Raw genomic sequence first — 56,824 nt, 5'->3', positions numbered from 1 at the left:
CACGACCGGCCATGTTGGTAGCGATGGTCAGTGCGCCTGGGCGACCGGCCTGGGCGATGATCTCGGCTTCTTTTTCGTGGAACTTGGCGTTGAGGACCTTGTGCTCGATGCCTTCCTTGTTGAGCAGGTTCGATACATGCTCGGAAGTTTCGATGGTGGCGGTACCCACCAGGATCGGACGACCCTGGGCCATGCCGTCCTTGATGTCGTTGATGATGGCCGCGTATTTCTCCTCGGCCGTCAGGAACACCAGGTCGTTGAAGTCTTTACGGGCCAGCGGCTTGTTCGGCGGGATAACCATCACCGACAGACCGTAGATCTGGTGGAACTCGAACGCTTCGGTATCGGCCGTACCGGTCATGCCGGACAGCTTGTTGTACAGGCGGAAGTAGTTCTGGAAGGTGGTGGACGCCAACGTCTGGCTTTCAGCCTGGATGTTGAGGTGTTCCTTGGCTTCGATGGCCTGGTGCAGGCCTTCGGACAGACGACGACCGGGCATGGTACGGCCGGTGTGTTCGTCAACCAGCACAACCTGGCCGTCCTGCACGATGTATTCAACGTTGCGGTGGAACAGCTTGTGGGCGCGCAGGCCAGCATACACGTGGGTCAGCAGGCCCAGGTTGTGCGCCGAGTACAGGCTTTCACCTTCGGCCAGCTCGCCGATCTGGGTCAGCATCTCTTCGACGAACTGGTGACCGGCTTCATTGAGTTCGACCTGGCGGGTCTTCTCGTCGATGGAGAAGTGACCTTCTTTGGTCACCACGCCTTCCACTTCCTCGATGTGCTGCTCCAGGCGCGGGATCAACTTGTTGATCTCGGTGTACAGGCGCGAGCTGTCTTCGGCCTGGCCGGAGATGATCAGCGGCGTACGGGCTTCGTCGATCAGGATGGAGTCGACTTCGTCGATCACGGCAAAGTTGAGTTCGCGCTGGAATTTTTCATCCATGCTGAACGCCATGTTGTCGCGCAGGTAGTCGAAACCGAATTCGTTGTTGGTACCGTAGGTGATGTCGCAAGCGTAGGCAGCGCGCTTCTCTTCCGGCGGCTGGAACGGCAATACGACACCGACGGTCAGGCCGAGGAATTCATACAGCGGGCGCATCCAGTTGGCGTCCCGGCGGGCCAGGTAGTCGTTCACCGTCACAACGTGCACGCCCTTGCCGGACAGTGCGTTGAGGTAAACGCCCAGGGTTGCCACCAGGGTCTTGCCTTCACCGGTACGCATTTCGGCAATCATGCCTTCATGCAAGGTCATGCCGCCGATCAACTGGACGTCGAAGTGGCGCATGCCCATGACACGCTTACCGGCTTCACGGGCGACCGCAAAGGCTTCGGGAAGCAGCTTGTCGAGGGTTTCACCTTTGGCTATGCGGGCCTTGAACTCTTCGGTCTTGGCGCGCAATTGGTCGTCCGAAAGGGCAACCATCTGCTCTTCGAAGCCATTGACCAGCTGCACCGTCTTGAGCATGCGTTTGACTTCGCGCTCATTCTTGCTTCCAAAAAGTTTCTTTAACAAAGGCGCAAACATATCGGCAGGTTCTTCCACACATAGGGATGGAGGGCGCACCGTGAGTGGCCCGAGCAGCCCTCACGGCCGCATGCGAACGCGCATTCTACCCGGAATCGTGGGTGAGGAAAGTGGCGTTGTTCCTCGATGCCGGCATGGTGCTGTGAGAGGGCTTGTTTAAAATAAGGGCTTTTGCTGGAACTTCAACCCATGGAGCACAGAAGTTACCTATTGATTTCACAGGTTTTGCCCCGTCGATGCGTTGCGTGGGGGCATTCGGGCGCTTTCTGCTAAGATGGCCGCTCTGTTACTTAAGGTGTCCAATAATGGCATTTCGCCCTCTTATAGCCCGCGCTCCCGGCGCGTTGCTTCGCGAAGCCAAGCCGTTGAAAGCCATCTTTGGCCATGCGCAACGCTTGGGCCATCTGCAACGCCTGCTCGAAACCCAGCTGCAACCCGCCGCACGCGAACATTGCCACGTGGCGTCCTGGCGCGAGGGCAACCTGCTGCTAATTGTCACAGACGGCCATTGGGCAACCCGCTTGCGTTATCAGCAAAAACGCCTGCAACGGCAGTTGATGGCCTTTGATGAATTCGCCAGCCTGATGCGCATCCAGTTCAAGGTCCAGCCGCCCACCGTCCAGCAAGGCGCGGTGGGGCACACCATGGACCTATCGGAAAACGCGGCCGAAACCATTCAGGCAACGGCCGACGGGATCAGCGACCCAGGCCTGCGCGCAGCATTGGAACGGCTCGCCGCCCACGCCAAGCCGAAGGCCTGAACCACTACTTGCGCTTACTGCCGCCGAGCAACGACCCCAACAAACCCCGCACCAACTGCCGCCCCATCTGATTGGCAGCTTGTTGCATCGCGGATTTCAGCGCCTTGCCCGCCGTGGTACTCAGGAATGCACCGGCCTTGTCGGTAAAGCTCGGTTCCTCATCGGCCGGCTTGGCCTCTTCGGTCGGCCCCAACTCTTTACGCGCCATCAGCACTTCGTAGGCTGATTCGCGATCGATCGGCTTGTCATAGCGCCCCGCAAGCGGCGAACTGGCGACCAGCGCCGCGCGCTCAGCCTCGCTCAACGGCCCGATCCGCGATTGCGGCGGTGCAACCAATACGCGCTGGACGACTTCCGGCGTGCCTTTTTCCTGTAGCGTCCCCACCAATGCCTCACCCGTGCCCAGCTCGGTCAGCACCGCCAAGGCGTCAAAGGCCGGGTTTGGCCGGAAACCATCCGCCACTGCCCGCAGGGACTTCTGCTCTTTGGTGGTGAACGCCCGCAGGCCATGCTGGATACGTAGGCCAAGCTGCGCCAGCACCGTGTCCGGCAGGTCCCCTGGAGATTGCGTGACGAAATACACGCCCACCCCTTTGGAACGGATCAACCGCACCACCTGCTCCAGGCGCTCTTGCAACGCCTTGGGCGTATCGGCAAACAGCAGATGCGCCTCATCGAAAAACAGCGCCAGCAACGGTTTGTCCGCATCACCGCGCTCCGGCAATTGCTCGAACAGCTCCGCCAACAGCCATAACAGGAAGGTCGCATAGACCTTCGGCGACTCATGCACCAGGCGGCTGGCATCCAGCAGATGGATACGCCCCCGACCGTCGCTGGCCGGTTGCAGGATATCTTCGAGTTGCAGGGCCGGCTCGCCAAACAAGGCTTCGGCGCCCTGCTGCTCCAGCACCGCCAGGCGCCGCAGCAATGCCTGGCTGGAGCCGGTGGTCATCAGCGCCGCATCGTCGCCCAGCAGTTCCGGGTGATAACGCAGGTGGTTGAGCAGGGCCTTGAGGTCCTTCAAGTCCAGCAGCAACAGGCCTTCGCGGTCGGCCACCTTGAAAGTCGCGTAGAGCGCGGACTGCTGGCTGTCGGTGAGTTCCAACAATGCTCCCAGCAGCAACGGGCCCATTTCGCTGATGGTGGTGCGCAATGGATGACCGGACTGCCCGTGGATATCCCACAACGTGACCGGGTAAGCCTTGGCCGTGTAATTGAGGAAGGGCATGCCGGCAATCCGCTCGGCCACCTTGCCTTGCGGGTTGGCTGCGGCGCCCAGGCCACAGAGGTCGCCCTTGATGTCGGCGGCAAATACCGCCACACCCGCGTCGCTGAACGCTTCCGCCAGGCGCTGCAAGGTCACGGTCTTGCCCGTGCCGGTGGCGCCGGCAATGAGCCCGTGGCGGTTGGCCAGGCGCATGGCCTGGGCGATGGGCTGGCCTTCAAGGTCTGCGCCGATCAGGAGTTGCTTGGAGTCGGACATTTTCTCACCCGTGGTTAAGCTTTAGTGCTGCAAGGTCGATATAGACAGATGTGAGACCCACAAAGTCTAAAAATAGGTCAGATCGTTCCCACAGGAGCCAGCGGAACTGTCACAAGCAATAACACACCTTTTTTGACGCTGCCATTCCGCGCATCCCATAAGGGCGCGCATCGGATATCAAGACCTTAGCGGACCCTACAAGCCATGAATAAAAATCTTCGCTTCAGCCACAAAATCCTGCTTGCAGCCTCCCTTATCGTCGTCGCCGCTTTTGCGCTGTTTACCCTCTACAACGATTACCTGCAACGCAACGCGATCCGCAACAACCTCAACAGTTACCTGCATGAAATGGGCGATGTCACCGCTGGCAATATTCAAACCTGGCTCAGCGGGCGCATTGCGCTGGTCGAGAACGCCGCGCAAAACATCGCCATCAACCCAGAACCCAACGTGGTCGCCAGCCTGCTGGACCAGAAAAGCCTGACGTCCTCGTTCATGGCAACCTACGTCGGCGACAGCACCGGCGCCTTCACCATTCGCCCCGACACCAAGATGCCAGACGGCTTCGACCCGCGCACCCGCCCCTGGTACAAGGGCGCCCAGACCAGCAACGGTTCAACCCTGACCGAGCCCTACATCGACGCAGCGACCGGCAAGTTGATCATTTCCATCGCCACCCCGAGCACCAAGGCCGGCCAGGCCATCGGCGTGGTGGGCGGTGACCTGAGCCTGCAAACCCTGGTGGACAACATTGGCGCACTGAACCTGGGCGGTATGGGTTATGCGTTCCTGGTCAGCGCCGACGGCAAGGTCCTGGTACACCCGGACAAGAACCTGGTGATGAAGTCCCTGGCCGATGTCTATCCAAACAACACCCCGAAAATCAGCAGCGACTTCAGCGAAGTCCAGGCCAACGGCAAGGACAACATCATTACCTTCACGCCGATCAAAGGTTTGCCGTCGGTGAACTGGTACCTGGGCATTTCGGTGGATAAAGACAAAGCTTTCGCCATGCTCAGCGAATTCCGCACCTCGGCGGTGATCGCGACGGTGATTGCCGTGGTGATCATCATCGCCCTGCTCGGCATGTTGATCCGCGTGCTGCTGCAACCGCTGCACCTGATGACCCGTGCCATGCAAGACATCGCCGATGGCGAGGGTGACCTGACCCGCCGCCTGACCATCCAGAACCACGACGAATTCGGCACCCTGGGCAACGCCTTCAACCGTTTCGTCGAGCGCATTCATACCTCGATCCGGGAAGTGTCGTCGGCCACAGGCCAGGTCAATGAAGTGGCCCTGCGCGTGGTCAGCGCCTCCAACTCGTCGATGCTCAACTCCGACGAACAGGCCAACCGCACCAACAGCGTCGCCGCCGCCATCAACCAATTGGGGGCCGCCGCCCAGGAAATCGCCCGCAACGCCGCGCAAGCCTCCAGCCAGGCCAGCGATGCCCGCAACCTCGCGGAAGACGGTCAGCAAGTGGTGGAACGCAATATCAAGGCGATGACTCAGCTATCAGCGATGATCAGCACTTCCAGCGCCAATATCGAAGCACTTAACAGTAAAACAGTGAACATCGGGCAGATCCTCGAAGTGATCACCAGCATCTCCCAGCAAACCAACCTGCTGGCGCTCAACGCCGCTATCGAAGCGGCCCGTGCCGGGGAAGCAGGCCGTGGGTTTGCCGTGGTGGCCGACGAAGTACGCAATCTGGCCCACCGTACCCAGGAGTCGGCGCAACAGGTGCAAACCATGATCGAAGAACTGCAAGTCGGCGCGCGGGATTCGGTCAGCACCATGAGTGAAAGCCAGCGCCACAGCCAAGACAGCGTGGAGATTGCCAACCTCGCCGGCGAACGCCTGAACAGCGTGACCCAGCGCATCGGCGAGATCGACGGCATGAACCAGTCGGTCGCCACCGCCACCGAGGAACAGACCTCTGTGGTGGAGTCGATCAACATGGACATCACCGAGATCAACACCCTCAACCAGGAAGGCGTGGAAAACCTGCAATCGACCTTGCGCGCCTGCGCCGACCTTGAGCAGCAGGCCGGGCGATTGAAGCAGTTGGTCGGCAGCTTCCGCATCTAACCCATCAAGGCATAGGTAACTACACAACGACTGAACCTGACAAAACCCGAAGCTTTGGCTTTGGCCTTGGCTTTGGCTCTGGCTCTGGCTTTTCAGCTTTTGATCTGAGGCGCCCCGTTAACCACGCTGGCCGAACGCAGGCTTGAATCCGTGGGTAACCCGGCAGGACGCCGGGTTAGCCGTCCTGGGCCAAGGATGGCCCATGACGGCGGCCCACGGATTCAAGCCGGAGAGAGGGCACACCGAGCCTAGGCGAGGTGCCGAGTGGTGGGGCGAAGCGTTTTTGGTTACTTTTGGCGCTTTTCCAAAAGTGACCCGCCGTAAGGGCGGAACCATTAGCCGCCGTTACCTAAATAACGGATATGTACTCCGACCAAAAAGCCCCAGCGCCTGACACATAGCTATCGCAGGCAAGCCAGCTCCCACATTTTGAACCGGTTTACAGCTGGTAAAAATCGCCCGACTGCCAGGCCGTCACGGGAGCAAGCTCCCTCGCCACAGGTCCAGCAGTAATGCTCAAAGTTGTGTAGATACCTGTTCCCATCAAGGGCAAGCCGTTACGCCTTGTCGTCTTCGGCCTTGCCCTGCTCACGCTCCCACAGCTCGGCGGCACCCGGGAATTCGGTGCCGTCTTCAGCGTCGAGGTCATCGGGGTCATACCGACTCAAACAGCCCTCCCCCAACGTCACCGGGGCTTTGGACGTGGCTTTGTCCAGCGGATCGCTCATGGTCCACTCCTAAACGGCAGGCAAAAAAAGGGCCTGGGACGATTTAACGCCCAGGCCCTTCATTCTTCAATCACAACGCGATGATCAGAACACGACAGTCTTGTTGCCGTGTACCAACACGCGGTCTTCCAGGTGATAGCGCAGGCCACGGGCCAGCACCATCTTCTCGACATCACGACCGAAGCGCACCATGTCTTCAATGCTGTCGCTGTGGCTGACGCGTACCACGTCCTGCTCGATGATCGGGCCGGCGTCCAGCTCTTCGGTCACGTAGTGGCACGTCGCGCCAATCAGCTTCACGCCGCGCAGCGAAGCCTGGTGATAAGGCTTGGCGCCAACAAACGACGGCAGGAAGCTGTGGTGAATGTTGATCACCTTGCCCGCGTACTCACTGCACAGCTCCGGCGGCAGGATCTGCATGTAGCGCGCCAGCACGACGACGTCGGCTTCATGCTGCTTGACCAGGCGGGAGACCTCGGCAAAGGCCGGCTCCTTGTCCTGCGGGTTGACCGGCACGTGGTAATACGGGATGCCATGCCACTCGACCATACTGCGCAGGTCATCATGGTTGGAAATCACACAGGCGATCTCGCAGTCCAGCTCATCACTGTGCCAGCGGTGCAGCAAGTCGGCGAGGCAGTGGGATTCGCGACTGGCCATCAGCACCACGCGCTTCTTCTGCTCGGTGTCGGTGATGTGCCAGGTCATCGAGAACTCTTCGGCAATCGGCGCAAATGCGTCGCGGAAGGCATCAAGACCAAAGGGCAGCGAATCGGCACGAATCTCGTGACGCATGAAGAACCAACCGCTGAGATTGTCCGAGTGATGGCTCGCCTCGGTGATCCAGCCGTTGTGGGAGGCCAGGAAATTACTGACTTTGGCAACGATACCAACCCGGTCCGGGCAAGCAATCACCAGCCGAAAAGTGCGCATTAGGGGGAAACTCCAGAACTTCGCAAAGGCCGCCATTCTAGCGACAACGCAGAAAAACTGCAGTATCCGTTACGCCCATTCTGAGCGCTCGCCCCGGACACATCCCTTAACAGCGTAAGGTTTTACCAGCGTTATATGAACGCTTAACTGCAAGATTGAGCAGTTAGGCCTTTTAAGGAGATTATCTTTGCGGCCTACGCCCTATTAATTAATTCGAACGCAGGGCATTGCCACAAACATTCAACGTAATTCACATAAATACACCCTTAAATGTTTACTTGAGGATTTGGCCTGACTATTATTGGCCCACTTCCTGTCAATCAGCGCTCTACATAAGGTAGTCCACATGTCCCTGATCAACGAATACCGCGCCACCGAAGAAGCTATCAAAGAGCTGCAAGCCCGTTTGAAGAACCTGTCCCAAGACGACAAGCTGCAAACTGAGCTGGAATTCGAAGGCAAACTGCGCACCCTGATGGGTGAGTACTCCAAGTCCCTGCGTGACATCATCGCGCTGCTGGACCCAGAGTCGAAAGTTAAGGCCCCACGTGGCGCCGTGAAAACTACCGGCACCAAGCGTGCGCGCAAGGTCAAGCAATACAAGAACCCGCACAACGGCGAAGTGATTGAAACCAAAGGTGGCAACCACAAAACGCTGAAAGAGTGGAAAGCCAAGTGGGGTGGTGACGTGGTTGAAGGCTGGGCTACCCTGCTGGGCTAAGCCTCATCGGGCCAAGGCCTGATACACGACACATAAAAAACGCCAGCTTGCTGGCGTTTTTTATTGCCATTTTTTTAATAACCCGATTACAAATTGAAGCGTGCCGCTAAAGAATCGGCATAATGCTGCCACTGATCCAACACCTGAAGCTGATACGGCGTAGCACTTACCGCCAACTCCAGCCGCGCCTGGTTAAATGCCTCAAGGGTAATCGGCGCCCCCCAATCAGGGTCCGTCAAACGCTGCGCACAGAACAGTTTCCAGCGTTGTTGTTCCTCGCTGTTCAAGGTCTCTGGAAAGTTACGCGCACGGTAGCGAAATAATAATTCGGGCAGCCGATGATCATCGAAAGGCCACGGCTGGCTGGCTAATTGTGCCGGCTCGGCGTTGCGCACTTGCTCGCATAAGCGACGATCACGATCACCGATAAAACCATCATAAAGCTGCTGCTCCGGGTCACTGGTCGGCGCAAAATCTTCCTCGGCATAAATCGCCGCCAACTTGTCGCGCCAAACTTCCTGTGCGTCAGTTAGCCGCAGCGCGCGCGCCTGATAACTGTCCATATCCAATTGCAGCCGCTCGCGATCTTGCGCCCGCAGCACACTCAATGGCGCCACTACCGGGCAGCGATTGATGTGCAGCAACTTGAGGGGCACCGGCAACTCACCCTCCGCCAGCTCATCACGCCGCGTGTAAAGGCGCTGGCGTAACGTCTCGGCGTCAAGGTCCAGCAACCCCTGAGGGTCGAGGCCCAGGTCGCACACGATCAATGCATTGCGGTTGCGTGGGTGCCACGCCAACGGCAATACCACGCCCAGGTAATGGCGTTCAGCAGAAAAGCGCCCGGAAATATGCACCATCGGTTGCAGCAGCCGCACCTGGTCCATTACACGCTGCTTGCTGCGCAGCTCGAACAGCCAGTCGTACAGCTTGGGCTGTTTTTCCCGTACCAGCCGCGCCAACGCGATGGTGGCACGCACGTCGGACAAGGCATCGTGGGCCTGGCCGTGGTCAATGCCGTTGGCCGCGGTCAGGCGTTCGAGCTTGAGCGTGACGCGCCCGTCCTGTTGCGGCCACTCGATGCCTTCCGGGCGCAGGGCGTAGGCGGTGCGCACCACATCGATCAAATCCCAGCGGCTGTTACCCCCTTGCCACTCACGCGCATAAGGGTCGAAAAAGTTGCGATACAGGCTGTAGCGCGTCATTTCATCGTCAAACCGCAGGGTGTTGTAACCCGCTCCGCAGGTACCAGGGGCTGCCAGCTGCGCGTGTACCCGCGTCATGAAATCAGCCTCGGCCAAACCCTTTTGCGCGAGGATGTCCGGGGTGATGCCAGTGATCGCACACGCGGCAGGATGGGGCAGGATATCGTCGCTGGGTTGGCAGTACAGGTTGACCGGCGGCCCGACTTCGTTCAGTTCGAGGTCGGTGCGAATACCGGCGACCTGAAGCGGACGATCGCTGCGCGGGTTGATGCCGGTGGTTTCATAGTCGTACCAGAAAATGGAGGTCACGGGCTGTTCCTGTGCTGATGATGCGCAAAGTCTAGGCGCTGCAAGGCGCTCGAAGCCAGCGCGATCTCGCCTGTACAAACATCCAGCAAAAGCTTGAGTGGTTGCTTCCAGCGCCGACACTGCTAGCATCCGTGTCTGCCAGCCACACTGCACTGCCAAGGATCGCGATGCCATCAGCCCCATTGGACACCCGCTACCAGATCGAAACACCGGAGGGCATCGACCTGCCGTTACGCCCTGCGGGCCTTGCGCCGCGTGCATTGGCCTTTGCGTTCGACCTGGGCTTGCGCGGGCTGATCATGGGAATCCTCATCGTCCCCCTGGCGTTGCTCGGCAACCTGGGGATCGGCATCGGTTCGCTGCTGCTGTTCCTGGTCAGCTGGTGGTACATGGTGCTGTTCGAAGTGCTCAACCAGGGCTGCTCGCCGGGCAAGCAAGTGATGGGCCTGCGTGTCGTTCAGGACGATGGCACACCCATCAGTTGGTCAGCCTCTTTGATTCGCAATCTGCTGCGCTTTATCGACATGCTGCCTTTCGGATATTTTCTGGGGGCTATCAGTTGCCTGCAGCACCCGCATTTCAAACGACTCGGCGACTTGGCCGCCGGCACCCTGGTGATCTACCACGAACGCCCCCTGCCACGCCCCAAAGTGCCCCAGGCCGCTGCCCTGCGCCTACCCTTTGCACTGGACCTCGACGAGCAGCGCGCCATTCTCGGCTTTGCCGAACGCCAGGGTGAACTGTCCACCGAGCGGGTTCACGAACTGGCTTCGATCCTCGCGACGCCCTTGCAGGTGTCTCCGGCCCGGGCCGTCGAGCAACTCAACGGCGTGGCCCGTGGCTTGTTGGGGCCGACATGAAACAGAGCCTCTTCGAACAGCGTCACCAGCCTCAATGGCAAGCCTTCACGGCACAGCTGGAACAGTTGGAGCAAGGCAAGGCCAAGGCCAGTGACCTGGCCGGTTTCCCCCATCAGTATCGACGCCTGTGCCAACACCTCGCCCTGGCGCAGGAGCGCGGCTACAGCAGTTACCTGGTGGACCCGCTGCAGCAATTGGCCCTGCGTGGCCATCAACAGTTGTATCGCCATCGCAGCCAATTGGGGGCGAAGGTACTGAGCTTCGTACTCGCGGACTTCCCGCGCCTGGTGCGCGCCCAGTGGCGCTTTGTGTTGGCCGCCAGCCTGCTGTTCTTCGGCAGCCTGGTGGGCGTAGCAGTGCTGGTGTTCCTGTTTCCCGACCTGATCTACAGCATCGTCAGCCCCCAGCAGGTGGCCGAGATGCAAAGCATGTATGACCCCGCTGCCAGCCGCCTCGGGCGGGCCGCCGAGCGCGCGTCAAGTGAAGACTGGATGATGTTTGGCTACTACGTGATGCACAACATCGGTATCGCCTTCCAGACCTTTGCCGCCGGTTTGCTCCTGGGCCTGGGCAGCGTGTTCTTCTTGATTTTCAACGGCCTGATCATCGGCGCGGTCTCCGGGCACCTCACCGAAATCGGCTACGGCCAGACGTTCTGGTCATTCGTGATCGGCCATGGTGCCTTTGAACTCAGTGCCATCGCCCTGGCCGGCGCGGCAGGCCTGCAGTTGGGCTGGGCGCTGATCGCCCCCGGGCAACTGACCCGTGGTGAATCCCTGAGGCTGGCGGCCCATCAAAGCGTGCAGATGCTCTGCGGCGTGATGGCGTTCCTCCTGATCGCAGCGTTTATCGAAGCCTATTGGTCCTCCACCACCAGCACTGCACCCTGGCTCAAATACCTCGTGGGCGCCCTGCTCTGGCTGCTGGTAGCCACTTACCTGATCTTTGCCGGACGGATTCGCCATGCGCCTGAGTAACGCAAGCGTGGTGATTCGCCCTCGCACATCCTGGGAGGCCATGGACCTTGGGGTGCTCATGGCGCAGGAACATCGCTGGCTGCTGATGGGCAGTTGGGCGTTGGTGACATTGCCGATTTTCGCGTTGCTGACCGCACTGCTATGGAAGTACCCCTCCATGGTCATGTTCCTGTTCTGGTGGTTGAAGCCGGCCTTTGATCGTCTGCCGCTGTATATCCTGTCCAAAACCCTGTTCGCAGAAACGCCGGGTATCGGCCAAGCCGTGCGCCATTGGCCGCGCCTGCTCAAGGGCCAATTGCTGGCCAGCCTGACCTGGCGGCGATTCAGCCTGAGCCGCAGCTTCGCAATGCCCGTCAGCCAACTCGAAGGCCTGGATGGCAAGGAACGCCAGCGTCGTCTAGGCGTATTGCAACAACGCAACGCCGGGGCCGGGCGCTGGTTGACCCTTATCGGGATGCACCTGGAGATAGGCCTGTGGCTGGGTTGCATGGCCCTGTTCTATTTGTTCATCCCCCAACAGCTGGAACTGGATTGGGACTGGCGACGGCTGGCATTGGCCACCGGTTCAGAGGCGCTCTGGCTGGAACACTTGGGCAATGGGTTCTACGCACTGATCCTGGTGTTCTGGGAACCCATCTACGTGGCGTGCGGCTTCAGCCTTTACCTCAATCGCCGCACCGTGCTGGAAGCCTGGGACCTGGAGCTGGTGTTCCGCCGCCTGCGTCAACGCCTGAGCAGCGCGGTGCCACTTGCACTGCTGGTGTTCGTGTTGATCTGCGCCCCGTTCAGCCGCCCGGCGATGGCCGATGAGGCTTCCACGCAAGAGCAAGTGAGCACCCAGGCCGCCAGCCAATCGATCAAGGCACTGCTGGATAAACCCCCGTTCAAGAACCCGGAGACTGTCACGCGTTATCGCTTCGGCGAAGAAAAGCCTGCCGTCAAAAACAAACCCCACGGCAACGGCAAGCTGCCGGCCTGGCTGCAAGCATTGCTGGACAACCTCAACAGCAATGCCTTCAAACACATCGCCCAAGGTGTGGAAGTAGTGCTTTGGAGCCTGTTGGCAGGCGGCATTGCCCTGCTGGTCTGGCGCTACCGTGACTGGCTGCACACCTTTGTCACCCAGCGCCGGCCACGCCAACCCAAACCCGGCAAGCCGCCGCCCACCCAACTGTTCGGCCTGGAGTTGGGGGTTGAAACCCTACCCGACGATATCGCCAGCACCGCTGAGCAACTTTGGCCCACGCAGCCACGGGAAGCGCTCGGCCTGCTCTATCGCGGCCTGCTCAGCCGGCTGTTGCACGATTTCAACCTGCCGCTCAAAAGCGCGGACACCGAAGGCCAGGTCCTGGAACGCATTCAAATGCTGCAACAGCCACAGCTGCTGGCATTCAGTGACGAGCTGACCGGACACTGGCAAAACCTCGCTTACGGCCATCGCCTTCCCCCGGTCCAGGCTCAACAACAACTGTGCAGTCACTGGCGCGCCCTGTTCAATTCGGGAGCGTCCCAATGAACCGGCCATTCTTGTGGATCGGCCTACTGCTCGTGGGCCTGCTGGGGGTGGGGAGCTATTTTCTCTGGAGCAACGCGGTCCCCTACGACGAAGTCATCGACCACGGCCCCTCTCCAGAAGCCAGGGCCAACCCTTACCTGGCGGCGGAACACTTCCTGCGCCAGCACGGCCTGAGCGTCCAACACGCCAACGGCCTGGAGCGCCTGGCGACCCTTCCCGCCACGGGCAACAGCCTCTTGTTACTGGGGGACCGCAGCAACATGTCGCCTCGCCAGGTCGAGCAACTCCTGGAATGGGCCAAGGCCGGCGGCCATCTGCTGTTGGTGGCCGAAGCACTGTGGGACGAAGAAAGCGGCAAAAGCGGCGATTTGCTGCTTGATCGCCTGCATCTTCAGCAAACATTGAGTGACGAACCTGAAGAGCCCGCCACGGCCCGCAAAAAGCGGGCTCCCGACCTGACAAAGCTCTATGTCGACAACGAAACCGCCCCGGCCTATTTCAGCTTCGACACCGACTTCAACCTCACCGACCCCAAGCACCTGGCGCAGTTTTCCGCCAACAGCGCAAAGTCCAGCCACCTGATGCAGCTCCAGCTTGGGCAGGGCAATGTGACGGTAATCACCGACAGCGACCTGTGGAAGTACCCGGCAATCGGCAAGCACGACAACGCCTGGCTGTTGTGGTATCTGAACCAAGGCACCGACGTGACCTTGTTGTTCAACAGCGACGTAGATGACCTCTTCACCTTGCTGCTGCGCTATTTCCCCCAAGCCCTGGTGGCGCTCGCCGCACTGCTCGCCCTGGCGCTTTGGCACGCCGGCATGCGCCAAGGCCCGATGCGTGCCCCCGCGCCCAAGGCGCGCCGACAATTGCTGGAACACTTGCAGGCCAGTGCCGATTTCCTGCTGCGCCGCAGTGGCCAGGGTGCCTTGTTACAAGCCTTGCAGCGCGACATCCTGCGCGCCGCAAGGCGTCGCCACCCAGGCTTTGAACACCTCGACACGGCTGAACAGCAGCAAGCCCTTGAACAGCTGACACGCCAACCCTCTCACGTCATCAGCCAGGCCCTCGGCCCACTTGCGGCAAAACGGCTTTCCAGTGCCGACTTCAGCCGCCAGGTGGCAAGCCTGCAAACTCTCAGGAACGCCCTATGAGCGAATATTCCCCGGCACCGCCTCCGACGACCGCAGCCCTGCACCTGGCAAGCCAGCAGGCACAGGCCCTGCGTGTTGAACTACGCAAGGCGGTGATTGGCCAGGATCAAGTGATCGATGACGTACTCACGGCACTGATCGCCGGCGGCCACGTATTGCTTGAAGGCGTGCCCGGCCTGGGCAAGACCTTGCTGGTACGTGCCCTGGCGCGGTGTTTTGGCGGCGACTTCGCGCGCATCCAGTTCACCCCGGACTTGATGCCCAGCGATGTCACCGGCCACGCCGTGTACGACCTGCACACCGAGCAGTTCAAGCTGCGCAAAGGGCCGCTATTTACCCATTTGCTGCTGGCTGACGAAATCAACCGTGCCCCTGCCAAGACCCAGGCTGCCTTGCTCGAAGCCATGCAGGAGCGCCAGGTCACGCTTGAAGGGGAAGCGTTGCCCATTGGTCAACCGTTCATGGTGCTGGCAACCCAGAACCCGATCGAACAGGAAGGCACCTACCCGTTGCCCGAGGCCGAACTGGACCGTTTCATGCTGAAGGTGCGCATGGACTACCCGGATGCCCAGCAGGAACTGGACATGGTGCGTGAAGTCACGCGCTCATCCCGCGCCGACATGCTCGACGTACAACCCCTGCGCACCGTGCTGCACGCCGACGATGTGCTGCAACTCCAGCAGATCGCCAGTGAGCTCGCCCTGGACGAGCAAGTCCTGGATTATGCCGTGCGCCTGGCACGCGCCACCCGCAGCTGGCCCGGCTTGACCATTGGCGCCGGCCCGCGTGCGTCCATCGCCCTGGTGCGCGGTGCCCGGGCCAGGGCCCTGTTGCGCGGCGGCGAGTTCGTCACCCCGGACGACATCAAGAGTTGCGCCTTGGCCGTATTGCGCCACCGGGTGCGTATTGCCCCGGAACTGGACATCGACGGATTGGACGTGGACCAGGTGCTCAAGCAAATGCTCGACCAGATCCCGGCCCCTCGGCAGTGAGCCGCCCATGAAACCAACCCGCCTGCTGCTGACCTGGCTTGCCGTGCTGCTGGGCCTGAACACCCTGCTGGGCGCTGGCGTGGCGTTGCAGCTTGAGGTGCCCGAAACCCTGCACTCAATCGCCTGGGGACTGCTGCTGGCACTCTTGCTGTTGGCATTACTGGATGCCGCCCGCCTGCGCCGGCGCCCCTCCCCACGCGTGCAGCGGCAGATGCCCGGCAGCCTGGCATTGGGTCGTTGGGGCGAGGTACACCTGAGGTTTGAGCACGACTACCCACAGCCCCTGAGCGTGCACGTATTCGATCACGTCCCCGATGGCCTGGGCGTGGAGAACATGCCCCAAACCATCGAATTGCGACCCGGCGAGCGAAGTGAGTGGGTGTATCGCCTGCGTCCTTCGCGGCGCGGGCATTTCAGTTTCAGCCGTTGCGAAGTGCACCTGCCAAGCCACTTGGGGCTTTGGGCTGCGCGACGTTTTGTCGACGCCAGCGACTCCACCCGTGTCTACCCGGATTTCGCCCGCCTCTACGGTGCGCAACTCCTGGGGGTGGATAACTGGCTGAGCCAGTTGGGGGTTCGCCAACACCCGCGACGGGGACTAGGGCTGGAGTTTCATCAACTGCGCGAGTTCCGCGAGGGTGACAGCCTGCGCCAGATCGACTGGAAAGCCACTGCCCGGCAACGCACGCCCATCGCCCGGGAATACCAGGATGAACGCGACCAGCAGATCGTGTTCATGCTCGACTGCGGCCGTCGCATGCGTAGCCAGGATGGCGAGCTGTCGCATTTCGACCATGCCCTCAATGCCTGCCTGCTGCTCAGCTACGTCGCCTTGCGCCAGGGTGACGCGGTGGGGTTGTGTACTTTCGCCGGCGAACGCTCGCGCTACCTTGCGCCCGTCAAGGGCAGCAGCCAGTTGAACCTGCTGCTCAACGCGGTGTACGACCTGGACACCACCCGACGCACGGCCGACTACGAGGTCGCTGCCACCCAATTGTTGGCCCGACAAAAACGCCGTGCCTTGGTGATCGTGGTCACCAACCTGCGGGATGAGGACGATGACGCGTTGCTGAGCGCCGTCAACCGCATCAGCCGCCAACACCGGGTGCTGGTGGCAAGCTTGCGCGAGGAGGTGCTCGATCAACTGCGCCAGGCCCCGGTGCAAACCTTGGATGAAGCCCTGGCCTACAGCGGCGCCGTAGACTACCTCAACACCCGGAATGAACTGCACGACCGTTTGGCCGCCCATGGCCTGTCGGTGCTGGACACCTCGCCATCGGCGCTGGGAGCGGATCTGGTAACACGCTACCTGGGTTGGAAAAAGGCAGGAGTATTCTGAAGCGCGGAGGGCGCAGCCACGGCTGGGGTGGTCCCCTGGCCGTGCCGATTGCGCTCTGGATCTAGGCGGAAGCCTGCACGTGGTCAAAACTGAAGTAGTGCAACAACAGGTTGATCAGTTGCCCATACTCCGCAGGCGCCTGGGACAGGCTGAACCCCGAATCGTAATGCTGTGGATTGATATCTTCCCGGCTCCACAGGCAGGTCGCCGTGAGATCCACCACAAGCACAGAGGTTTCAGGCCCGGGCATCTTCAAGCGTAGCTCGAAGTCGACACCGACCATCATGGGTAATTGGCTGATTAACATCAGCCCGCCTTCCGAGACATTACCTAAAAAGCCGATTGGCTTATCGGTTAGACGGTTAAACACTTGGAGGAAACAAGGTAACTGGTGCCGTTCGATCCGTCGGTCGGTAAACATGGTGAGATCGCCATCCAGTGGCCATGACTCTGGCCGTGCCAGTGAAAAGGAACGAGCAACATCGCTCGCTCTCCCTGGATTCCGACGTGACAACAACACGTTTGTCACAGGACAACTGCCGAATCCGGGCCCCGCATCCGTTTGAATAAAAACTTGTACAAACGAACATTCAAAGAGTAGCCCAAGACTGGCAGCAGGCCAGCTATTAAATGACGAATATCATCACAACGACGCTGGACGTGCCTGTGCGGTGCTCGCGCCGGAGTAATGCCCCAGCTGTTGCAAGGTATCGAGCCGCGCGCGGGCACGGTATGCGTACTCGCTCGACGGGTATTGATTGATGATGAATTGATAGGTCTGCACAGCATCGACGAACAGTTTCTGCCGCTCCAGGCATTGCCCGCGCAGCATCGAGACTTCCGGCTGCACGTAGCGACGGCTGCGGCTTTCACGATCGACCTGGGACAACTCCAGGGTCACGCGCTCGCAATCGCCAACCTTGTAGGCACGGTAGGCGTTGTTCAAATGGTGGTCCATCGACCAGCGGGTGCAGCCGACAACACTGACGGCCAGGGCAGCAATGAGCAAAATTCGCATGAGGGTTCTCCTGTCTTGTGCAATGTATCGACCCCTCGCCGAAAATCTTCAAGGTTGTTCGTCATCAGCCGCTGTGAAAACAAGTCAATCATCGATAAGTAGTGCAAACGAACAATGACTACAACGATAGAGCATAGTAGCCTTCCTCAGCGCTTGAACTCAGGAGTCTGTGCATGTCCGTCCGTCGTACCAAAATCGTCGCCACCCTTGGCCCGGCCAGTAACTCGCCGGAAGTCCTCGAACAGCTGATTCTGGCTGGTTTGGACGTTGCCCGTCTGAACTTCTCCCACGGCACCCCAGACGAGCACAAGGCTCGCGCCAAACTGGTGCGTGACCTGGCTGCCAAGCACGGCCGCTTCGTGGCACTGCTGGGTGACCTGCAAGGCCCGAAAATCCGTATCGCCAAATTCGCCAACAAGCGTATCGAGCTGAAGATCGGTGATCAGTTCACCTTCTCCACCAGCCACCCGCTGACCGAAGGCAACCAGCAAGTCGTGGGTATCGACTACCCGGACCTGGTCAAGGACTGCGGCGTCGGCGACGAACTGTTGCTGGACGACGGTCGCGTGGTGATGCGCGTCGACACCGCCACCCCGACTGAACTGCACTGCACCGTGATCATCGGCGGCCCGCTGTCGGACCACAAAGGCATCAACCGTCGTGGTGGTGGCTTGACCGCACCGGCCCTGACTGAAAAAGACAAGGCCGACATCAAGCTCGCCGCCGAAATGGAAGTGGACTACCTCGCCGTGTCCTTCCCGCGCGACGCCGCCGACATGGAATACGCCCGTAAACTGCGCGACGAAGCCGGCGGTACCGCCTGGCTGGTGGCGAAGATCGAACGTGCCGAAGCCGTGGCCGATGACGAAACCCTCGACGGCCTGATCAAGGCTTCCGACGCCGTGATGGTTGCCCGTGGTGACCTGGGTGTGGAAATCGGCGACGCCGAGCTGATCGGTATCCAGAAGAAGATCATCCTGCACGCACGCCGTCACAACAAAGCGGTAATCGTGGCGACCCAGATGATGGAGTCGATGATCCAGAACCCGATGCCAACCCGCGCCGAAGTGTCCGACGTGGCCAACGCCGTGCTCGACTACACCGACGCCGTGATGCTCTCGGCGGAAAGTGCTGCTGGCCCGTACCCGCTGGAAGCGGTGCAAGCCATGGCGCGTATCTGCGTCGGCGCCGAAAAGCACCCGACCAGCAAGACCTCCAGCCATCGCATCGGCAAAGAGTTCGAAAGCTGCGACCAGAGCATCGCCCTGGCCGCCATGTACACCGCCAACCACTTCCCGGGCGTGAAGGCGATCATCGCCTTGACCGAAAGTGGCTACACGCCGTTGATCATGTCGCGCATCCGTTCCTCGGTGCCGATCTACGCGTTCACCCCGCATCGCGAAGCCCAGGCTCGCGCGGCGATGTTCCGTGGCGTGTACACCGTACCGTTCGACCCGGCTTCGCTGGCACCGAATGAAGTCAGCCAGGCGGCCATCGACGAGTTGGTCAAGCGCGGCGTCGTGGAGAAAGGCGACTGGGTGATCCTGACCAAGGGCGACAGCTACCACACCACCGGTGGCACCAACGGCATGAAGATCCTGCATGTGGGCGACCCGCAGGTCTGAGTGACCGCTGAATGAAAAAGCCCCGACTGGTTCGGGGCTTTTTTATACCTGGGTTTTTGTGTGGCTGCAGAGGTCCTCATCGTGGGCAAGCCCGCTCCCACAGGGGATCGCGGTCAAACTGTGGGAGCGGGCTTGCCCGCGATGAGGGCCGCCCTACCACCACACATCTACCGCCGAGTGACAAAAGCCGACAACGCCGCCACCGCCTCCGGCGACCTCAACCGCTGCGTAAACAACGCCCCCTCTTCTTCGATCACCCGCCGCAACTGCTCGCGATCCACACTCTTCATCAGTTGCTTGGTCACCTGCACCGCCCCCGGCGCCAGGTCTTCAAAACGTGTAGCCATTTCCCGCGCCTTGGCCAACGCCGCTTCACCACTGGCCAACGCCTCGGTGGCAATCCCCCACCCGGCCGCCTGCTCGCCGCTGAAACCTTCGCCCAACAGCAACAATTCAGCCGCTTTCGCATGCCCCAACAAGCGCGGCAGGATCAGGCTCGAACCAAACTCCGGACACAACCCCAGGTTGACAAACGGCATGCGCAAACGCGCATCGCGACTGACGTAGACCAGGTCGCAATGCAGCAACAGGGTGGTGCCGATACCCACCGCCGCGCCCGCCACTGCGGCGACCACCGGTTTGCGGCAGTTGAGCAGGCTTTGCATAAAGTGAAACGGTGGGCTGTCGAGGCTGGAGGGCGGTTGCTGAAGGAAGTCGCTGATGTCATTGCCGGCGGTAAAACACGCGCTGCTGCCCTGGATCAGGACGGCACGAATCGCATCATCCGCGTCAGCCTGTTCAAACGCCTCGGCCAACTGCGTGTACATCGCGCGGGTCAGGGCGTTTTTCTTGTCGGGGCGATTGAGCTGCAAGGTCAGCAACCCACGTTCGCGGTACTGCAGGATGGCGTCGGTCATGGCGATTCTCGCGGCCTTGGAATTCAGCGCTCAACCCCGGGGCAGGAACACATCGGCCAGCAGTTGATTGCGCGGCAGGCCCGCCAGGAACAGGCGCTTGGAAAACGCCTCGACCTGGGCGGGGTGCCCGCAGAGTAAGGCCAGGGTTTGCCGCGAAACAAGCCGCAGTTGTGCCAATGCCTGGGGCGCCTGCGCCGCCGTCCACAACTCCACCACCAGGTTGGGATGCTGGGCAGCCAGCGCGGCCAAGGGCTCCGCCAGATAATGCCCGCCAACATCATGGGCCAGGTGAATCACGCGAATGGCGCCTTGGTGATCCTGGCGCAACGCCTCGCGCAACACGCCCCACAACGGGCCCAGGCCGGTGCCCGACGCCAGCAGCCACAACGGCCGGGCTTGCCAGTCGGGATCGTATTGCAGCGCGCCGCCACGCAATTCGCCCAGGCGCAAAACGTCGCCAACCTGCAACTGCCGGGCACGATCACTGAATTCACCGGGCTGACGGCAATCGAGGTGAAACTCCAGGAACGGCTCTTCCTGGGGCAAGCTCGCCAGGGAATAAGGGCGCGCCACCTGCCCCGCCCACAACACCAGATGTTGCCCGGCGCGATAACGCAGGCCGCGCTCCGGTTGCAGACGCAGGCGCAGCACCGTCGGGCTCAGCCAATCAGCCCCCACCACCTGGGCGGCCAAACCGTCACGTGTCGGGTCAAAGGTTTCGACCCGCAGATCGCCGCTGACCTGGCACTGGCAGGCCAACCGCCAGCCCTCCTGACGTTGCGCCGGGCTCAAGGCTTCCGGCTGCCGATCCAAAACCTCACCGGCACAGCGCACCAGGCACGCATGGCAACTGCCGGCGCGGCAACTATAGGGCACGGCCACACCCGCCTGGTTCAGCGCATCCAGCAGATTGCTGCCGGGGGCGACCGACCAGTGGCGTTCGCCGACGTGCAGTTCAGGCATATAAAGGTCTCAATCTCAGGGGATGGGCACAGGGAATCATGCCTGCGACAGTTTGACCATAGTCGGGTGTATCGGCCACCGCGCCGGGTTATACTGCCGCGCCTTTTTAGCGTCGCGCCTGCACCATTGGCGTGCCTTGGAAAGGTGGTTCCAGCCGACCGATGCAACACTGGAGCCACCTTTATTGAATGTTCCCTTATAGAGGAGCGCGACTCATGACCGTGATCAAGCAAGACGACCTGATTCAGAGCGTTGCCGACGCCCTGCAATTCATTTCCTACTACCACCCGGTTGATTTCATCCAGGCCATGCACGAAGCCTACCTGCGCGAAGAATCGCCAGCGGCCCGTGACTCCATCGCCCAGATCCTGATCAACTCGCGCATGTGCGCCACCGGCCATCGCCCGATCTGCCAGGACACCGGTATCGTCACCGTGTTCGTGCGCGTGGGCATGGACGTGCGTTGGGATGGCGCCACCATGGGCCTGGACGACATGATCAACGAAGGCGTGCGTCGCGCCTACAACCTGCCGGAAAACGTCCTGCGTGCATCCATCCTGGCCGACCCGGCAGGCGCGCGTAAAAACACCAAGGACAACACCCCGGCGGTCATCCACTACTCCATCGTCCCGGGTAACACCGTGGAAGTGGACGTGGCGGCCAAAGGCGGCGGTTCCGAGAACAAGTCGAAAATGGCCATGCTCAACCCGTCCGACTCGATCGTCGACTGGGTGCTCAAGACCGTTCCGACCATGGGCGCCGGCTGGTGCCCACCGGGCATGCTCGGCATCGGCATCGGCGGCACCGCCGAGAAAGCCGCGGTGATGGCCAAGGAAGTGTTGATGGAATCCATCGACATCCACGAGCTGAAAAAGCGCGGCCCGCAGAACCGTATCGAAGAGATGCGCCTGGAGCTGTTCGAGAAGGTCAACCAACTGGGCATCGGCGCCCAGGGCCTGGGTGGCCTGACCACCGTGCTCGACGTGAAGATCATGGACTACCCGACCCACGCCGCTTCGTTGCCGGTGTGCATGATCCCCAACTGCGCCGCCACCCGTCACGCGCACTTTGTGCTCGACGGTTCGGGCCCGGCGTCGCTGGAAGCGCCACCGCTGGACGCCTACCCGGAAATCGTCTGGGAAGCCGGCCCATCGGCCCGCCGCGTCAACCTCGACACCCTGACCCCGGAAGAAGTGCAGAGCTGGCAGCCGGGCGAAACCGTGTTGCTCAACGGCAAGATGCTCACCGGTCGCGACGCTGCGCACAAGCGCATGGTCGAGATGCTGAACAAGGGCGAAACCCTGCCGGTGGACCTCAAGGGTCGCTTCATCTACTACGTCGGCCCGGTGGATCCGGTGCGCGAAGAAGTGGTTGGCCCGGCGGGCCCGACCACCGCGACGCGGATGGACAAGTTCACCCGTCAGATCCTCGAACAAACCGGCCTGTTGGGCATGATCGGCAAATCCGAGCGCGGCCCGACTGCGATCGAAGCGATCAAGGACCACAAGGCCGTGTACCTGATGGCCGTGGGCGGCGCAGCCTACCTGGTGGCGCAAGCCATCAAGAAGTCCCGCGTTGTCGCGTTCGCCGAGCTGGGTATGGAAGCGATCTACGAGTTCGACGTGAAAGACATGCCGGTCACCGTTGCGGTGGACAGCAAGGGCGAATCCGTACACATCACCGGTCCTGCCATCTGGCAGAAAAAGATCAGTGAAAGCCTGGCGGTAGAAGTGCAGTAAGCGCTTCCCCGCAAGGATAAAGGCGACTGCGGCCCCATGGCCCAGTCGCCTTTTTTATGGCTCATGGTATGGTGCACTCCCCTCACTGCGCCTGTTCATCACCGTATGATCGTGATCCCTCGCCCCCTGCGCCTGACCTTCTACTCCCTGCTGATCATCGCCGGCGCGCTGCTGGCCGCCGCCTTGGCCACCCGCCACGCCGAACGCCAAGCCCTGGTAGACGACGCCGCGCGTGCCAATCAGCAACTCGCGCTGTACGCCAACTCATTGCACACCCTGATCGAACGCTACCGTGCCCTGCCCGCCGTGCTGGCGCTGGACTCGGAAATGATCAATGCGTTGAAAGGCCCGCTGGATGCCACCACCCAGGACGTGCTCAACCGCAAGCTGGAGCGCATCAACGGCGCCGCGCAGTCGTCCACCCTGGAGTTGATGGACCGCACCGGCCTGGCCGTGGCCGCCAGCAACTGGAACCTGCCGAGCAGTTATGTCGGGCACAACTATGCGTTCCGTCCGTATTTCAGCCAGACCCTGAGCCAGGGCACCGGGCGCTTTTACGCCGTCGGGGTGACCACCGGGGTGCCGGGGTATTTTCTCTCCAGCGCGGTGGTGGATGAACACGAGCAGTTCCTCGGCGCCATGGTGGTCAAGCTGGAATTCCCCGAGCTGGAACGCGAATGGGCCCAGGGCAACGACCTGCTGTTGGTCAGCGACGCGCGTGGCATCGTGTTTATCGCCAATCAGCCGGGCTGGCGTTATCGCAACCTGCGGCCGCTGTCGGCCACCGATCTGGCCGAACTCAAGGCCACCCGCCAATACGACAAGAAACAACTGGAGCCCCTGGAAACCGAGGCGTTGCAGCGCTTTGACGACAACAGCCACCTGGTGCGCGTCAACGGCCCCGACGGCAAGGCCAATTACATCTGGGAATCCCTGCCGCTGAAAGCCGAAGGCTGGACCCTGCACCTGCTGCGCAAGCCGCAGTTTGCCTTTGAGGACCAACGCAACGCCGGCCTTGCCGCCGCCGGTTCGTGGTTGGCGCTGGTGTTCCTGGTGCTGTTTCTCACCCAACGCTGGCGCCTGGCCCGTTTGCGCCAGCGCAGCCGCGAAGAGCTTGAGCAACTGGTGGAAGAACGCACACAAGCCTTACGCACAGCCCAGGATGGCCTGGTGCAATCGGCCAAGCTGGCGGCTTTGGGGCAGATGTCCGCCGCCCTCGCCCATGAGATCAACCAACCGCTGACCGCCCAACGCATGCAGTTGGCCACCTTGCGCCTGCTGCTCGACCACGGCCGCGTGGACGACGCCTACAAGGCCCTCACCCCGCTGGACGAAATGCTCACGCGCATGGCCGCGCTCACCGGCCACCTCAAGACCTTTGCGCGCAAAAGCCCCAGCGGCCTGCGCGAACGCCTGGACCTGGCGCTGGTGGTCGATCAGTCCCTGCACCTGCTCGACGCGCGCCTGCGCGACGAGTCCATCGGCGTGGTGCTCGACCTGGCCCGTCCGGCCTGGGTGCGCGGCGACGCGATCCGTCTGGAACAGGTGCTGATCAACCTGTTGCGCAATGCCCTCGATGCGATGGCCAACACCCCGCGCAAACGCCTGGAAATCCGCCTGCACGCCGACCAGCAACTGTGGCAACTGACCGTCAGCGACAGCGGCGGCGGGATTGCCGAAGAACACCTCAACAGCGTGTTCGACCCGTTCTTCACCACCAAGCCGGTGGGTGACGGCCTGGGCCTGGGGCTGGCGGTGTCCTACGCCATCGTGCATGAACTCGGCGGACGCCTGATCGCCGGCAACCGTGGCGACGGCGCCGTCTTTACCCTGACCTTGCCCATCGCGCTGGAGACGCCCGACCTATGCTTAACGCAGTGATTGTGGTCGATGACGAAGCCAGCATCCGCACGGCCGTCGAGCAGTGGTTGAGCCTGTCGGGCTTTGACGTGCAGCTGTTCAGTCGCGCCGAAGAATGCCTGGCGCGATTGCCCAGGGACTTTCCCGGGGTGATCCTCAGCGATGTGCGCATGCCCGGCCTCAGCGGCCTTGAGCTGCTCGCCGAAGTGCAGCGCCGCGACGCCGACTTGCCGGTGATCCTGCTCACCGGTCACGGCGATGTGCCAATGGCGGTGGAAGCCATGCGCGACGGCGCCTACGACTTCCTCGAAAAACCCTTCAGCCCCGACGCCCTGCTCAACAGCCTGCGCCGGGCGTTGGACAAGCGCGGGCTGATCCTGGAAAACCGCCGCCTGCATCAACAGGCCGATCATCGGTCGCAGTTGGACTCGACGCTGCTCGGCGTGTCCCGGGGTTTGCAGAACCTGCGCCGGCAAGTGCTGGACCTGGCGAGCTTGCCGGTCAACGTGCTGATCCGGGGCGAGACCGGCAGCGGCAAGGAACTGGTCGCACGCTGCCTGCATGACTTCGGCCCACGGGCGAAAAAACCGTTTGTCGCGCTCAACTGCGCAGCGATCCCCGAGCAACTGTTTGAAGCTGAGTTGTTCGGCCACGAAAGCGGCGCGTTCACCGGCGCCCAGGGCAAGCGCATCGGCAAGCTGGAATACGCCCACGGCGGCACGCTGTTCCTCGATGAAATCGAAAGCATGCCCCTGGCGCAGCAAGTCAAACTGCTGCGGGTGTTGCAGGAGCAGAAACTGGAACGCTTGGGCTCCAACCAGAGCATCCACGTGGACCTGCGCATCATTGCCGCGACCAAGCCCGACCTGCTGGAAGAAGCTCGCGCCGGGCGTTTTCGCGAAGACCTCGCGTATCGCCTGAACGTCGCGCAACTGCGCCTGCCGCCGTTGCGGGAGCGGCGCGAAGATATTCCGCTGCTGTTCGAACACTTCGCCCATAGCGCGGGCGAACGCCTGGGCCGCACCGCGCAACCGCTGAGCGGCGCGCAGCTGGGGCGCCTGCTCAGCCATGACTGGCCGGGCAATGTGCGCGAGCTGGCCAACGTCGCCGAACGTCAAGTGCTGGGGCTGGGCGAGCCGGAGCCGGAAGGGATCGAGGCGGGGCAGTCGCTGGCGGCGCAGCAGGAAGCGTTTGAAGCGCATTGCTTGAAGGCGGCGCTGACGCGGCACAAGGGCGATATCAAGGCGGTGCTGGCGGAGCTGCAACTGCCGCGGCGTACGTTGAATGAGAAGATGCAGCGGCATGGGCTGGTGCGGGAGATGTTTCTCTAGCGACCTTCAGGCCTCATCGCGGGCAAGCCCGCTCCCACATTTTTGAATGTATTCACAAATCAATATGTGGGAGCTGGCTTGCCTGCGATGAGGCCGGCAGCCATAAGCGGATTTCCGCTCATCACCCCCAATTCATCAGCAACTTTCCGCTCAAAAAAATCCCCAAACCCTTCTAGACCAGGCCCTCCCCCACCTGGCACAGCTCCTGCTATAGCCCCAGCCAGGCTGTGCCCAGGCACGCTCCATAAAAACAACTAGATGAAGGATCCTTAAATGGATAACTCCAACACCCTGCCTCTGGGGTCGGCGGCCACGCCGGCAAAAGAGCGCACCACCTCCAACCGTATCAAGTCGATCTTCAGCGGCTCCGTCGGCAACATGGTCGAGTGGTACGACTGGTACGTCTACGCCGCGTTCTCGCTGTACTTCGCCAAAGCCTTCTTCCCGAAAGGCGACACCACCGCCCAACTGCTCAACACCGCCGCGATCTTCGCCGTGGGCTTCCTCATGCGCCCGATCGGTGGCTGGCTGATGGGGCTGTACGCCGACAAAGTCGGGCGTAAAAAGGCGCTGATGGCGTCGGTCTACCTGATGTGCTTCGGTTCGCTGCTGATTGCCCTGAGCCCAGGCTATGAAAGCATTGGCATCGGTGCGCCGATCCTGCTGGTGTTTGCCCGCTTGCTGCAGGGCCTGTCGGTCGGCGGCGAATACGGCACCTCAGCCACTTATCTAAGTGAGATGGCGACCAAGGAACGCCGTGGTTTCTACTCCAGCTTCCAATACGTGACCCTGATCTCTGGCCAGCTCATCGCCCTGGCCGTGCTGATCGTGCTGCAACAAGTCCTGACCACCGAGCAACTGTATGCCTGGGGCTGGCGTATCCCGTTCGCCATCGGCGCCCTGTGCGCAGTGGTCGCGCTGTACCTGCGTCGCGGCATGGAAGAAACCGAGTCGTTCACCAAGAAGGAAAAAGCCAAGGAAAGCGCGATGCGCACCCTGATGCGCCACCCCAAGGAACTGCTGACCGTGGTCGGCCTGACCATGGGCGGCACCCTGGCGTTCTACACCTACACCACCTACATGCAGAAGTACCTGGTGAACACCGTCGGCATGAGCATTTCCGACTCCACCACCATCTCGGCGGCGACGCTGTTCCTGTTCATGTGCCTGCAACCGATCATCGGCGGGCTGTCGGACAAGGTTGGCCGCCGGCCGATCCTGATCGCGTTTGGCATCCTCGGCACGCTGTTTACCGTGCCGATCCTCACCACCCTGCACACCATCCAGAGCTGGTGGGGCGCGTTCTTCCTGATCATGGCCGCGCTGATCATCGTCAGCGGCTACACCTCGATCAACGCCGTGGTGAAAGCCGAATTGTTCCCCACCGAAATCCGTGCGCTGGGCGTCGGCCTGCCGTATGCGCTGACCGTGTCGATCTTCGGCGGTACGGCTGAATACATCGCGCTGTGGTTCAAGAGCATTGGCATGGAGACAGGGTATTACTGGTACGTGACCGCGTGTATCGCGGTGTCGCTGGTGGTCTACGTGACCATGAAAGACACCCGCAAGCATTCGCGGATTACCACGGACTAATAGCTGAATGCAGTTCTAAATGTGGGAGCCCGCTCCCACATTTTAGTTTTGTGTCGCCTGGCTAATGCGGTCACGCCCATACCGCCGCTGCGCATACGACGCCCCCGCAATCATCGCCACCAGCACCGCCGCCAGCACCGCCGCCAGCACCGCTGACGAGCCAATCGTGCCGAAATCCAGCCCGCCCTTTTCATGGGGTTTGGTGAGGAAGTCCCCCAGTGTTGCGCCAAACGGCCGGGTCAGCACGAACGCGACCCAGAACAACAACACCGACGAGATCTGCGTGAAGTACTTGAGCGCAACAACCACGGCGATGGTCGAGCCGATCAACAACGCGCCGCCGGCAAAACCCAGCCCCGAATCGTCCGCCAGGAAGTCGCCCAATGCGGTGCCCAGGGTGTTGGAAAACAGAATCGCCATCCAGTAGAACAACTCCCCGCGAAAGGTCTGCACCTTGTTCACGTTCAGCGAATCACCGCTGAGGTGCCACATGGCGAAGATGATCATCAGGATCACAATCAGGAGCATCGACCCCGTGGCGTAACCCAGGCCCAAGGTGCGGTCCATAAAGTCCGACATGGTCGTGCCAGCCGTGCTGGTAGACAGGATCACGATCCAGTACAGCACCGGGTTGTAGGTTTTCGACCAGAGTTGCGTCAGCAGGGTGACGAAAAATACGCTGATCAGGATCATCGAGCTGAGGGCGTAGCCGACATTCAGGGTCATCGACAACAAATCCCCAGCGGTTTCGCCGAGGGTGGTTGCGCAGATTTTCATGACCCAGAACGCCAGGGTGATCTGAGGAAGTTTATTCATGGGGTGGGAGGCTCCGAGGCGCAGTCATTCAATTGCGCGCAGACTGAACGTGGAGCTGTGAAAAATAGGTGGGCGCGGTATGAAAATTCCATATCGCCGATGGAAATTCTCCGCCACGCCTTGCAGTATGGGCGCCTCATTGCACCCGATCGCAGGAACCCCGGCCATGCCCGACGATATTCATTTCTACGAACCCGCCAACGGCCACGGCCTGCCCCATGACCCGTTCAATGCCATCGTCGGCCCGCGGCCCATCGGTTGGATTTCGTCCCACGACAGTGACGGCCGCCTGAACCTGGCGCCCTACAGCTTCTTCAATGCCTTCAATTACATTCCGCCGATCATTGGGTTTTCCAGTGTCGGGCGCAAAGACAGCCTGAACAATATCGAACAGACCGGCGAGTTTGTGTGGAACCTGGCGACCCGGCCGCTGGCCGAGCAGATGAACCAGAGTTGCGCGGCGGTATCGCCTGAGGTGAACGAATTCGAACTGGCTGGACTGACACCGGTGGCGTCAAAGGTCATCAAGGTGCCACGGGTGGGTGAGAGCCCGGTGTCGTTTGAATGCAAGGTGACGCAGATTATCCAGCTGCAACGGGCCGACAAGGAGCTGGTGCCGAGTTGGCTGGTGCTGGGCGAGGTGGTGGCGGTGCATATTGCCAAATGGTTGCTCAAGGATGGCGTCTATGACACCGCCGCCGCCGAGCCGATCTTGCGTGGTGGTGGGCCGGCGGATTACTTCCAGCTTGGGCCGGAATCCCTGTTCAAGATGTACCGCCCCGGCGCCAACAAACCCTGACTGAAGTGCGATCAAACTGTGGGAGCGGGCTTGCCCGCGAAGGCGGTGTGTCAGTCGACATCTTTATCAACTGACAGACTGCATTCGCGAGCAAGCCCGCTCCCACATTTGCCCGGCGGTGTTGTTTAGATTGTCGCTAGCGCCCAGGAAAGCTGGCCTTCCTCGTCAACGTCAACCAACCGCTCCAGCTGCAACGCAGCCGCATCATCGGCATCGGACGCCGTCTTGAACTTCTGTCCATCAAGGATCTTGTGAAAGCGCGGTGCGCCCATGCCATCCAGTGCCTTCACGGCGACGGCGGCGCTGTAGCCACCCTCTCCCGGCACTACGGCGGAAACGGCTTCGTGGTGGGCAAATTCTTTACGTGCCATGTTGCAGGTCCTGGCCAATGGGAAGTCGGCCATTCTAAACCTGATTCACCCGGCGAGTTGCAGGTACTCGCCGTAGGCGTTGGCGGCGGATGCATCGGTGAAGGTCTGGAAATCCATGCTGCGGATGACCATGTCGTTCAACAGCTCGGTGAAGATCATCAAGGCCGGCGAGTTGAAGTAGACGCTCATCGCCTGCTCGCTGCTCCAGAAACCTGAGACCAGCCACACATCGGCGTCTACCTGGGACTGCTGCAACGAGAATTGCAGGCAACCCTGAGCCTGGCGGCCCGGTTCGATCAAACTGCTCAAGCGTGCACCGAGTTCGGTGCTGCACCCGCTGCGGGCGCGGATAAAGGCCATATGGCTCGCGGGAATGGGGGTGGACATGTTCGACTCTCCCGTTGAGAAGTGATGCTCGGCAAGCACTGTGAGGGCGTGTTGCCACAGGATCAAAGATAACGGCGCGGGGCCGGGCGCGGTTAGTCGATTCCTGCCGGCTTATTGCACAATCCTGCGAGAAGCGTAGACAGTAGGCTTGGCCCGCTGGATTTATCGCAGGCACAGGCGCAGTGTTTCAGGCAGATGACAGGCCTCGCACTTGCCTGATTCACGACTTATCGCAGGATCAGGCAAGGATTGTGCAGGATCGACGTAACACTTTTGCGCAACCCGCCGCTAAGCTGAGCCCATCAAAAAAGCGTGTAGAGGCCCACCCATGTCGTCGCCTGAACATCAGCCCGTTCCCCTCGATGCCGAGATGGAAAAACAGCGCGCCGAACTGGCCAGCATCGTGCACCGGCACACCTGGGAGGACGGTTCCTACGGCACCGCGATCACCTCGCTGTACCTGAACCGCCACAACACCCCGCGCGATTTCATGCCGGTGCTGGTGGAGCCCGCCCTGTGCATCCTCGCCAGTGGCAGCAAGGAAGTGCGCCTGGCCGACGAGATCTTTGCCTACGACCCGCTCAACTACCTGGTGTTCTCGGTCGCCATGCCCGTGGCCGGGCGGATTATCGACGCCACGCCTGAAGACCCCAACCTGTCGGTGCGGATCAATATCGACCCGGCGCAACTCACTGCGCTGATCGCCGAAGCCGGGCCGATGGGTGTGCCGTCGCGGCCGACTTCTCGCGGCATGTATGTGGACCGCATCGACCACCAACTGCTGGATGCAGTGCTGCGCCTGTCGCGCCTGCTGGATACGCCCAAAGACATCGCCATGCTCGCGCCGTTGATCAACCGCGAGATTCTCTACCGCTTGTTGCGTGGGCCGCAGGGCTATCGGCTGTATGAAATTGCCGTGGCCAACAGTCAGAGCCATCGGGTCAGCCAGGCGATCACCTGGTTGAACGGCAACTATGAACAGCCGTTGCGCATCGATGACCTGGCCAAGGAAGTGAACCTCAGTGTCTCGACCTTGCACCACCGGTTCAAGGCGATTACCGCGATGAGCCCGCTGCAATATCAGAAGCAGTTGCGCTTGCAGGAAGCGCGGCGACTGATGATTGCCGAAGGGCTGGAAGCGTCGGCGGCGGGGTATCGGGTGGGGTATGAAAGCCCGTCGCAGTTCAGTCGGGAATACAGCCGGTTATTCGGCGCGCCGCCCCTAAGAGACCTCGCAAGACTGCGCCAAACGATCTGACTCAACAGAGATAAAAATGTGGGAGCTGGCTTGCCTGCTCCCACATGGGTCCCGCATGCATTCAGTCGAGACCGCGGGGCAGTTGCAGGGTCACCCGCAACCCACCCTCACGCAAATTCTGCAAACTCACTTCCCCCCCATGACTGTGGGCAATATTGCGCGCAATCCCTAACCCCAATCCATACCCCTGCTGCTGCCCGGCCAGGCGGAAGTGCGGTTCAAACACCTGCTCCAAGCGCTGCTCCGGCACGCCCGGGCCTTCATCATCCACATGCAGGATGAACTGCGCGCCGTCGTCCTCGATGTGCAAATGGGCGGTCTGCCCGTACTTCAAGGCGTTGTCGATCAGGTTGCCGATGCAGCGCTTGAGCGCCAGCGGTTTACCCGGGTAGGTGGTCAGCGCGCGGCCGTGCTGGGTCACGCGGCCCTTGCCGTTGGGCGCCAGGTACGGCTCCACCAGGCAATCGAGGACGTGGTTGAGGTCCACGGGTTCGATGTTTTCGTGGATGTCGGTGTCTTTCACGCATTGCAGCGCGCCTTTGACCAGCAACTCCAATTCATCCAGGTCGCGGCCGAACTTGGCTTGCAGGTTTTCATCCTCCAGCAACTCCACGCGCAGGCGCAGGCGGGTGATCGGGGTGCGCAGGTCGTGGGAAATCGCGCTGAACAATTGGCTGCGTTCGGTCAGGTAACGGCTGATGCGTTCACGCATGGCGTTGAAGGCGCGGCCCACTTCCTCCACTTCGCTGCCGCCGCCTTCGGCCACTGGTTCGACGTCGGCGCCCAGGGACATGTCCCGCGCGGCCCGTGCCAGGCGTTTGAGTGGGCGGCTTTGCCAGTGCACCAGCAAGCCGATGAACAGCAACAGAAAGCCGCTGGTGAGCACGATAAACCACACTTGCTGGGACGGCAGGCCCTGTTCTTCAAGGCTGGTGTAGGGCTCGGGCAATAGCGAGGCGATGTACAGCCATTCGCCAGGCGCAAGCTGGATCTGCGTGACCAGCACCGGCGGGTTCACCGGTTCCAGGGTCAGTGCGTAATGCGCCCAGGAGCGTGGCAGCTCATCGAGCTTGAGGCCGGCATTGAAGATGCGCAGGTCTTCGGCGCTGACAAATTCCACCGAGATATGCACGTCGGCGCCGAGGGTCTGGCGCAGCACTTCGTCCACCGCCACCAGCACCGCCTGCTTGCGCGGGGTTTCCGGCAACACTTGCATGTCCAGCGGACGGTCATTGAGGGTTACCACAAACCGCGTGCCGCCCATGCTGCGCAATTGGTCGAGGACCAACGGGCGATAGGCCACTGGCAACGAGCGGAAATAACTCACGCTGGCGGTCATCGAATGCGCCAGGCTGCGGGCGCTGGTGACCAGGCCTTCCAGTTGGGTGGCGCGCAATTGCGAGACCCAGATCACGCTCGACAGCGCCTGGGCAAACAGCACCACCAGCAAGGTCAGCAGCAGCATGCGCCCCAGCAGCGAGCGCGGCACCGGAAAGCGCCGGCGACGTTCAGTCACAGGTTCAGTGGGCATTGCCGGCAACCACGCTGGCTGCCAGTTGATAACCGCTGCCGCGCACGGTGCGGATCAGCCGCGGCGGTTTTTCGGTATCGCGCAGGCGTTGGCGCAGGCGGCTGACGGCCATGTCGACGATACGGTCCAGCGGCATCAGGTCACGGCCACGGGTGGCGTTGCCGATGGTGTCGCGGTCGAGGATCTGTTGCGGGTGGTCGAGAAACAATTTGAGCAGGGCAAAGTCGGCGCCGGAGAGGATCACTTCTTCGCCGTCGAGGTGGAACAGGCGGTGGCTGATCATGTCCAGGCGCCATTCATCAAACACCAGCACGTCGCTGCTGCCCCGCTGCTCCTGGCCGAATTGGGCACGACGCAACAGCGCCTTGATCCGCGCTTGCAGCTCGCGGGGGCTGAAGGGTTTGCCGATGTAATCGTCGGCGCCCAGTTCCAGGCCGATCACGCGGTCGGTTTCGTCGGAGCTGGCAGTGAGCATGATGATCGGCACCTGCGCCTGGCGCGGATGCTGGCGGATCCAGCGGCAAAGGCTGAAGCCGTCTTCGTCGGGCAACATCACATCAAGGATGACCAGGTCGCACGGCGCCTCGTTCATCGCCTGGCGGAACCCCGCGCCGTCCGGCACGCCACGCACCTGGAAGCCGGCACGACTGAGGTAGGTTTGCAGCAATTCGCGGATTTCCTGGTCGTCGTCGACGAGGAGAATGGATTTACTGATTACGCTCACGGGGGCCTCCTTGTTGTTATGGCCAAGCTTAAGTCATTTGTTGCCCTTGAGGCCCTCATCGCAGGCAAGCCAGCTCCCACATTTTGACCGTGTGAACCCGGTCAACTGTGGGAGCTGGCTTGCCTGCGATAGGGCCATCACTGCCTACGCAAAAGCCTGTTCCAAAGCCACACCCGCGCCAGTCAGCCCGGAGTAAGGCGCCGTCACCAACCACACCGGAATCCCTTTGAAATAGTCACTCATGCAGCCTTTGTCACAAAAACTCTTGGCGAAACCACTGTTGATAAAGAAGTCGGCAAACCTCGGTATCACGCCGCCCACGATATACACACCACCGCGCCCGCCAGTGGTCAGCACGTTGTTGCCGGCCACGCGGCCCAGCCAGATGCTGAACTGGTCCAACACTTCCATTGCCACCGGGTCGCCGGCCAGGCCTGCGGCCGTGATGGCCTCGGGCGTGTCCAACACCGGCGTGTGCCCGTCCACCGCGCAAATCGCCCGGTACAAACGCGGCAAGCCGCCGCCGCTCAAGGCGGTTTCGGCGCTGACGTGACCGATTTCCGTGTAGATGTGCTGCCACAGCTGGGTTTCACGCGGGCTGCTCAGGGGCAAGTCGACATGGCCGCCCTCCCCCGGCAGCGCCGCAAAGCGACCGCCACCCAAGTCCAACAGCGTGCCGACGCCCAGGCCGGTGCCCGGGCCGATCACCACGGCCGGGCGCAACGGTTCCGGTGTGCCTTCGCAGACCACACGGAATTCGTCAGGCTTGAGGCGGGTCATGCCCAGGGCCATGGCCGAGAAGTCATTGACCAGCAGCAGTTCATCCACCTGCAACGTCTTGCAAAACGCCGTCTTGCTCAGGCGCCAGTGATTGTTGGTGAACTTGAATTCATCCCCACTCACAGGCCCCGCCACCGACAGGCACACCGCGCCAATCGCACCGATGTGCAGGCCTTCTTCCTTCAGGTAAACCTTGATCGCGTCCTCAGGGCTGGCGTGATCCGCCGTGGCGTGCACGCGGATCGAATGCAGCTCCTGGTCCCGCCACAACGCAAACCGCGCGTTGGTTCCACCGATATCACCGACCAGCGCAAGCTTCACTTAAGCGTCTCCAGGGCAGAGGTAAAGGCGCTGGCGCCCTGCTCTGCGGAGCTTGCGGCCAAGCGCATAAATGCAAACAGCTCGCGACCGGCCCCCACGTTATTGCCCAACAGGCCCGTGGCAGGCGCGCGCGCTGCAAATTCTTCGGCGTCCACCTTAAGCTCCAAGGTGCCCTTCACGCCATCGACGCGAATGATATCGCCATCACGCACCCGCGCCAGTGGCCCGCCGCTCTGGGCTTCGGGGTTGACGTGGATCGCGGCGGGGATCTTACCCGAGGCGCCGGACATGCGCCCGTCTGTGACCAACGCGACTTTGAAACCACGGTCCTGTAACACACCCAGGAACGGGGTCATCTTGTGCAGCTCGGGCATGCCATTGGAGCGCGGGCCCTGGAAGCGCATCACGGCGACAAAGTCTTTTTCCAGCTGGCCGGCCTTGAAGGCATCGGCCAAATCCTGCTGATCCTGGAACACCACCGCCGGCGCTTCGACGATTTGATGCTCAAGGGCCACGGCCGACACCTTCATCACACCACGGCCGAGGTTGCCTTCCATCACGCGCAGACCGCCTTCCGGGGAGAACGCACGTGCGACCGGACGCAGGATGGTTTCGTCGAGGCTTTCGATAGGCCCGTCGCGCCAGATCAGCTCGCCATCCACCAGGAACGGTTCCTGGGTGTAGCGGCTCAGGCCCTTGCCCGCGACGGTGTTGACGTCTTCGTGCAACAGGCCGGCTTCGAGCAGTTCGCGGATCAGGAACGACATGCCGCCCGCTGCCTGGAAGTGGTTGATGTCGGCCTTGCCGTTTGGATAGACGTGGGACAGGGTCGGCACCACCTCGGAGAGGTCGGCCATGTCATCCCAGGTGAGGATGATGCCCGCCGACATGGCGATGGCCGGCATGTGCAGGGTGTGGTTGGTGGAACCGCCCGTGGCGTTGAGGGCAATGATGGAGTTGACGATGGATTTCTCATCAACGATCTCGCCGATCGGCGTGAAGTTGCCGCTGGCCTTGGTCAGGCGCGTGACCTGGTGCGCGGCTTCGCGGGTCAGTGCGTCACGCAGCGGCGTGTACGGGTTGACGAACGACGCACCGGGCAAGTGCAGGCCCATCACTTCCATCAGCAACTGGTTGGTGTTGGCGGTGCCGTAGAAGGTGCAGGTGCCGGGACTGTGGTAGGACTTCATCTCCGATTCCAGCAGCTCTTCGCGAGTCGCCTTGCCTTCGGCGTAGCGCTGGCGCACGTCGGCTTTCTGCTTGTTGGAGATGCCGGAAGGCATTGGCCCGCCTGGCACAAAGATCATCGGCAGATGGCCGTAGCGCAGCGCGCCCATCATCAGGCCGGGAACGATCTTGTCGCAGATGCCCAGCATCAACGCGGCGTCGAACATGTTGTGGGACAGCGCTACCGCTGTCGACATGGCAATCACTTCACGGCTGAGCAGGCTCAGCTCCATGCCGGGCTCGCCTTGGGTCACGCCGTCGCACATGGCGGGCGTGCCACCGGCGAACTGGCCGACCGAGCCGACTTCGCGCAGGGCTTTCTTGATTTGTTCCGGGAAATGTTCGTACGGCTGGTGCGCCGAAAGCATGTCGTTATATGACGAAACAATTGCCACGTTGGCGGCGTTCATCATGCGCAGGCTGTTTTTGTCTTCGGTGCCGCAACCGGCCACGCCGTGGGCGAAGTTGGCGCATTGCAGCTTGCCGCGCATCGGACCGTCGCTGGCTGCGCCGCGAATGAGCGCAAGGTAAGCCTCGCGGGTGGCGCGGCTACGGGCGATAAGCCGTTCGGTGACCTCAAGAACGCGGGGATGCATGTGTAGAACTCCAGGCTAACGGATGTGGCGACCTGAGTGTCTATGCTGATCAAACGCCCGCTACGCATGGGATGGCAGGGTGTCGTTTAAATCATCGGACCAGTTGATTCAGGTCACTCGTTGTAGATTGAACAAAATATTGCCACTAAAAAGGCTTGTTTTCTATTTTTATGCGAATAATCTTGTAATTCTTACAACAAATCGACGACAGGCACTCTCCAATGACTCTTCGTATCGCAATCAATGGTTTTGGCCGTATTGGCCGTAATGTCCTGCGCGCACTGTATACCCAAGGCTACCGCCAGGATTTGCAGATCGTCGCCATCAACGATCTGGGCGACAGTTCGATAAACGCCCACCTGCTCAAATACGACACCGTACATGGCACTTTCGAAGCAGAGGTCGCCCACGATCAGGAAAGCCTGACCGTCAATGGTGACCGGATTGCCGTCAGTGCCATTCGCAACCCAGCCGACCTGCCGTGGGCTGCCCACAAGATCGACGTGGTGTTCGAATGCACCGGCCTGTTCACTGACCGTGACAAGGCGGCCGCCCATATTACCGCTGGCGCGCGCAAGGTGATCATTTCTGCACCGGCCAAGGGCGCAGACGCTACCGTCGTCTACGGGGTGAACCACGACATTCTGCGCCAATCCCACCAGATCATCTCCAACGCCTCGTGCACCACCAACTGCCTGGCGCCGGTGGCCCAGGTGCTGCACCGCGAGCTGGGCATCGAAAGCGGCCTGATGACCACCATCCACGCCTACACCAACGACCAGAACCTCACCGACGTCTACCACACCGACCCGTACCGCGCGCGCTCGGCCACCCAGAATATGATCCCGAGCAAGACCGGCGCCGCCGAAGCGGTGGGCCTGGTGCTGCCGGAACTGGCGGGCAAGCTGACCGGCATGGCCGTGCGCGTGCCGGTGATCAACGTGTCGCTGGTGGACCTCACCGTGCAGTTGAAGAAAGAAGCCAGCGCTGAACAGGTCAACGCACTGCTGAAAGAAGCCAGCCAGCACTCGAAAATCCTCGGCTACAACACCCTGCCGCTGGTCTCGAGTGACTTCAACCACAACCCGTTGTCGTCGATTTTCGATGCAAATCACACCAAAGTCAGCGGTAAATTGCTGAAAGTGCTCGCCTGGTACGACAACGAGTGGGGCTTCTCCAACCGTATGCTGGATAACTGCCTGGCGCTGTGTAACGCCGAATAATCCCTGCCGCCGCCGGCTTGTGTGGGAGCTGGCTTTTGTGGGAGCTGGCTTGCCTGCGATAGCATCACCTCGGTCTGACAGTTAGACCGAGGCGCCTGCATCGCGGGCAAGCCCGGCTCCCACAGGGATCTGTTCAGTCCTGCAACGTGCCGCTTGCCATTTGCGCTGATGATAAGCATTATCATTAACTGCAAATCGGTCTGGTATCACTGTGAGCCAATCTCGCTTCAACCAAGTCTTTCTCACCCAACGGGTGATTCTGCTGCGCACCTTGCAGCGCATGGTGAATAACCACAGCACCGCAGAGGACCTGTTGCAGGAAACCTACCTGCGCGTCACCCGGGCCCTCAGTGAGCGGCCTATCGATCACCTCGAACCTTTCGTCTACCAAACGGCGCGCAATCTGGCGCTGGACCACCTGCGTTCGCGCAGGATCCAGGCCCGCACGTTGCAGGAAGATGTCCCGCTGGACATCCTGCAAAGCGTCGCCGCCCCCATCAGCACGCCCGAAGATGCCACCCAGGCCGAGCAATTGCTTGAGCACCTGAGCGTCAGCCTGGGCCAGTTGAGCGCCCGTCAGCAGCAGATCTTCATCCTCAGCCGCCTGCACGGTTGCAGCTACCAGGAGATTGCCGACCAGTTGGAAGTGTCCTTGAGCACCGTGCAAAAGGAACTGAAACTGATCATGGCCATCTGCGTAGGTGTGGCCGAAAGGTTGGATCGGCCTTAAGCTGCACCCGATTACGCTGTAGGAAAGATCAATAAAACGTGGCGAAGACCCGAGGAACACCGTGACGGACCCGAATAAACGGCACCCCCATGAGCTGGCTCATGAGGTGTTGCAAGACACGGCTATGGACCAAGCCCTCGATTGGCTGATCGCCTTGCAATGCCCGTTGCCCGGGCAGCAGGCCGAATTCGAGGCCTGGCTGGCCAGCGACCCGGCCCACGTCCAAGCGTTCGCTAAAGCCCAGGCTGCCTGGGGTGGCGCGCCGGTCCACAGCGCCGCCGTGGCCCTCGCCGCGCCGCGCAAGCCGAGCGCCTGGCGCCGGATCAAACCGCACTGGAAACCCCTGGCCACCGCCGCCGTGCTGCTGATCGGCCTGTTCAGCTTCAGCAACCTGCCGGTGCGCCTGCAAGCCGACCATCTCACCGTGGTCGGCGAACGCCAGCGCCTGCAATTGGACGACGGCGCCAAGGTGCTGCTGAACACCAACTCGGCGTTTTCCAGCCGCATCAAGGACCAGCAGCGCATCGCCCGCCTGTACCAGGGCGAAGCTTTTTTTGAAGTGGCGCCCAGCCACGGCCTGCCCCTGGAGATCGACGCCGGCCCGGTGCGCGCCAGCGTGCGCGATACCGCCTTCGCCGTGCGCTACCTCAATGGCGAGGCGCAGGTGCAGGTGCAACGTGGCGACGTCGACCTGAGCAACACCTTCGACGACGCGCGTGTGCGCTTGAGTGCCGGGCAAAGTATCCGTATCGGCCCCAAGGGCTTCGGCCCGCCCGCCAAGCTGGACGCCAACAAGGACCTGGCCTGGGTCCAGGGCCGGCTGATCTTTGAAAACTGCCCGATGAGCGAAGTGCTCGCCGAGCTGCGCCGCTACTACCCCGGCTGGATCGTCAACAACAACGAGCAACTGGCCAGCGTCGCCGTCACCGGCAATTACCGCCTCGACCAGCCCCTGGACGTGGTGCGCTCACTGGCCCACATCACCTCCGCCAAGCTGTCGGAGTACCCGGCGCTGGTGATCTTGAACTAAATGAGAATTATTTTTACTCGATAACCTCTGGCGGTACGTCTCGTCTTAGCCAATGCAACTGATTCCTATTTGTTTCAGTTCGCGACTATAAGATTCGTACTCCGGAGCGCTCTCGATGTCCTCTCGTTTCAACCGCCGGTCGTCCTTGCCCGTGCTGTCCGTGCTGACCGCCGCCATCCTGCTGGCTGGCGCGCCGGTAATGGCCGCCACCGCTGCCGAACCTGCCCCGCGCAGCCACGGCAACTACAACTTCAGCATCGAGCAACAGCCGTTGGTGGCCGCACTGAACGCCTTCACCAGCGTCACTGGCTGGCAAGTCGGCCTGCCGGCAGAGCTGGGCCAGGGTGTGTCGTCCCCTGGCGTACGTGGCCCGCTGTCAGCGGAAAAAGCCCTGGACCAGTTGTTGGTGGGGACCAACCTGAGCTACCGCAAACTGGGCAACAACAACATCGTCCTGGAAAAACGTGCGGCCGGCGGCACCCTCAACCTGCAACAAGTGACCATCAGCGCCACCCGCCACGAGCAGGATGTGACCAGCGTACCGAGCACCGTCAGCGTGCATGATCGCCAGGAGCTGGACCGCCTCAACGTCGGCAACAGCCGCGACCTGGTGCGCTACGAGCCCGGCGTCTCCGTGGGCGGCGCCGGTACCCGTTCGGGCAATGCCGGTTTCAACATCCGCGGCATCGACGGCGACCGCATCCTCACCCAGGTCGATGGCGTCGAAGTGCCGGACCACTTCTCCAACGGCCCGTACGCGCAGACCCGTCGCAACTATGTCGACCCCGAGATCGTCAAGCGCGTCGAGATTCTGCGCGGCCCGGCCTCGGCCCTGTACGGCAGCAGCGCCATCGGCGGCGCGGTGAGCTACTTCACCCTCGACCCCGACGACATCATCAAGCCCGGCCAGGACGTCGGCGCCCGCCTGAAGACCGGCTACAGCTCCGCCGACGACAGCTGGCTGACCTCCGGCACCGTCGCCGGCCGCGTGCAGGACTTCGACGGCTTGCTGCACCTGAGCCAGCGCAGCGGCCACGAGACCGAATCCTACGACGGCAACAACGTCACCGGCTTGAACCGCACCGCCGCCAACCCGGAAGACGCGCGCACCACCAACGTGCTGGCCAAGCTCGGCTGGAACTACGGCGATGACAACCGCCTGGGCTTCACCTACGAGAAGTACAAGGACGACCGCGACACCAACCAGAAAAGCGCCGTGGGCGGCCCGTACAACACCGGTTTCAACAGCAACCTGTACCGCGCCCGCACGGGCAACGACACCATCAGCCGCGAACGCTTTGGCCTGGAAAACAGCGTTGCCGTCGACACGCTGTTTGCCGACCGCATCAAGACCAGCCTCAACTACCAGATCGCCAAGACCGACCAGACCACGGACGAACACTACGTGTCGGGCGCGCGCAATTTGCTGCGCCAACGGCAGACGCTCTACGAGGAAAAACAATGGGTGTTCGACGCCCAGCTGGACAAGGCGTTTGCCATTGGCGACACCGACCACGTGCTGACCTACGGCACCACAATCAAGCAGGCGAAAGTCACCGGTTCACGCACCGGCAGCGCCACCTGCCTGACCGTCAGCACCTACTGCGCAACCGTCGGCGGCCCAAGCACCTTCCCGTCGGACAAGGTCGTCCCGGCCAGCGACTTCCCGGACCCGACCATCAACACCTACGCGCTGTTCGCCCAGGACCAGATCAACTGGGGCAAATGGACCTTCCTGCCCAGCGTGCGTTATGACTACACCCAGCTCAAGCCCAAGCTGACCGAGGATTTCCTCAACGCCACCGACCCGAACCGCGTCTACGCCCACGACGACAGCGACAAGACCTGGCACCGCGTGTCGCCGAAATTCGGCCTGACCTACGCCCTGACCGATAACTACACCTGGTTCGGCCAATACGCCGAAGGCTTCCGCACGCCGTCGGCGAAAGCCCTGTATGGGCGCTTCGAAAACATCCAGCAAGGCTACGTGGTCGAACCCAACTCGGACCTCAAGCCAGAAAGCAGCAAGAGCTTTGAAACCGGCCTGCGCGGCAACTTCGAGGAAGGCAACTTCGACGTGGCGGTGTTCTACAACAAGTACCACGACTTCATTAACGAAGACGCGGCACTGCTGTCCCCCACCGGCACCGCGTTCAAGGCCAGCAATATCAAGCGCGCCACTATCAAGGGCGTGGAAGCCAAGGGTCGCCTGAACCTCGACAGCTTCGGCGCACCGCAGGGCCTGTACACCCAGGGCTCGGTGGCCTATGCCTATGGCCGCAACGAAGACACCGGCGAGCCGATCAACAGCGTCAACCCGCTCAAGGGCGTGTTTGGCCTGGGTTACGAGCAGCAAAACTACGGTGCACTGGTCAGCTGGACGCTGGTCAAGAAGCAGGATCGTGTCGACAAGAACACCTTCTTCTCGCCCGACGGCGACACCAGCAAGGCCCCGTTCAAGACCCCTGGCTTTGGCATCGTTGACCTGACCGGTTTCTACAAAGTCACCAACGACGTGACCATCAACGGCGGCCTGTACAACGTGACCGACAAGAAATACTGGAACTGGGACGACGTGCGCAGCTTCGACAGCATTGGCGAAGCTGGTGTGACCGCCCCCGCCAATATCGACCGCCTGACCCAGCCGGGCCGCAACTTTGCGATCAACCTGATCTGGGATATCTGATAGCGCCTGCCTCACCCCGCCGATATTTCAACGGCGGGGTGAGGTTTTTTTACTGTGCCGCGTCTTCTTGTTCGTCTATTTGATAACGGCTCTCTTTAAGAGCAACAAGGCGCTCCCCCTTCTCAAGGACTTTTTTCATGACCGCTTCTCCTACCGCAGAACGCCCAAGCCTGCGCTCCCAGCGCCTGAACCAGATCACCAACGAACCGCACACCAAGCTCGACGCCCTCGTCAAAGCCCACGCGCCGTTCGAAACCCAAGCCAACTTTGCCCGCTTCGTGGTGGCGCAATACCTGTTCCAGTCGGAACTGGTGGCCCTGTACAACGATGCCGAACTGATCAAGATCGTCCCGGACCTGGCTGCACGCTGCCGCGCCGACGCCGCCAAGCTCGACCTGGCCGACCTCGACACCGACGTGCCGGCGCCTGTCGCCGGCGCGGTGCAAAACCCGAGCAAGGCCGAAGCCCTGGGCTGGCTGTTCGTCTCCGAAGGCTCCAAGCTGGGCGCCGCGTTCCTGATCAAGCGCGCCGTGGGCCTGGGCCTGAGCGAAACCTTCGGTGCCCGTCACCTGGGCGAGCCAGCCGGTGGTCGTGCTGAAGGCTGGAAGAGCTTCACCCGCACCCTCGACGGCCTGGAATTCAGCGCTGAAGAAGAAGCCGCCGTGGAAAAAGGTGCAGTGGATGCGTTTGTGCGCTTCACCGTGCTGCTGGAACAGGCGTACGCTAGCGCCCCTGAACTGGCCTGACCCCCAATTCAAATGTGGGAGCGGGCTTGTGTGGGAGCGGGCTTGCTCGCGAATACAGCCTGTCAGTTGATAAAGATGTCGACTGACCCTCCGCCTTCGCGAGCAAGCCCGCTCCCACATTTGGATCTCATTTCAAGCTGATTTTTTGCTTTATCTTTTTTGCGCAAACCTATGACCAGCAAAACCCAATCCACCTCGAAAATCGCCCGGATCCTCTTCGGCCTGCTGGCCTACGTCAGCCTGGGCATTGGCTTGGTGGCGATTGTCATACCGGGTTTGCCCACCACCGAATTCATCCTGCTCGCCGCCTGGGCCGCCACCAAAAGCTCGCCGCGTCTCAGCGCCTGGCTGGAAAACCACCGGCTGTTCGGGCCGATCCTGTTCAACTGGCGCAACGGCAAGATCATCGCCCGCCGCGCCAAGGTCAGCGCCACCGTGAGCATGCTGCTCTGCGCCGGGCTGATGCTGGTGATGCTCGACCACGGCTGGCCGATCTACCTGGCGATTGCCGGGATGAGCCTGGGCAACCTGTGGATCTGGTCGCGCCCGGAGCGGCTTGCACAGCCCGCATAACGGCGCATGTAGGACGCGTCCTACCGCTCATCGCCTCCCTCTCATGAAACGCCCCTCTGCGCCGATGCCCAAGACATAGCGCCGAATGGACTTGGCCGTGCTCCGTATACCAACAAGTCCATTCGCGAGTGAACCTATGTTCGACACCCTCTCCATCCGCTTGAAAATCGTGCTGTTGTCCGGCCTGTGCCTGTTGGGCGTGATTGCCCTGGTCGTCGGCGTCAACCTGTACGAGGCCGATCAGAACAACCATCTGGTCCGCGATTCAAGCTCGCGAATGCTCACCGACAGCGTGCAGGACCTGTTGCAGGCCAAGGCCGCCGAACAAGCGGTGCAACTGCAGAAAACCTTTGGCGAAAACCTGCAGGCGGTGACCGCCCTCGCCGACCAGGTCAAAGACCTGCGCGCCCTCGCCAGCCAACGTTCGCTGGAGCCCGGCGCCCTGCGTGAAGCCCTTAACCAGAGCGTCAAGACCGCCTTTGAGCGCAACCGCAAGGCCCTGGGCATCTGGCTGTCGTTCGAACCCAATGGGCTGGATGGCAAGGACAGCGAATTCATCGGCGACAAGGCCCGCGTCTCCAACGAAAAAGGGCGTTTCTCCACCTACTGGAGCCGCGCCGGCGGCGAAGGCTTGAACACCATCATGGTCGAGGACGACCTGACCAAGACCAGCCTCAACCTCAGCGGTACGCCCTACAACATCTGGTACACCTGCCCACGGGACACCCGCAGCGTTTGCCTGCTGGACCCGTACGCCGATGAAGTGGCGGGCAAGTCGATGCTGATGACCACCATCTCCCTGCCGCTGATCGTCGATGGCAACGTCATCGGCGTGGTCGGTATCGACATCGCCCTCGACACCCTGCAAGCCACCACGGACGTCGCGCAAAAAGAATTGTTCGACGGCGCCGCACACCTGGAAATCCTCGCCAGCACCGGCCTGATTGCGGCCTACAGCGGTGAGCCAGGCCGGGTCGGCAAAAACCTGGTCAACACCCTCGGTGCCGAAGGCAAGGAGATCGTGCAACTGCTGGCCAACGGCACGCGTACGATCCGCGAACAAGACGACACCATCCGTGCCGTATACCCGGTCAAGCCGATCGCCGATGGCAAATCCTGGGGCGTGCTGATCAAACTGCCCAAACACGTGATGCTGGCTGACACGGAAAAACTGCAAACCCTGCTCGACCAAGCCCAGGACGCCGGCACCCTCAAGGCCCTACTGGTCGGCGCCGCTGCCGGCCTGCTGGGCTTGCTGCTGATCTGGCTGACCGCCACCGGCGTGACCCGCCCGATCAACAACGTGGCCGCCATGCTCAAGGGCATTGCCAGCGGCGACGGCGACCTCACCCAACGCCTGGCCTATAGCAAAAAAGACGAGCTGGGCGAATTGGCGAACGGCTTCAACGCCTTCCTCGACAAGCTGCAACCGACCATCGCGCAGATCAAGCAAAGCATCACCGAAGCGCGCGGCACCGCCGACCAGTCCTCGGCCATCGCACGTCAGACCAGCGAAGGCATGCAGGTGCAGTTCCGCGAAATCGACCAGGTGGCCACCGCCTCCAATGAGATGAGCGCCACCGCCCATGACGTCGCCAACAGCGCGTCCAACGCCGCCAGCGCGGCACGGGGCGCCGATCAGTCGGCGCGTGAAGGCATGTCGATCATCGAGCAAAGCACCCGCGACATCACCACCCTCGCCGAAGAAGTGAGCAAGGCCGTGGGCGAAGTCGAGGCGCTAGCGGTGAACAGCGAGCAGATCGGCTCCGTGCTGGAAGTGATCCGCAGCATTGCCGAGCAGACCAACCTGCTGGCGCTCAACGCCGCCATCGAAGCGGCACGCGCCGGCGAAAGCGGCCGGGGGTTTGCGGTGGTGGCCGACGAAGTGCGCAACCTGGCCAAGCGCACCCAGGATTCGGTGGAGGAAATCCGCGTGGTGATCGAACGCATCCAGAGCGGCACCCGTGGCGTGGTGGCGACTATGCATTCGAGCCAGACCCAGGCCCAGAACAATGCCGGGCAGATCCATCAGGCGGTGCAGGCCCTGGGCAAGATCAGCGATGCCGTGACGGTGATCAGCGACATGAACCTGCAAATCGCCAGCGCCGCCGAACAACAGAGCGCCGTGGCCGAAGAGGTCAACCGCAACGTCTCGGCGATCCGCACCGTGACCGAAACCCTCACCGGCCAGGCCACCGAATCGGCGGCCATTAGCAGCCAGTTGAATGCATTGGCCAACCAGCAGATGACGTTGATGGATCAGTTCAGGGTCTAAGCCCTCAATCCCGAGAGCAATGGAATCCTCCTGTGGGAGTGGGGTTTGTGTGGGAGCGGGCTTGCTCGCGAAAGCGGTGGATCAGTCAGAGATGAATTGACTGACACGCCGCCTTCGCGAGCAAGCCCGCTCCCACACAAGCCCGCTCCCACATTTAGATCACCTTGGCCTTAAGCCCCGGGCCACGCCTGCACAAACGCCGCCACATCTTCCTTCGCCGCCGTCCGCGGCGGGTTCTGCGGCGTGCCCAGGTACAGGAAGCCAATCACTTCCTCACCTTCCGTCAGCCCCAAGCCTTGGGCAACGTGAGCCGAATACGACAACTCACCAGTACGCCACACCGCACCAATCCCCTGGGCATAGGCCGCCAGCAGGATGCCATGGGCCGCACAACCAGCCGCCAGCAACTGCTCGGACTTCGGCACCTTGAAGTGTTCCTGCAAACGCGCAATCACCACCACGACCAACGGTGCACGCAACGGGCCGTTCTGGGCCTTGTCGATCACGGCTTGCGGGGCGGCGGCGTCTTGCTGGCGTGCGGCCTCGGCCAACAGCGTGCCCATCTGCTCGCGGGCAGCGCCTTCCACCGTGAGGAAGCGCCATGGGCGCAGTTGGCCGTGGTCTGGCGCACGCAGGGCGGCGGCGAACAACACGTCGCGCTGCGCCTGGGTCGGTGCCGGTTCCAGCAGGCGCGGCACGGAAACACGGTTGAGCAAAGCGTCGAGAGCCTGCATGGGCCACCTCCAGAAAAAAATGTGCGGCCATTCTAGCGGGAATGCGGCGCCGGCCACCAAACGATAATTGCTCTTATTCCTTACGCCCTGCCCTGTTAGACTTTGCCACCTTATTTTTGCCCTTCGTTCAGGAAACGCGATGTCCCGTTGGCTTTTTCGCCTGTCCGCTGCACTGCTGGCCTTGAGCCTGACTGCCTGCGACGACGCGCCCCGGTTTACCAAGGCCGAGCCGGGTGAATCGCGGGCGGGCGGCGCGGCGACCGTGAACAAGCGCGACCAGAACGCGTTTTCCCTGCCCTCGGCCAACCTGTCGCCTACGCGCCGCCTGGACTTCAGCGTCGGCAACAGTTTCTTTCGCAGCCCCTGGGTGATTGCGCCGTCCACCACTACGGCGCGTGATGGCCTGGGCCCGCTGTTCAACACCAATGCCTGCCAGAACTGCCATATCAAGGACGGTCGCGGCCATCCGCCGTTGCCCGACGCGGCGAATGCGGTGTCGATGCTGGTGCGCCTGTCCATCCCGGACGCCCCGGCCTACGCCAAGGCCATCGAGCAGCTCGGCGTGGTGCCCGAGCCGGTCTACGGCGGGCAATTGCAGGACATGGCCGTGCCCGGCGTGCCGCCCGAAGGCAAGGTGCGGGTCGATTACACACCGGTCAACGTGGCGTTCAAGGACGGCACCGTGGTCGAGTTGCGCAAGCCGGACCTGCAGATCACCCAGCTCGGCTACGGTCCGATGCATCCAGACACGCTTTTTTCCGCACGCATTGCCCCGCCGATGATCGGCCTGGGCTTGCTCGAAGCCATCAGCGACGCCGATATCCTGCGCAACACCGACCCCGAGACGGCCGACCCAGAAGCCATCGTTGGTCGGGCGAATTGGGTGTGGGATGATGCCCAGCACAAGACCGTCCTCGGACGTTTTGGCTGGAAAGCCGGGCAACCAGACCTCAATCAACAAAATGTTCACGCGTTTTCTGGTGATATGGGCCTCACCACGTCCCTGAGACCCTTTGATGACTGCACTGATGCCCAAGTCGCCTGCAAACAGGCGCCCAACGGCGATGGCCCCGATGGCGAGCCGGAAGTCAGCGACAACATCCTGCGCCTGGTGCTGTTCTACACCCGCAACCTCGCCGTGCCGGCTCGGCGTGGCGCCAACACGCCCGAGGTACTGGCCGGCAAGAACCTGTTCTACCAAGCCGGTTGCCAGGGTTGCCACAAGCCCGCGTTCACCACGGCGACCAATGCCGCCGAACCTGAACTGGCCAGCCAGGTGATCCGCCCCTACAGCGACCTGCTGTTGCACGACATGGGCGAAGGCCTGGCCGACAACCGCAGCGAATTCAAGGCCGGTGGCCGCGACTGGCGCACCGCGCCGTTGTGGGGCATCGGCCTGACCCAGACCGTGAGTGGCCACACCCAGTTTTTGCATGACGGCCGCGCCCGCAACCTGCTGGAAGCCGTGCTGTGGCACGGCGGTGAGGCACAAGCGGCGCAGCAGCATGTGTTGTCCTTTAATGCCGAACAGCGCGCTGCATTGCTGGCGTTCCTGAATTCTTTATAAGCTTCGCCCCAATTACCGAAGGGAGCTTTACATGTTCCGTCCCAAGTTGTTGTTCACCAGCCTCGCCGCCCTCGCCCTGGGCGCCTGCTCGCCGCAAGACCCGCAAGCGGTGACCTCGGCGGCCATCGCCAAGCAAGTGATCCTGCCGACCTACAGCCGTTGGGTCGAAGCCGACCGCCAACTGGCCGTCAGCGCCCTGGCCTACTGCCAGGGCAAGGAAAGCCTGGACACCGCCCGCGCCGACTTCCTCCACGCGCAAAAGGCCTGGGCCGAGCTGCAACCGCTGCTGATCGGCCCGCTGGCCGAGGGCAACCGTTCGTGGCAAGTGCAGTTCTGGCCGGACAAGAAAAACCTTGTCGGTCGCCAGGTCGAACAGTTGGTCACCGCCCAACCGCAGATCGATGGCGCCGCACTGGCCAAATCCAGCGTGGTGGTGCAGGGCCTGTCGGCTTACGAATACATCCTCTACGACGCCAAGACCGACATCGCCGACGAAGCACAGAAGGCCCGCTACTGCCCGTTGCTGGTCGCCATCGGTGACCGTCAGAAGGCCTTGGCCGAAGAGATCCTCGCGAGCTGGAACAGCACCGACGGCATGCTCGCGCAGATGAGCAAGTTTCCGAACCAGCGCTACGCCGATTCCCACGAAGCCATTGCCGATCTGCTGCGCGTCCAGGTGACCGCACTGGATACCCTGAAGAAGAAACTCGGCACGCCGATGGGCCGCCAGACCAAAGGCATCCCGCAGCCATTCCAGGCCGATGCCTGGCGCAGCCAGTCGTCCCTGCAAAGCCTCGAGGCCAGCCTCGCCGCCGCCCAGACCGTGTGGGTCGGGGTCGACAACAAAGGCCTGCGTGGCCTGCTGCCAGCGGATCAGAAGCCGTTGGCCGACAAGATCGACGCCGCCTACGCCGCGTCGCTGAAACTGTTCGCCAGTAACCAGCGCACCCTCAACGAACTGTTGGGCGACGATGCCGGGCGCCAACAGCTCAACGACCTCTATGACAGCCTCAACGTCGTCCACCGCCTGCACGAAGGCGAGCTGGCCAAGGCGCTGGGCATCCAACTGGGCTTTAACGCCAACGACGGTGACTGATGATGCTCAGGCGACAGGCTTTGGCCATTGGCAGCGTGCTGCTCAGCGCCCTTACATTGGGTGGCTGGACGCTGTTCAAGCAGAAGGACAAGGGCCCATTGCTGCTGTCGGCGCGGGATGATGCGGACGGCAAGCACTACGCCGTCGGGTTTCGCCTGGACGGCAAGCAGGTGTTTGCCACCCAGGTCGGCCAGCGCTGCCACGACATCATCAACCACCCGACGCTGCCGATTGCGCTGTTTGTCGCCCGTCGCCCGGGGACCGAGAGTTACCTGATCGACCTGCGCGACGGCACGCTGCTGCAAACCATCAGTTCCAAGGCCAATCGTCACTTCTATGGCCACGCTGTCATTCACAAGAGCGGCGACTGGCTGTACGCCACCGAGAACGACACGTCCGACCCCGGCCGTGGCTTGCTCGGTGTGTACAAGTTCGAAGGCGAGCGGCTGGTGCACAGCGGCGAGATTTCCACCCATGGCATCGGCCCGCATCAGGTGTCATGGATGCCCGACGGTGAAACCCTGGTGGTGGCCAACGGGGGTATTCGCACCGAAGCCGAAAGCCGCGTCGAGATGAACCTCAACGCCATGGAACCGAGCCTGGTGCTGATGCACCGCGACGGCACGTTGATCAGCAAGGAGACCCTCGGCCAGCAGATGAACAGCGTGCGCCACATGGGGATCGCCAGCGATGGCACGATCCTTACCGGGCAGCAGTTCATGGGGCCGTCCCAGGAGCGATCCGAGTTGCTCGCGATCAAGCGGCCCGGGCAACCGTTCGTGGCGTTCCCGGTGGCCGATGAGCAGTTGCAGGCCATGGGGCACTACACCGCCAGCGTCGCCGTACACAGCGAGTTGCGCCTGGTGGCGTTGACCGCGCCGCGGGGCAATCGCTTCTTTATCTGGGACATGGACAGCCTTGAGCTGCGCCTGGACGGGCCGCTACCGGACTGTGCCGGCGTGGGTGCGGTTGCCGATGGGTTTGTCGTCACGTCCGGGCAAGGCCGTTGCCGTTTCTACGACTGCCGCCAAACGCCGTTGGTGGCAACACCCTTGGAATTGCCGGCAGGGCTGTGGGATAACCATCTGCATCTGGTCTGAAGCCAACGCACAAAAAAAGGCCTCGCATTGCGAGGCCTTTTTTATGGGGTTTGAATCGTTTCAACTCTGCGGCCTCATGCCTTGGGACATGCCAAACATAAACAACAGCAACTCATGATCAGGCTTGACCGCCGTACTCGCCTTGGCGACGCGCGGCAGCAAGCACTGCGCGCTGCCTTGCACGGCACTGAGGACTTGGGTGCGAGGTTGTTCCCATGCGGCCAGGGCCAGCGCTGCAACGCCCATCGCCCCCACCAGGAACAAACCTCGTGCTATTTCTAGCTTCATCTGGTTAAACCCTTGATAGCGCTGCCAAACGCCGTCTCGTAAAAGTAGCTGAGTTTGTTCCAGTCGGCGCTGCTCCACGACGAATGGCGCCGCAGTTGCTGCATGTCATGGGAGGCCGCGCGATAAGCGGTCAACCGTTGCCGGCATTTCTCGAAATCCAGCAAGGCAATGTCGACGTTGGCCGAGTCGCCTGTACCGGTGACGCGTACAAAGACGTGCTTGGCATACAGGCAACCGTGCTGCCAGCGGCCCTTGTGCATGCGCACCAATGTCCCGGCCAACTCCTTGAGCACACGTTCATGGACCAATTCGCCGTACTGTTCGCGGCCACCAGCGGCGTACCAGTTTTCGATTTCATCGAAGCCGTCCAGGGCCGCCGTCACCAACAGTGCTTTCCATTGGTGCTCAGGGTCGCGGCGCGCCCCGCAAAACACCAGGTCGGGCACCCGCACATCGAGTGCGCGCAGGCCCTTGAGGGCGTCACGCTCGCGCAACACAGTCGGGCGCCCGAAGGGATGCAGCCAGCTGCGGTAGATATGCCCGGTCTGGCGCTTGCTGTAGAGCAGGTGGCCATTGGGGCCGGTCACCCGTTGCACACCACTTTCACCGCCACGCCGACGGTTGGGTTCCTCGACCCACTCGCCCTGCTGGCGCCAGAAAAAATCGAACTTCTCTTCGGGCGCTACATGACTGCCTACTACGCACTCAACTGCCATCCTGTTACCTCTTTCTCAATACATACACTCGCCACATGGCGTAGAGCGGCATGAAGTCCAGAGATTCCTGAACGCGGAAACCAGCCTGCTCGAATTCGTCTTCAACAGTAGCAGCTGGTAACACAAAGCGATTTTGGTAACCGTCCTGCTCACCTTTGCCCTGACGTTTTGCTTCGAGGCGCTTACGTTTCCAAGCCTTGAAATTGCCATCGACCCACAGCGAAAGGATCACGCTGTCGCGTGTAACACGCTGAAACTCCCGCAATATCGCGACCCGGTGCGCCGGGTCACCAATGTGGTGCAGCAAGCGCATGCAAAAAATGCTGTCCACCGAGTTATCCGGCAAATCGATATCGAAGGCAGATGTCTGCAAGGGCCGTACCCGTTTCACCACATCGGCGGGTTGAGCGGCCATCGCGACCTTCAACATCGACGCGGAATTGTCCGCGCCGATAATCACGCGGTTGGGTTTTTCGGCCAATAGCGGCCAGAAGCGCCCCGCGCCGCACGGCAGGTCCAACACCAAGCCAGGCTCGCCGGCCATGGCCAACGCACCACGGGCCAATTGCTCATCGCGTTTGTGGGACAGCCGGCGCGCGAGGTTGTCCTTATGTTTGAGCAAATATTCCTGGGCGTGCTGATCGTCGTACTTATCGGAAAATTCGAGCTTGATCGGGGAAGTCATCAACGGATCTCCAGTAGCTGATGCCTACAACCTTAAGCATCCAACTGTGATCATCCGGTCAACTCTTTGTGAAAAACTTGTCCTGTCTAATCTCATACATTTCAAGACTTTACCGACACATTCAGTATCATGTAGCCATCTTCGGCGAAAATCAGAGCCAGCTTGGCGCAGCATAACGGCAAGCCAGGCCCTCAGGACTTGACCTGGCTCAGCTCAACGTGAAAGCGGCAGCCGTTGGGTTCCATGGTGCTCAGGCTGACGCTCCAGCCCTGGTTCTCACAGATCCGCTGCACCAGCGACAGGCCCAGGCCAAGGCCGTCGCCGCGCTTCTCGCTGCCGCGCACAAAGGGCTCGAACATGGCTTCGCGCTTGTCTTCGGGGATGCCCACGCCTGAGTCCTCCACCACGAAACCTTCCGGCTCCAGTGTCAGGCGGATAAAGCCGTGCTCGGTGTAGTGCAGGGCATTGCGCAGCAGGTTACCCATGACCGCGTGCAGGAACGTCGCGTTGTAGCGCGTATCCAGCGGGTTGCCGGGCTGATAGATCAGCTCCAGGCCTTTGCGTTCGATAGGCTCGCGCCAGATGTTGAGCAGATCGTCCGCCACCTGCTCCAGCGTGACCTGGGGCGACATGCTGCCATCGTCGTGCTGGGCGCGGGCAAGCATGAGGAAGGTCTGCACCAGCTCGCGCATTTCTTCGCAGGCGCGGGCGATACGTTCCACCTGATTGCGCCCGCGCTGGTCGATGGCCGGGTTTTCCAGCAGCAGTTCGCAGGAGCTGGCCAGGACCATCAACGGCGTGCGCAATTCGTGGCTCACATCGCTGGTGAACAGCTGCTCGCGGGACAGCGCCTGGCGCAGGCGTCCCAAGGTGGCGTCGAACGCCACGGCCAGTTCGCCCACTTCATCGGCGGCGTAGTCCGGCGCCAGCGGCGGTGCCAGGCCGAGCAGTTGGTCGCGGTGGCGCACCTGGCGGGCCAGGCGCACCACCGGTGCCATCACTTTGCGCGCCAGCACCCAGCCGAGGAACACCGCGAGTGCCAGGCTGAGCACAAAGCCCACCAGCACCACGGCGAACAGCACGCGCTCACGCTCCTCGAAATCGCTCTGATCTTGCAGCAACACGTAGCGCCGACCATCCACCACTTCGACCATGGCGTGGTACGACAGCGCCTCGCGGAACACTTCATGGAAGCCCGGCTCCAGGTGCCGCAGATCCTTGGGCAACTCGAAATCCCCAGGGCCACCGCTGAAATAAAACAGCTGGTCCGGCTCGGGGCGGTGGTTCCAGTCCTCGACGCTGTCCATCAGCAGCAGGCGTTGCAAGTCACCGCCCAGGCCCGCCGAGATCAGTTTTTCTTCCACCAGGTGCACGGTGGCGACGATGCCCATGGCGAAGGCCCCCGCCACCAACGCACTCATCAAGGCAAAGGCGATGATGATCCGTTGGGCAAGGCTTTGCTTAAACTCCATCACGCCCCTCGGCCAGGCGATAACCGACGCCGTGCACCGTTTGCAGCAACGGCTTGGCGAACGGTTTGTCGATCACTTGGCGCAATTGGTGGACGTGGCTGCGCAGGCTGTCGCTGTCCGGGCAGTCATCGCCCCACAGGGCCTCTTCGAGGATTTCGCGACGCAGAACGTGAGGGCTTTTCTGCATCAGCACCGCCAGTAATTTCAGGCCGACCGGGTTGAGCTTGAGCAGGCGCCCTTCGCGGGTGACTTCCAGGGTATCAAGGTCGTAGCTCAGGTCGGCCACTTGCAGGGCACGGCGGCCACCACCCTGGGCGCGGCGCAGCACGGCTTCGATGCGTGCGGCCAATTCCGACAGGGCGAAGGGTTTGAGCAAGTAGTCATCGGCGCCGGACTTGAAGCCCTGCAGCCGGTCATCCAGTTGGTCGCGGGCGGTGAGCATGATCACCGGCGTGTCGCGGCGGGCGTCTTCGCGCAGGCGCTTGCACAGGGTGTAGCCATCGATGCCGGGCAGCATGATGTCGAGCACAATCAGGTCGTAATGCTCGGTGGCGGCCAGGTGCAGGCCCGACAAACCGTCCTGCGCACAGTCCACGGTATAGCCTTTGAGCCCCAGGTAATCGGCCAGGTTGGCCAGAATATCGCGGTTGTCTTCAACCAATAGAATTCGCATGGGCAGTGTCTCCGTACGCGGTAACGGCCGTGTTGGCTCGCGCAGCTTAAGGCCAAGTGTGGCTCAGGGATAGACCTGCAAGGCCCATCGATACAGGTTTTCAACCGATATTTCAGTTGAACGAGATTTTCACTATAGCTTCACGTATTGAACACAGCGACGATGAGAAAATTATCGATGGGGCACACTTTTTCATCGACAGATAGACCGCTTTCGCGGGCAAGCCCGCTCCCACATTGGGATGGGAAACACTTCAAAACCGTGACCCTGTGCCCAATAAAAAGCCCCACCTGCATCACTGCAGGCGGGGCTTTTTCAGTACGGGGGTAAGGCTGGCTTACATCATGCCGCCCATGCCACCCATGCCGCCCATGTCTGGCATACCGCCGCCAGCGCCTTCAGCCTTTGGCTTGTCAGCAATCGCAACTTCGGTGGTCAGCAGCAGACCAGCGATAGAAGCGGCAGCCTGCAACGCCGAACGGGTCACTTTGGTTGGGTCCAGGATACCCATCTCAACCATGTCACCGTATTCGCTGGTCGCGGCGTTGTAACCGTAGTTACCTTTACCGTTCTTCACTTCGTTGACCACAACACTTGGCTCGTCGCCGCTGTTGGAAGCGATCTGACGCAGTGGGGATTCAACAGCACGGCGCAGAACAGCGATACCGACGTTCTGGTCAGCATTGTCGCCTTTCAGGTCAACCAGGGCTTCCAGAGCACGGATCAGCGCAACGCCACCGCCAGGTACCACGCCTTCTTCAACGGCTGCACGGGTAGCGTGCAGGGCGTCTTCAACGCGGGCTTTCTTCTCTTTCATTTCTACTTCGGAACCAGCGCCAACCTTGATCACTGCAACGCCGCCGGACAGCTTGGCCAGGCGCTCTTGCAGTTTTTCACGGTCGTAGTCGGACGAAGTTTCGGCAACCTGAGCGCGGATCTGGGTGATGCGCGACTGGATGTCAGCTTCAACGCCAGCACCGTCAACGATGATGGTGTTTTCCTTGGAGATGGTCACGCGCTTGGCGCTGCCCAGGTTTTCCAGGGTGGCGCTTTCCAGGCTCAGGCCGATCTCTTCGGAGATAACGGTACCGCCGGTCAGAACAGCGATGTCCTGCAGCATGGCCTTGCGACGGTCGCCGAAGCCTGGAGCCTTGACGGCTGCGACTTTAACGATGCCACGCATGTTGTTCACAACCAGGGTCGCCAGGGCTTCGCCTTCAACGTCTTCGGAAACGATCAGCAGTGGGCGGCCGGCTTTGGCAACGGCTTCCAGCACTGGCAGCATTTCGCGGATGTTCGAGATCTTTTTGTCGACCAGCAGGATCAGCGGGCTTTCCAGCTCGGCAACCATGGTGTCTGGCTTGTTGACGAAGTACGGGGACAGGTAGCCACGGTCGAACTGCATGCCTTCTACAACCGACAGTTCGTTTTCCAGGCCAGTGCCTTCTTCAACGGTGATCACGCCTTCTTTACCGACTTTTTCCATGGCTTCGGCAATGATGTCGCCGATGGAGTTGTCGGAGTTGGCGGAGATGGTGCCAACCTGGGCGATAGCCTTGGTGTCAGCGCATGGCTTGGACAGGTTTTTCAGCTCGGCAACAATGGCGATGGTCGCCTTGTCGATGCCGCGCTTGAGGTCCATCGGGTTCATGCCGGCAGCGACGGCTTTCAGGCCTTCGTTGACGATCGACTGAGCCAGAACGGTAGCGGTGGTGGTGCCGTCGCCTGCGTCATCGTTGGCACGGGAGGCAACGTCTTTGACCAGCTGCGCGCCCATGTTTTCGAAACGGTCTTCCAGTTCGATTTCTTTGGCGACGGAAACGCCGTCCTTGGTGATGGTCGGAGCGCCGAAGCTCTTCTCGATGATCACGTTACGGCCTTTCGGGCCCAGGGTCGCTTTTACTGCGTCAGCCAGGATGTTGACACCGGTGAGCATTTTTTTACGGGCGGAATCGCCGAATTTAACTTCTTTAGCAGCCATGATCGATATTCCTTAAATACTTTGTAGTAACGGGAAAATGAGCGGGGAAATCAGTCTTCCAGAACGGCGAGAATCTCGTTCTCAGCCATAACCAGCAGATCTTCGCCATCAACTTTCACAGTGTTGCTGCCGGAGTAAGGGCCGAATACAACCTTGTCACCGACTTTAACGGCCAGCGCACGCACGTCACCGTTTTCCAGAGTCTTGCCTGGGCCTGCAGCGACGATCACACCGTGGTTGGCTTTTTCAGCAGCCGAACCGGGCAGAACGATACCGCCAGCGGTTTTCTTTTCTTCTTCGCTGCGACGGATTACGACGCGGTCGTGCAGAGGACGAAGCTTGCTCATTGTCGATCTCTCCTAATTGTGTTTTTCATCGGCCGGTATCAGTACCGGCGGGTTGTATTCCGGCTGTGCCGGTCACGCCTCGCCAAGCAAGACGCGGAAGTCTGTCTGGTGTCGCCACCAGAAACCTTGCGGTGACCGTTACATAAGGGCGCATAAGCTTATTACAAGGGGCCTCGGCGGAATTTTTTTACCTGTGCCGACGCCTGAAAGCAACACGGCACCCAGAGGTGCCGTGCCCGTGAAGCGTTATTTGCTGTCGCGGTGTTCGAACTCGCCTTCGATCACATCACCTTCACGCCCCAGCGGTTGACGCGGGGCCGGGCCGCCACGGGGTTGCAGGTCGTCGGCGAACGCACGCTGGCGCAGTGCAGCCTCTTCAGCACGCTGGCGCATCTTGCCGGCGAGCAGCTTGCGGGAGAACGGCAGCAACAGCAGCAGGCCGATCA

51 protein-coding genes (2 of these 51 cut by a window edge) are annotated in these 56,824 nt (G+C 61.5%); 26 read left to right on the top strand and 25 right to left on the bottom strand.

From position 1 onward, the window contains the following. Positions 1-1,528: the 5' portion of a preprotein translocase subunit SecA gene (secA, locus tag J1G37_RS06725; protein ID WP_207040630.1), read on the bottom strand. Its footprint begins 1,208 nt before the window's first position; only the first 1,528 of its 2,736 coding nucleotides appear in the window; its start codon is at positions 1,526-1,528; its stop codon lies off the left edge, out of view. 305 nt (positions 1,529-1,833) lie between these two features. On the opposite strand from secA, the gene J1G37_RS06720 reads away from it, so the two are divergent. Beyond that, positions 1,834-2,289, top strand: coding sequence for a DciA family protein (locus tag J1G37_RS06720; protein WP_026136959.1), 456 nt, complete (start codon positions 1,834-1,836; stop codon positions 2,287-2,289). A gap of 4 nt (positions 2,290-2,293) precedes the next feature. On the opposite strand, the gene J1G37_RS06715 is transcribed toward J1G37_RS06720, so the two are convergent. Beyond that, positions 2,294-3,772, bottom strand: coding sequence for a helicase HerA-like domain-containing protein (locus tag J1G37_RS06715; RefSeq protein WP_207040629.1), 1,479 nt, complete (start codon positions 3,770-3,772; stop codon positions 2,294-2,296). A 204-nt stretch (positions 3,773-3,976) separates the two neighbouring features. On the opposite strand from J1G37_RS06715, the gene J1G37_RS06710 reads away from it, so the two are divergent. Next, entirely contained in the window at positions 3,977-5,866 is a 1,890-nt protein-coding gene (locus J1G37_RS06710; RefSeq protein WP_207040628.1) for a methyl-accepting chemotaxis protein, read from the top strand. 557 nt (positions 5,867-6,423) lie between these two features. Here the strand turns inward: J1G37_RS06710 and J1G37_RS06705 are convergent. Both J1G37_RS06705 and purU read right to left on the bottom strand, forming a co-directional pair. Beyond that, entirely contained in the window at positions 6,424-6,594 is a 171-nt protein-coding gene (locus J1G37_RS06705; protein ID WP_207040627.1) for a hypothetical protein, read from the bottom strand. 84 nt (positions 6,595-6,678) lie between these two features. Next, positions 6,679-7,527 (bottom strand): formyltetrahydrofolate deformylase, encoded by an 849-nt coding sequence (purU, locus tag J1G37_RS06700; RefSeq protein WP_124524960.1) that lies wholly within the window; start codon positions 7,525-7,527, stop codon positions 6,679-6,681. A 346-nt stretch (positions 7,528-7,873) separates the two neighbouring features. Between purU and mvaT the strand changes: the two genes are divergently transcribed. Beyond that, positions 7,874-8,248: a histone-like nucleoid-structuring protein MvaT gene (mvaT, locus tag J1G37_RS06695; protein ID WP_005790963.1), complete on the top strand. Its 375-nt coding sequence runs from the start codon at positions 7,874-7,876 to the stop codon at positions 8,246-8,248. 86 nt (positions 8,249-8,334) lie between these two features. On the opposite strand, the gene sbcB is transcribed toward mvaT, so the two are convergent. Further along, positions 8,335-9,762 carry an exodeoxyribonuclease I gene (sbcB, locus tag J1G37_RS06690; RefSeq protein WP_207040626.1) on the bottom strand — a complete coding sequence of 476 codons (1,428 nt, stop codon included), beginning with the start codon at positions 9,760-9,762 and terminating at the stop codon, positions 8,335-8,337. Between the two features lie 167 nt (positions 9,763-9,929). Here sbcB and J1G37_RS06685 point away from each other — a divergent pair, with 167 nt between their 5' ends. From J1G37_RS06685 to J1G37_RS06660, 6 genes are read left to right on the top strand one after another with little or no spacing between them, the layout of a single operon-like run. Beyond that, positions 9,930-10,622 (top strand): RDD family protein, encoded by a 693-nt coding sequence (locus J1G37_RS06685; protein WP_207040625.1) that lies wholly within the window; start codon positions 9,930-9,932, stop codon positions 10,620-10,622. Beyond that, the gene (locus J1G37_RS06680) at positions 10,619-11,599 is read left to right on the top strand and encodes a stage II sporulation protein M (protein ID WP_207040624.1); all 981 of its coding nucleotides are present in this window, start codon (positions 10,619-10,621) and stop codon (positions 11,597-11,599) included. Before J1G37_RS06685 ends, J1G37_RS06680 begins: the two co-directional genes overlap by 4 nt. Further along, on the top strand, positions 11,586-13,115 hold the full coding sequence (locus J1G37_RS06675; RefSeq protein ID WP_207040623.1) for a DUF4129 domain-containing protein: 1,530 nt from the start codon (positions 11,586-11,588) through the stop codon (positions 13,113-13,115). The genes J1G37_RS06680 and J1G37_RS06675 overlap by 14 nt, the downstream gene beginning before the upstream one ends. After that, positions 13,112-14,269, top strand: a complete 1,158-nt coding sequence (locus J1G37_RS06670) for a DUF4350 domain-containing protein (protein ID WP_207040622.1) — start codon at positions 13,112-13,114, stop codon at positions 14,267-14,269. Before J1G37_RS06675 ends, J1G37_RS06670 begins: the two co-directional genes overlap by 4 nt. Further along, on the top strand, positions 14,266-15,261 hold the full coding sequence (locus tag J1G37_RS06665) for a MoxR family ATPase (protein ID WP_207040621.1): 996 nt from the start codon (positions 14,266-14,268) through the stop codon (positions 15,259-15,261). The genes J1G37_RS06670 and J1G37_RS06665 overlap by 4 nt, the downstream gene beginning before the upstream one ends. A gap of 7 nt (positions 15,262-15,268) precedes the next feature. Then, entirely contained in the window at positions 15,269-16,600 is a 1,332-nt protein-coding gene (locus tag J1G37_RS06660) for a DUF58 domain-containing protein (protein WP_207040620.1), read from the top strand. A 61-nt stretch (positions 16,601-16,661) separates the two neighbouring features. Here the strand turns inward: J1G37_RS06660 and J1G37_RS06655 are convergent, their stop codons facing one another. Both J1G37_RS06655 and J1G37_RS06650 read right to left on the bottom strand, forming a co-directional pair. Then, a complete protein-coding gene (locus tag J1G37_RS06655) occupies positions 16,662-17,021 on the bottom strand; it encodes a PilZ domain-containing protein (RefSeq protein ID WP_207040619.1) in 360 nt (119 codons plus the stop codon). 222 nt (positions 17,022-17,243) lie between these two features. After that, on the bottom strand, positions 17,244-17,618 hold the full coding sequence (locus J1G37_RS06650) for a tetratricopeptide repeat protein (protein WP_124524969.1): 375 nt from the start codon (positions 17,616-17,618) through the stop codon (positions 17,244-17,246). A gap of 173 nt (positions 17,619-17,791) precedes the next feature. On the opposite strand from J1G37_RS06650, the gene pyk reads away from it, so the two are divergent. After that, positions 17,792-19,243, top strand: coding sequence for a pyruvate kinase (gene pyk / locus J1G37_RS06645; RefSeq protein WP_207040618.1), 1,452 nt, complete (start codon positions 17,792-17,794; stop codon positions 19,241-19,243). 167 nt (positions 19,244-19,410) lie between these two features. Here the strand turns inward: pyk and J1G37_RS06640 are convergent, their stop codons facing one another. Together J1G37_RS06640 and J1G37_RS06635 are read right to left on the bottom strand one after the other, a co-directional pair. Then, positions 19,411-20,160 (bottom strand): enoyl-CoA hydratase-related protein, encoded by a 750-nt coding sequence (locus J1G37_RS06640; RefSeq protein ID WP_207040617.1) that lies wholly within the window; start codon positions 20,158-20,160, stop codon positions 19,411-19,413. A 30-nt stretch (positions 20,161-20,190) separates the two neighbouring features. Continuing rightward, a complete protein-coding gene (locus J1G37_RS06635) occupies positions 20,191-21,123 on the bottom strand; it encodes an iron-sulfur-binding ferredoxin reductase (RefSeq protein ID WP_207040616.1) in 933 nt (310 codons plus the stop codon). A gap of 215 nt (positions 21,124-21,338) precedes the next feature. Between J1G37_RS06635 and J1G37_RS06630 the strand changes: the two genes are divergently transcribed. From J1G37_RS06630 to J1G37_RS06615, 4 genes are all read left to right on the top strand, one after another. Further along, on the top strand, positions 21,339-22,862 hold the full coding sequence (locus J1G37_RS06630) for a fumarate hydratase (RefSeq protein ID WP_016971118.1): 1,524 nt from the start codon (positions 21,339-21,341) through the stop codon (positions 22,860-22,862). A 105-nt stretch (positions 22,863-22,967) separates the two neighbouring features. Then, positions 22,968-24,743, top strand: coding sequence for an ATP-binding protein (locus tag J1G37_RS06625; protein WP_207040615.1), 1,776 nt, complete (start codon positions 22,968-22,970; stop codon positions 24,741-24,743). After that, positions 24,728-26,053, top strand: a complete 1,326-nt coding sequence (locus tag J1G37_RS06620) for a sigma-54 dependent transcriptional regulator (protein WP_207040614.1) — start codon at positions 24,728-24,730, stop codon at positions 26,051-26,053. The genes J1G37_RS06625 and J1G37_RS06620 overlap by 16 nt, the downstream gene beginning before the upstream one ends. 273 nt (positions 26,054-26,326) lie before the next feature. Then, positions 26,327-27,646, top strand: a complete 1,320-nt coding sequence (locus J1G37_RS06615; protein ID WP_207040613.1) for an MFS transporter — start codon at positions 26,327-26,329, stop codon at positions 27,644-27,646. Between the two features lie 42 nt (positions 27,647-27,688). Here J1G37_RS06615 and J1G37_RS06610 read toward each other — a convergent pair whose 3' ends face one another. Further along, on the bottom strand, positions 27,689-28,462 hold the full coding sequence (locus J1G37_RS06610; protein ID WP_207040612.1) for a hypothetical protein: 774 nt from the start codon (positions 28,460-28,462) through the stop codon (positions 27,689-27,691). 166 nt (positions 28,463-28,628) lie between these two features. Between J1G37_RS06610 and J1G37_RS06605 the strand changes: the two genes are divergently transcribed. Further along, on the top strand, positions 28,629-29,261 hold the full coding sequence (locus J1G37_RS06605; RefSeq protein WP_207040611.1) for a flavin reductase family protein: 633 nt from the start codon (positions 28,629-28,631) through the stop codon (positions 29,259-29,261). Positions 29,262-29,386: 125 nt separating this feature from the next. Here the strand turns inward: J1G37_RS06605 and J1G37_RS06600 are convergent, their stop codons facing one another. Further along, a complete protein-coding gene (locus J1G37_RS06600; RefSeq protein WP_207040610.1) occupies positions 29,387-29,665 on the bottom strand; it encodes a hypothetical protein in 279 nt (92 codons plus the stop codon). Between the two features lie 12 nt (positions 29,666-29,677). Continuing rightward, entirely contained in the window at positions 29,678-30,019 is a 342-nt protein-coding gene (locus J1G37_RS06595; protein WP_207040609.1) for an antibiotic biosynthesis monooxygenase family protein, read from the bottom strand. A gap of 328 nt (positions 30,020-30,347) precedes the next feature. Between J1G37_RS06595 and J1G37_RS06590 the strand changes: the two genes are divergently transcribed. Then, a complete protein-coding gene (locus tag J1G37_RS06590; RefSeq protein WP_207040608.1) occupies positions 30,348-31,277 on the top strand; it encodes an AraC family transcriptional regulator in 930 nt (309 codons plus the stop codon). Positions 31,278-31,338: 61 nt separating this feature from the next. Here the strand turns inward: J1G37_RS06590 and J1G37_RS06585 are convergent, their stop codons facing one another. The 4 genes from J1G37_RS06585 to edd all read right to left on the bottom strand — a co-directional run bounded on the left by J1G37_RS06585 (position 31,339) and on the right by edd (position 36,456). Then, positions 31,339-32,808, bottom strand: a complete 1,470-nt coding sequence (locus tag J1G37_RS06585) for an ATP-binding protein (RefSeq protein WP_242551453.1) — start codon at positions 32,806-32,808, stop codon at positions 31,339-31,341. Next, positions 32,798-33,532, bottom strand: a complete 735-nt coding sequence (locus J1G37_RS06580) for a response regulator transcription factor (RefSeq protein WP_017738074.1) — start codon at positions 33,530-33,532, stop codon at positions 32,798-32,800. The genes J1G37_RS06585 and J1G37_RS06580 overlap by 11 nt, the downstream gene beginning before the upstream one ends. 144 nt (positions 33,533-33,676) lie before the next feature. Then, on the bottom strand, positions 33,677-34,633 hold the full coding sequence (locus J1G37_RS06575; protein ID WP_207040607.1) for a glucokinase: 957 nt from the start codon (positions 34,631-34,633) through the stop codon (positions 33,677-33,679). Next, on the bottom strand, positions 34,630-36,456 hold the full coding sequence (gene edd / locus J1G37_RS06570; protein WP_017738076.1) for a phosphogluconate dehydratase: 1,827 nt from the start codon (positions 36,454-36,456) through the stop codon (positions 34,630-34,632). The genes J1G37_RS06575 and edd overlap by 4 nt, the downstream gene beginning before the upstream one ends. 221 nt (positions 36,457-36,677) lie before the next feature. On the opposite strand from edd, the gene gap reads away from it, so the two are divergent. The 7 genes from gap to J1G37_RS06535 all read left to right on the top strand — a co-directional run bounded on the left by gap (position 36,678) and on the right by J1G37_RS06535 (position 45,719). Further along, on the top strand, positions 36,678-37,679 hold the full coding sequence (gene gap / locus J1G37_RS06565; RefSeq protein WP_207040606.1) for a type I glyceraldehyde-3-phosphate dehydrogenase: 1,002 nt from the start codon (positions 36,678-36,680) through the stop codon (positions 37,677-37,679). A 211-nt stretch (positions 37,680-37,890) separates the two neighbouring features. Then, positions 37,891-38,409 (top strand): sigma-70 family RNA polymerase sigma factor, encoded by a 519-nt coding sequence (locus J1G37_RS06560; RefSeq protein ID WP_101272772.1) that lies wholly within the window; start codon positions 37,891-37,893, stop codon positions 38,407-38,409. A 61-nt stretch (positions 38,410-38,470) separates the two neighbouring features. Then, positions 38,471-39,439 (top strand): FecR domain-containing protein, encoded by a 969-nt coding sequence (locus tag J1G37_RS06555; protein WP_207040605.1) that lies wholly within the window; start codon positions 38,471-38,473, stop codon positions 39,437-39,439. 115 nt (positions 39,440-39,554) lie between these two features. Next, on the top strand, positions 39,555-42,125 hold the full coding sequence (locus J1G37_RS06550) for a TonB-dependent receptor (RefSeq protein ID WP_207040604.1): 2,571 nt from the start codon (positions 39,555-39,557) through the stop codon (positions 42,123-42,125). Between the two features lie 137 nt (positions 42,126-42,262). Next, positions 42,263-42,871, top strand: coding sequence for a biliverdin-producing heme oxygenase (locus J1G37_RS06545; protein ID WP_207040603.1), 609 nt, complete (start codon positions 42,263-42,265; stop codon positions 42,869-42,871). A gap of 171 nt (positions 42,872-43,042) precedes the next feature. Then, positions 43,043-43,444: a YbaN family protein gene (locus J1G37_RS06540; RefSeq protein WP_207040602.1), complete on the top strand. Its 402-nt coding sequence runs from the start codon at positions 43,043-43,045 to the stop codon at positions 43,442-43,444. Positions 43,445-43,580: 136 nt separating this feature from the next. Beyond that, on the top strand, positions 43,581-45,719 hold the full coding sequence (locus J1G37_RS06535) for a methyl-accepting chemotaxis protein (protein WP_207040601.1): 2,139 nt from the start codon (positions 43,581-43,583) through the stop codon (positions 45,717-45,719). Between the two features lie 170 nt (positions 45,720-45,889). On the opposite strand, the gene J1G37_RS06530 is transcribed toward J1G37_RS06535, so the two are convergent. Next, positions 45,890-46,453: an NAD(P)H nitroreductase gene (locus J1G37_RS06530; RefSeq protein ID WP_207040600.1), complete on the bottom strand. Its 564-nt coding sequence runs from the start codon at positions 46,451-46,453 to the stop codon at positions 45,890-45,892. Positions 46,454-46,592: 139 nt separating this feature from the next. On the opposite strand from J1G37_RS06530, the gene J1G37_RS06525 reads away from it, so the two are divergent. Genes J1G37_RS06525 through J1G37_RS06515 form a run of 3 tightly spaced genes read left to right on the top strand, consistent with a single transcriptional unit; the run spans position 46,593 to position 50,216 of the window. After that, entirely contained in the window at positions 46,593-48,020 is a 1,428-nt protein-coding gene (locus J1G37_RS06525; RefSeq protein ID WP_207040599.1) for a di-heme oxidoredictase family protein, read from the top strand. Between the two features lie 31 nt (positions 48,021-48,051). Next, entirely contained in the window at positions 48,052-49,116 is a 1,065-nt protein-coding gene (locus tag J1G37_RS06520) for an imelysin family protein (protein ID WP_207040598.1), read from the top strand. 2 nt (positions 49,117-49,118) lie between these two features. Further along, a complete protein-coding gene (locus J1G37_RS06515) occupies positions 49,119-50,216 on the top strand; it encodes a DUF1513 domain-containing protein (protein WP_207040805.1) in 1,098 nt (365 codons plus the stop codon). Between the two features lie 60 nt (positions 50,217-50,276). On the opposite strand, the gene J1G37_RS06510 is transcribed toward J1G37_RS06515, so the two are convergent. The 8 genes from J1G37_RS06510 to J1G37_RS06475 form a co-directional block, all read right to left on the bottom strand. After that, positions 50,277-50,504, bottom strand: coding sequence for a hypothetical protein (locus tag J1G37_RS06510; protein WP_017738089.1), 228 nt, complete (start codon positions 50,502-50,504; stop codon positions 50,277-50,279). Beyond that, on the bottom strand, positions 50,501-51,220 hold the full coding sequence (locus J1G37_RS06505) for a lipopolysaccharide kinase InaA family protein (protein WP_207040597.1): 720 nt from the start codon (positions 51,218-51,220) through the stop codon (positions 50,501-50,503). The genes J1G37_RS06510 and J1G37_RS06505 overlap by 4 nt, the downstream gene beginning before the upstream one ends. Before the next feature lie 4 nt (positions 51,221-51,224). Continuing rightward, positions 51,225-51,905 carry a class I SAM-dependent methyltransferase gene (locus tag J1G37_RS06500; protein ID WP_207040596.1) on the bottom strand — a complete coding sequence of 227 codons (681 nt, stop codon included), beginning with the start codon at positions 51,903-51,905 and terminating at the stop codon, positions 51,225-51,227. 191 nt (positions 51,906-52,096) lie between these two features. After that, entirely contained in the window at positions 52,097-53,377 is a 1,281-nt protein-coding gene (locus J1G37_RS06495; RefSeq protein WP_207040595.1) for a HAMP domain-containing sensor histidine kinase, read from the bottom strand. Further along, the gene (colR, locus tag J1G37_RS06490) at positions 53,367-54,050 is read right to left on the bottom strand and encodes a two-component system response regulator ColR (RefSeq protein ID WP_026136965.1); all 684 of its coding nucleotides are present in this window, start codon (positions 54,048-54,050) and stop codon (positions 53,367-53,369) included. Before colR ends, J1G37_RS06495 begins: the two co-directional genes overlap by 11 nt. A gap of 337 nt (positions 54,051-54,387) precedes the next feature. Beyond that, on the bottom strand, positions 54,388-56,031 hold the full coding sequence (gene groL, locus J1G37_RS06485) for a chaperonin GroEL (protein WP_017736749.1): 1,644 nt from the start codon (positions 56,029-56,031) through the stop codon (positions 54,388-54,390). A 50-nt stretch (positions 56,032-56,081) separates the two neighbouring features. Continuing rightward, on the bottom strand, positions 56,082-56,378 hold the full coding sequence (locus tag J1G37_RS06480; RefSeq protein ID WP_003175874.1) for a co-chaperone GroES: 297 nt from the start codon (positions 56,376-56,378) through the stop codon (positions 56,082-56,084). Between the two features lie 246 nt (positions 56,379-56,624). Next, positions 56,625-56,824: the end of an FxsA family protein gene (locus J1G37_RS06475; RefSeq protein WP_017736750.1), read on the bottom strand. It continues 277 nt past the right edge of the window; the window shows 200 of its 477 coding nt (coding positions 278-477); its start codon lies beyond the right edge, outside the window — the gene reads right to left on this strand; its stop codon occupies positions 56,625-56,627.

This window comes from Pseudomonas sp. Marseille-Q1929 (assembly GCF_017316265.1).
GTDB lineage: Bacteria > Pseudomonadota > Gammaproteobacteria > Pseudomonadales > Pseudomonadaceae > Aquipseudomonas.
The sequence above is the reverse complement of the archived record's forward strand: the minus strand, read 5'-3'. Positions and strand labels throughout refer to the sequence as shown.

What these genes read in the sequence shown, in the direction of transcription:
- J1G37_RS06600 (WP_207040610.1), bottom strand. Translation starts at nt 29,665, where the DNA reads ATGGCCGACTTCCCATTGGCCAGGACCTGCAACATGGCACGTAAAGAA.
- J1G37_RS06545 (WP_207040603.1), top strand. Translation starts at nt 42,263, where the DNA reads ATGACCGCTTCTCCTACCGCAGAACGCCCAAGCCTGCGCTCCCAGCGC.
- purU (WP_124524960.1), bottom strand. Translation starts at nt 7,527, where the DNA reads ATGCGCACTTTTCGGCTGGTGATTGCTTGCCCGGACCGGGTTGGTATC.
- colR (WP_026136965.1), bottom strand. Translation starts at nt 54,050, where the DNA reads ATGCGAATTCTATTGGTTGAAGACAACCGCGATATTCTGGCCAACCTG.
- J1G37_RS06585 (WP_242551453.1), bottom strand. Translation starts at nt 32,808, where the DNA reads ATGCCCACTGAACCTGTGACTGAACGTCGCCGGCGCTTTCCGGTGCCG.
- J1G37_RS06495 (WP_207040595.1), bottom strand. Translation starts at nt 53,377, where the DNA reads ATGGAGTTTAAGCAAAGCCTTGCCCAACGGATCATCATCGCCTTTGCC.
- J1G37_RS06620 (WP_207040614.1), top strand. Translation starts at nt 24,728, where the DNA reads ATGCTTAACGCAGTGATTGTGGTCGATGACGAAGCCAGCATCCGCACG.
- J1G37_RS06685 (WP_207040625.1), top strand. Translation starts at nt 9,930, where the DNA reads ATGCCATCAGCCCCATTGGACACCCGCTACCAGATCGAAACACCGGAG.
- J1G37_RS06505 (WP_207040597.1), bottom strand. Translation starts at nt 51,220, where the DNA reads ATGGCAGTTGAGTGCGTAGTAGGCAGTCATGTAGCGCCCGAAGAGAAG.
- J1G37_RS06630 (WP_016971118.1), top strand. Translation starts at nt 21,339, where the DNA reads ATGACCGTGATCAAGCAAGACGACCTGATTCAGAGCGTTGCCGACGCC.
- J1G37_RS06595 (WP_207040609.1), bottom strand. Translation starts at nt 30,019, where the DNA reads ATGTCCACCCCCATTCCCGCGAGCCATATGGCCTTTATCCGCGCCCGC.
- J1G37_RS06500 (WP_207040596.1), bottom strand. Translation starts at nt 51,905, where the DNA reads ATGACTTCCCCGATCAAGCTCGAATTTTCCGATAAGTACGACGATCAG.
- edd (WP_017738076.1), bottom strand. Translation starts at nt 36,456, where the DNA reads ATGCATCCCCGCGTTCTTGAGGTCACCGAACGGCTTATCGCCCGTAGC.
- J1G37_RS06680 (WP_207040624.1), top strand. Translation starts at nt 10,619, where the DNA reads ATGAAACAGAGCCTCTTCGAACAGCGTCACCAGCCTCAATGGCAAGCC.
- J1G37_RS06515 (WP_207040805.1), top strand. Translation starts at nt 49,119, where the DNA reads ATGCTCAGGCGACAGGCTTTGGCCATTGGCAGCGTGCTGCTCAGCGCC.
- J1G37_RS06720 (WP_026136959.1), top strand. Translation starts at nt 1,834, where the DNA reads ATGGCATTTCGCCCTCTTATAGCCCGCGCTCCCGGCGCGTTGCTTCGC.
- J1G37_RS06520 (WP_207040598.1), top strand. Translation starts at nt 48,052, where the DNA reads ATGTTCCGTCCCAAGTTGTTGTTCACCAGCCTCGCCGCCCTCGCCCTG.
- J1G37_RS06660 (WP_207040620.1), top strand. Translation starts at nt 15,269, where the DNA reads ATGAAACCAACCCGCCTGCTGCTGACCTGGCTTGCCGTGCTGCTGGGC.
- J1G37_RS06715 (WP_207040629.1), bottom strand. Translation starts at nt 3,772, where the DNA reads ATGTCCGACTCCAAGCAACTCCTGATCGGCGCAGACCTTGAAGGCCAG.
- mvaT (WP_005790963.1), top strand. Translation starts at nt 7,874, where the DNA reads ATGTCCCTGATCAACGAATACCGCGCCACCGAAGAAGCTATCAAAGAG.
- J1G37_RS06530 (WP_207040600.1), bottom strand. Translation starts at nt 46,453, where the DNA reads ATGCAGGCTCTCGACGCTTTGCTCAACCGTGTTTCCGTGCCGCGCCTG.
- J1G37_RS06655 (WP_207040619.1), bottom strand. Translation starts at nt 17,021, where the DNA reads ATGTTTACCGACCGACGGATCGAACGGCACCAGTTACCTTGTTTCCTC.
- J1G37_RS06705 (WP_207040627.1), bottom strand. Translation starts at nt 6,594, where the DNA reads ATGAGCGATCCGCTGGACAAAGCCACGTCCAAAGCCCCGGTGACGTTG.
- J1G37_RS06635 (WP_207040616.1), bottom strand. Translation starts at nt 21,123, where the DNA reads ATGCCTGAACTGCACGTCGGCGAACGCCACTGGTCGGTCGCCCCCGGC.
- J1G37_RS06590 (WP_207040608.1), top strand. Translation starts at nt 30,348, where the DNA reads ATGTCGTCGCCTGAACATCAGCCCGTTCCCCTCGATGCCGAGATGGAA.
- pyk (WP_207040618.1), top strand. Translation starts at nt 17,792, where the DNA reads ATGTCCGTCCGTCGTACCAAAATCGTCGCCACCCTTGGCCCGGCCAGT.
- J1G37_RS06640 (WP_207040617.1), bottom strand. Translation starts at nt 20,160, where the DNA reads ATGACCGACGCCATCCTGCAGTACCGCGAACGTGGGTTGCTGACCTTG.
- J1G37_RS06535 (WP_207040601.1), top strand. Translation starts at nt 43,581, where the DNA reads ATGTTCGACACCCTCTCCATCCGCTTGAAAATCGTGCTGTTGTCCGGC.
- J1G37_RS06625 (WP_207040615.1), top strand. Translation starts at nt 22,968, where the DNA reads ATGATCGTGATCCCTCGCCCCCTGCGCCTGACCTTCTACTCCCTGCTG.
- J1G37_RS06675 (WP_207040623.1), top strand. Translation starts at nt 11,586, where the DNA reads ATGCGCCTGAGTAACGCAAGCGTGGTGATTCGCCCTCGCACATCCTGG.
- J1G37_RS06615 (WP_207040613.1), top strand. Translation starts at nt 26,327, where the DNA reads ATGGATAACTCCAACACCCTGCCTCTGGGGTCGGCGGCCACGCCGGCA.
- groL (WP_017736749.1), bottom strand. Translation starts at nt 56,031, where the DNA reads ATGGCTGCTAAAGAAGTTAAATTCGGCGATTCCGCCCGTAAAAAAATG.
- J1G37_RS06550 (WP_207040604.1), top strand. Translation starts at nt 39,555, where the DNA reads ATGTCCTCTCGTTTCAACCGCCGGTCGTCCTTGCCCGTGCTGTCCGTG.
- J1G37_RS06480 (WP_003175874.1), bottom strand. Translation starts at nt 56,378, where the DNA reads ATGAGCAAGCTTCGTCCTCTGCACGACCGCGTCGTAATCCGTCGCAGC.
- J1G37_RS06665 (WP_207040621.1), top strand. Translation starts at nt 14,266, where the DNA reads ATGAGCGAATATTCCCCGGCACCGCCTCCGACGACCGCAGCCCTGCAC.
- J1G37_RS06710 (WP_207040628.1), top strand. Translation starts at nt 3,977, where the DNA reads ATGAATAAAAATCTTCGCTTCAGCCACAAAATCCTGCTTGCAGCCTCC.
- J1G37_RS06605 (WP_207040611.1), top strand. Translation starts at nt 28,629, where the DNA reads ATGCCCGACGATATTCATTTCTACGAACCCGCCAACGGCCACGGCCTG.
- J1G37_RS06650 (WP_124524969.1), bottom strand. Translation starts at nt 17,618, where the DNA reads ATGCGAATTTTGCTCATTGCTGCCCTGGCCGTCAGTGTTGTCGGCTGC.
- J1G37_RS06610 (WP_207040612.1), bottom strand. Translation starts at nt 28,462, where the DNA reads ATGAATAAACTTCCTCAGATCACCCTGGCGTTCTGGGTCATGAAAATC.
- J1G37_RS06525 (WP_207040599.1), top strand. Translation starts at nt 46,593, where the DNA reads ATGTCCCGTTGGCTTTTTCGCCTGTCCGCTGCACTGCTGGCCTTGAGC.
- J1G37_RS06510 (WP_017738089.1), bottom strand. Translation starts at nt 50,504, where the DNA reads ATGAAGCTAGAAATAGCACGAGGTTTGTTCCTGGTGGGGGCGATGGGC.
- gap (WP_207040606.1), top strand. Translation starts at nt 36,678, where the DNA reads ATGACTCTTCGTATCGCAATCAATGGTTTTGGCCGTATTGGCCGTAAT.
- J1G37_RS06540 (WP_207040602.1), top strand. Translation starts at nt 43,043, where the DNA reads ATGACCAGCAAAACCCAATCCACCTCGAAAATCGCCCGGATCCTCTTC.
- J1G37_RS06670 (WP_207040622.1), top strand. Translation starts at nt 13,112, where the DNA reads ATGAACCGGCCATTCTTGTGGATCGGCCTACTGCTCGTGGGCCTGCTG.